This is a genomic window from Streptococcus australis, from assembly GCF_901543175.1.
Taxonomy (GTDB): Bacteria; Bacillota; Bacilli; order Lactobacillales; family Streptococcaceae; genus Streptococcus; species Streptococcus australis_A.
In genome coordinates this window covers 807,402-865,072 of sequence record NZ_LR594040.1, presented here as the reverse complement: position 1 = coordinate 865,072, position 57,671 = coordinate 807,402, and the positions used below count along the sequence as shown (strand labels likewise).

The following is a 57,671-nucleotide window of genomic DNA, read 5'->3' as shown; positions in this document are numbered from 1 at the left end:
GACGAACCGACCAATAATAAACCTTTTTCTAAAGAGTCTCGCGTATTGATATTGACCTTGTACTCGCTCACTCCCATCATGAGAATCGTTCCCTGAGGTCGAATGTAACGAATCAAGTCATTGATAGCTGGTCCTGTGCCATCACCACCGCAACACTCAAATCCATGATCAAAGGTCAAATCTTCTGGTATATTATCCGTAATGTAGCACTCTTTTGCAAAAGAGAAGAGCTCTAGTTTTTCCCAATGGCGACCAATCACGATAATCTCAGCTTCTGGTAGAGTGTAATTGATAATATTGGCAACCACAAAGGCCAAACTACCATCTCCGATAACAGCAATACGCTCTCGTTTGCTGTGGGCAAGATTTAAGAAACGATTCATAGCATGCATACCCACACTCACAAACTCGGTAATAGCAGCAACTGTATCCTCTATGTCATTATAAGACACAACACGATCTTTTGGAAGAGAGACAAATTCTCTCATAAAGCCATCATAACCACTAGATAGGAAGTAGGTTCCTGTCATGTAGTTCTCGTAGAACTCCTTATCACTCTGCATAGGCGGTTGATTTGGAATCATAACTACCTTTTGACCGACTTCATAAGTCCCAGTTGGATCTGAGATAACAGTTCCACAAGACTCGTGAATCATAGCCATGGGAAGCTTTTTAGCCAATATCTTTGGATCACGTTTCCCTTGATAGTAACGTTGATCCGCATGACAAACCGCCATATAATTTGGACGAATCAGGATATGATTCTCCTGATCAATATCCTCTTCTTGGTATTTTACATTGATAAACTTTGGTTTGGTCAGTTGATAAATTTGATTAATCATAGCCTTAGTCTTTCTCAATCATGCTTTTCGCGATTTTCAAGTCTGTCACAGTTGTGATTTTAAGATTTGAGTATTCCCCTTTAGCTAGGGCAACGTCTTTCCCTTTGATAACAAAAATCTTACATGCATCCGTTAGGATTTCCTTTTCTTTATCAGATAGGGATCCATACAAGTCCATGAAATCCTTGCATCGGAAGGTTTGAGGTGTTTGACCTTGATAGAGGTGAGCACGATTTGGAATATCAGTGATAAACTGACCATTGGTACTTTCAACAATGGTATCAACCGCTTCTACTACTGTGTCAACCGCATCATGATTTTGGGCGAGTTTGATATTGTCCTGAATCATGCGAAGTGTGATAAATGGGCGAACAGAGTCGTGGGTAATCACGATATCTTCTGGAGTAATTGGACAGTAGGCATCAATGGCTTCTATAATCTTCTCGATACTTGTATTGCGATCGGCACCACCCTTGGTAATGATGATACGATCCTTGTGGAGAGAGAGATACTTTTCAACCAAATCCTCAGCATGAGAGACCCAATCTCCATGAACTCCAACCACAATTTTTTCAATACTTGGTTCTAAAACAAATTTTTCAATTGTGTGAATCAAAATAGGACGATCACCCAACTCCAAGAATTGTTTTGGTAAATTACTGATTCCCATGCGTGTGCCAGTTCCTCCGGCTAAAATTCCTGCATAGATCATATATTTTCTCCTTTGTTTATTCTAAAAAACTCATTACCATCTATTATATCACAATCTATCTTTATCATGAAGAAAAGATAAAGCGCCTTTTAGCTGAACCAACACACTATTTCAACCAAAAAGTGAACATTAGCAACTAAATCCAAAAAGATCATAACAAATTAAGAAATAAATTTAGGTTATTTTCTATATTCTCTATTTAACGTTCGGTTAACATAGATTTCTTTAGAATATAATATAAACCTTAAAGAAAACTTAAACACATTTTTTTAAATACAAAAATAAGCTAGGAAACTGTTCAAATTTGTCTCGATAGCTACAGTTCCTAACTTTCTTTTTTATTTATGATGATGGAATAGATTAGTTTTCCTGATCTTGGTCACCAGCTCCTTTAACTGCCTTTTTAAACTCAGACAGCATTTTACCAATTGATTCACCCAGTTCTGGTAAACGTTTTGGTCCAAAGATTAAGAGTGCACCTAGAACGATGATAATCAATCCTGGAGCACCGATATCACGTAAGATCCCCATTCTTTTCTCCTTTCATTTTTTTCTTTATTATCCTCTTGCTAATTACAATACTAAGCTCATAGAGCGAGATTAAAGGAATTGTCATGGCTAGATCGCTAATAAAATCAGCTGGTGTCAAAATAACAGCTAGTACCAATAAAATAAAGTAGGCGTAACGTCTATAAGTAACTAAGAGCCCTGGTCCAATCAAGCCGATCGACGTTAAAAAAGCGATGATGACTGGCAATTCAAAGATGAATGCCAAAGGGATAGTTGTTTGAAAAACAAAGTCTAAGTAGTTCTGCGCCGTTAATTGAGTTTCAAACAGTCCTTCTCCAAGTCCTAAAAGCACTTGAAGTCAGGCAGGCGTTACAAAGTAGAATCCAAAGGCTAGTCCAAGTAGAAAGCAAATAAAACTAGCTGGAATATAGGCAAAGATTGCTCTTGCTTCTTCGATTTTCAGCCCTGGCTTGACAAAACTCCAAATCTGATAAATTGTAAAAGGTAGTGTAATAGTAAAGGACATTAGGCTCGCTAAGCGCAAATAAATCCACAGAATGTCATTTGGACCTAATACAATCAACTTTTGATTAAAGGACTGAGTTAGATAGTAGTAAAGCTGATCTGCAAACAATAAAGCTCCGCAGAAAACTATAAAAAAGCAGACTATAACAGCAATGAATCTCTTTCTAAATTCTACCAGATGTTCAATGATTGTCAATTCTTTTGTATCCATATACTTTTCACCCTGTCTCAATGTGACAGCCAAAACAATTATCAAAAAGACTAGCTGACTTCCTAAACCTTCCCAACTTGGATAGATGCCCAAGAGGTCGATAGTAGGGAAACCAGGCAATAAGTGGTTAGGTACCATATTGGTCAGCTGGAGAGCATGTACGCTAACACCTAACATCTTGAAAGCAAGAGCATAAATCATCCACGTCAGTAGGAAGAAGACCTTATGGGGTGGGAAGAATTGACTCGCCTTGTTCATCAGAAATGCAATAATCAGCAAGACTAATAAAGCTAGAGAAATACCAAGAATAAACTCAAAACGAGATATTCTCGGTAAAATTCCTACATAAAATAGTATGGTCTCTGCCCCTTCACGAAAAACAGCTAGAAAACTAAGAGCAAACATGGAAATGAAAGAACCTGTCCTGGTTACAGTTTTCATCTGTGAATCCATAAAGTCATTCCATTTTTTGACCGAGGATTTACTGTGAAGCCAGATACCAATCAAAATCATCATCACTACTGCAAAAATACCAACAGATCCTTCGATGATTTCACGATTGGCCCCTGATGTTACAGCTGGAAAGGCAATTTGTAGTATAAATGCAATCACTAGACTCGCAGCTATTCCTGATAGTGCTCCACCATATACCCACTTGAGTCCTTTGCGCATCTTGGCTGCTTTTAGAGTTGTGACCGAAGCCATGACGATTAAGAGAGCCTCTACTCCTTCTCGTAGGAGAATGAGCATAGCATCAAAAGCATTATAGCTTGCATTGGTATCAATTTGAGATAAATCCGCAATCAGTTTTTCTAATTTTTCTTGATATTCCTTCTCACTTCCCTTGACCATGATTACAGGAGTTTCGCTTTCCACTCGGGTGTAGAGGGAAGGATTGGTCGTACTAACAGAACCTTCAACAGTTGGCCATATAGTAATAAACTCTTTCATGACAGCTGTCCCTGCCGTCGGGTTTCCAGCTTTAAATTCTTCCAAGGCTTTTTTGAGAAGCTCAATGCCATCTTTAAGACTTAGATTGGAGGAAGTTTTCGCCACTTCTTTGCCAGCTACGAAATTATCAATGGCAGTTTTTAAGTCATTAAAAGAAGACTGGATAGCATCATAATCTGTCGGCTCCATTTCAATACTACTGCGTAAGAAAGAGATAGCAGTTTCTACTTGACCATAATGAGTTGTACTGTTGTCACGGACAACACTCTCATTGATCGTCCAAGTTGAATTCATCTTTTTATAGGCTTCTCGAATTTGCTCTATGTCTTTGGAAGAAATTGCCTTATCCAAAGTCTCGAAACGTGGTCTTAAGCGACTGACAAGTTTTTCCTTCTCCGCATTCAGATCTATTGGATTTTGTTCTTTCTCAAAAGCTAGAAGGGCAGAAGAGATTTGTGTCAGATTTTTTTCAGTAATCTCTCCTGACAGAACAAGTTTCTCCTTGACAACCTTACCAGCATCCGAATCAGCATGTTCTACTTTTTCAAAATCCGTCGCCATTTCTCTAACTAGGACCTTAGCTTCTGCCTGATTACCATTTTTTACAGCCTGAGAGGCATCCGTAATCTTCACAAAATAAGAACTTAGACTTTCCTTAGCACCAACAGGAGACATAGCTAATAAGAGAAAAGACAAAGCAACAAAACAAATACTAGTCTTCCAATAATTTCTGACCAATATAGCCTCCTTTCTCTACTCCACCAAAGCAGGCAAAGAGACCGCTACCGATGTGGGTTACATACTCATTCATCTTGTCTGTAGCTCCGAGGTTGGTTTGAACTTTGACAAAATGATCAGGATCCTTTTGGAAAGAAATAAAAAGTAAACCTGTGTCAAATTGTCCAGTCTTATCATCAATTCCATCCGAGTATGAATAAGATCGTCGTAAGAGTGGCTTCTCTACCTCTTTGGCTAATCGAACGTGCGAATCATCTGGTAAAAGACTTAAATCCACTTCATCAAACTCATTCTTCTTGCCAAAGGGAGCACCACTTTCCTTGTAGCGACCAAAGGTATTTTCTTGCTCTTCAAGATTGGTTCGATCCCAAGTGTCGAGAAACATCTGGATTCGACGAACAGCCATATAGGATCCATTTCCCATCCAGTCCTTGCTGTCAGCCCAAACAACACGATCAAAATCCTTTTCTTTGGTCACATTAGCAGTTCCATCCTTGAAACCAAAAAGATTTCGTGGTGTCTCTAGACGATCTCCAATAGCAGCAAATCCAGATTGGCTCCAACGGAGGGTCACCGCATTTCTCCCTTTACGGATAAGGTTTCGAATAGCATGAAAAGGAACTTGCTCGTCATCTGCACAGGCTTGGATAACAATATCTCCCCCAGTATATTTTTCACGCAGTTGCTCCTTTGGAAAGGGTGGAAAATCCCTAAAAAGTTGAGGACGCTTGTGCTCCAAATTCATCTTTTTCAGGAAACTAGCAGACACACCAAAAGTCAGCGTTAAACGATGAGGATTTAGCCCCACGGTTTCTCCAGTATCACTAGGAGGTAAGAGGGCATTCTGACCATCTTTTTTGACCAATTCCCCCTCGACCAACTTGGCACTATAATCCGTCCAATCCTTGAACAACTGGATAATCTTATCTTTATCTGTCTTATGCAAATCTAGGACAACAAAATAGATATTCTTCTGCATAGGGGTCGTGATACCCGCTTGGTGTTTCCCATAAAAGTCAATTTTTTCATTACCGTACGAGATTTTTTCCTGTTTGTCTAGCTTAGGCGCTAAAAAAGCGGAGGCACCAGAGAGACCAAGTGCTAGACCAGCACCTCCAATACCCGCTTTTTTTAGGAATTCTCGACGGTCCATTTTTTTCTCAAAAAAATTTTCGTCTTTCTTAGTCATACTGCTTATTCTCCATCAAGAAATTTGCCCATTTGTGATAGAGGTTCACCAAGTTTCGTCACGGCTTCAGCCAATTCTTTGGTGTCTTCTTTTGTTAAGTCTGTATAAAGTTTGTAGTGTTCCTTGTCTGTCATATGTTTGTCCAACAAGCTATTAACAGATTTGAAATCAGCTTCTAATTCTTTAACTAAATCAGCATCTGATTTTTCTAGTAAAGGTTTAAAGAGTTGGAATATCTTTTCAGCTCCCTCGATATTAGCGCGGAAGTCGTACAAATCTGTATGAGAGTAGATTTCCTCTTCACCCGTAATCTTGCTTGTCGCCACTTCATTGAGCAAGTCAACTGCCCCTGTCAACATAATCTTGTGATCTACTTCAACAGTCGCTACCTTAGCCTTCAACTCTTTGATATCATTGACAAGCTGATCACCATAACTTTCGGTTCCCTTAGTTGTGTTTTCTTCCCAGAGGATTCGTTCGATACGGTGGAAACCTGACCAACCTTCCTCAGTCTTATTTTCATCCACATAGTCTGCTAGACGAAAGTCAATCTTAACATCTGACTCACCAAAACTCTCAGCGATTGGTTCTGAACGTTCATAAGCCATACGAACAAGTGGATAAGCTTTCTTGGCTTCCTCCAGTTTTCCGTCTTTTAAAAGCTGGACAAATCCTTCTGTATCCGTTAAGAGTTTGTCAATTTGTCCTTGAACAAAAGTCTTATAATCTGCGGTTGCCTTATCAAGTAGTTTTTGTTTGTCATCTGATAAAGCTGTCACCTTAGAGGAATCATTTGTCTCAGTTGATTTTTCAAAACGGACTGCACATGCTGTCAATAGCAAAGCAGAAGATAAAAGGACAACACCTAATTTTTTCATTAGTTACTCCTATTGGTTCAGGAAGCCTGAATTTATTTTACGTTCCATTACAACATGTCTTCACTCATTTTTCAATAAATTGTCAGAAAATTTAATATTCGAGGATTTAAAGTAGCCTTTTTCGATAAAGTCGAAAAGGGCTTAAAAATTAGAATCGTAGAACTTTTTTCAGATAGTTTAAAAAGTTTGTACTCCCCTTCTCTTTTCTCTATAATGGAGAGAAAGGAGATGACTATGACAGAAATGAAACATGAAATTGATGCAAACTTTGCAGGACGACTCAATATCTTACGAGCGGGCGTTCTCGGTGCCAACGATGGGATTATTTCCATTGCTGGAGTGGTTATTGGAGTTGCCAGTGCGACCAGCAATATCTGGATAATCTTTTTATCTGGACTAGCTGCTATCCTCGCTGGTGCTTTTTCTATGGCAGGTGGCGAATATGTCTCTGTATCCACTCAGAAAGACACGGAAGAAGCCGCTGTCGCTAGAGAACAATTACTCTTGGACAAAGACATCGATTCAGCAAAACAATCCCTCTATGCTGCTTACCTTCAAAACGGTGAGTGTGAAACGTCCGCCCAACTCTTGACCAACAAGGCCTTTTTGAAAAATCCACTCAAAGCCTTGGTCGAAGAAAAGTACGGGATCGAGTACGAAGAGTTTACCAATCCTTGGCATGCTGCTATCTCTAGCTTTATCGCCTTTGTATTAGGAAGTCTGCCTCCCATGCTGTCGATCATCGTCTTTCCAAATGACTATCGGATTCCAGCAACCGTTCTTATCGTAGCCCTCTCTTTACTCCTAACAGGCTATACTTCTGCCAAACTTGGAAAAGCGCCGACAAAAACAGCTATGATCCGAAATCTCTGTATCGGACTTCTCACCATGGGCGTAACCTTCCTCTTGGGACAACTCTTTAGTATCTAAGATAAAAGAAATACCTCGATGAATTTGTACTGACCCCACAAGGTTAGACAAATAATTATTGAAAGGATTTAGTTCTGTATTGCACAGGACTGAGTCCTTTTAGTTTTACCTTAATTCGTTTGTTGTTGTAGTAATCGATGTAGTTGACAATGGCTTTCTCCAAATCTTCAAGCGACTGAAACGACTTCTCATATCCATAAAACATCTCGGATTTCAAAATACCAAAGAAGGACTCCATCATACCATTGTCTGGGCTGTTACCTTTACGTGACATGGATGCTTGAATTCCCTTACTCTCTAAAAACTGATGATAAGAATCGTGTTAGTATTGCCAGCCCTGGTCGCTGTGTAAAATGGTATTTTCATAGTGTTTCTCTGTGAAGGTCTGTTCCAGCATAGCTTTCACTTGTTCTAAGTTGGGCGAAGTGGAAAGATGATAAGCAATGATTTCACTGTTAAAGCCATCTAAAACAGGCGATAAATAGAGCTTTTGGCTGCTTGCTGGAATGGCAAACTCTGTCACATCCGTATAGCACTTTTCCATTGGCCTCGATGCTTCAAACTGGCGTTGAATGAGATTCTCTGCCTTCTTGCCAATCTCTCCTTGGTAGGAAGAATACTTCCGTTTCCGACGAATTCGAGCCGTTAAACCAAGGATTTTCATCAGACGTTGGACCTTCTTATGGTTTACTATATGACCACGATTCCTCAATTCAAGAGTAACTCTACGATAGCCATAATTCCCTTTATGATCATTATAAATGGCCTGAATTTCGGTTTTAAGCTCTTTATCTTTGTCAAGCCCATCTAGTTCCTTCAACTGATAATAGTAAGTCGAGCGAGCTAAACGTGCTGTTTCAAGAAGTAAATCTAGTCGAAATCCTCCTGAAACCATTTCTCTAACTGTCTCTGCCTTTCTCGCTCTAGGGCTTCGTCCCTTTCCTCTAACTCTTTTAACTTTTTTAGGTAGGCCACCTCAGTCCGTAAGCGCTCATTCTCCTCCTGAAGTCGTTCTAATTCTGTCATCTCTTCCCAAGTTTTCTTCCGTTTACGTCCCATTTTAGCTGATCTCCCTCTTGTTTTCTCAACAATAGTATACCCGTTTTTCTTGTATTGCGCCAGCCAATTTGGAAGCATTCCTTGGTTTGGGAGGGCATAATCAAGACTAACACTTCTTTGCGAACGACCTTCAAGAAGAACTTTCTCAATCATTTCTTGTTTTAATTCAGGAGAATAGTGACGATTCTTCCCTTTTTTAACGATTTCTATTCCATAACGGTCGATTAATTGCACCATATACTTTAGACCAGAAACATCCACTCCAAATCTTTTTGAAAGCTGTTTGAAGCTTTGTCCTTGCTTTCTAAGTTCATAGATCTGAACTTTATCTTCATAACTCAATTTCATAATAAAACACTCCAAAAGTTAGATTTTTTCTGTCTAACTTTTGGGGTGCAGTACAATTTCGAGGTATTTTTTTACATTTGCACAATCTTGCGATAGCTTCTTGAGGTAATCATAAAGATTAAAACGTAGACGATGAGGAAGATAGCACAGATGGACAATGTAACAGTCAACATCATGGTCGCATCTAGCACCCCAATGACTTTTAGGATGAGGCTAAGCATGTGATAGGCAAAGGCAAGGTGTAGGAAGGCAAATAGCAATGGAAGGAAGAAAACAGTAAGAACCTGTTTGTTGATGGTTTGCTTGATTTGCTTTTGATCGAGTCCGACCTTCTGCAAAATGATAAAGCGTTCACGGTCTTCATAGCCCTCAGAGATTTGTTTGTAGTAAATAACCAGAACTGTTCCCACCATAAAGATGATGGAGAGGAAAATACCGATAAAGAAGACCCCACCAAAGAGAGCACTCATCTGCGCACTACTATCAGCCAGATTGCTACCATATACATAACTTCCCTCTTTATTTAGTTCTCTATTAAAGTTATTAAGGAATTTTGCATAGTCGTCGGCAAGTTTGAGCTGTTCTTCCTCGCTAGCCGTTACGTTCATACCACCGTAGTATTGATTAAAAATGGAAGAATTAGGATACTGGTCAAGAAAGGCTTTCAAGTCAGGAACAACCAGATAGTTATAGTCCGAAGTTAGAATATTGTACTGATTTGGTACATGTTCAAGAATAAAATCTTTTTTGATTTCTTCCTTTATTGTATAGGTCTGGCCATTTAGAGTCAGTTCTTTCTGTCCTTGAAGTTCTTTGTTTTTAGTAAACAATCCAACTTCCTTACCTGAAAGTCCAAGTTTCTGTCCTGTCATATTCTCATAGTCTTTTTGGTCAAAGACCATAAAAACAGTTTTCGGTTGAACACGATTTTGACCTTTCTCAAAAATGGTTAATTTCGTACCTTCTTGGTTTGCTACACCAAAGCTACTGTATGTAAGGACTTCTTTCTTTGTAACAGTCAATCCCTTATCACTAGCATACTGGTCTAGGAGTTTATTTATGTCTTCTTTTTCAACATTCTGTCCTGTAATTCCAAAATCATGTGGATTCATGACTTTCTTGAAAGTTTCAGAGCCTTTAAAGATACTCGTTGCAGCAGACATAGTCACCAAGACCATGGTTGAAAGAATAGCAATCGTTGCCAGACCAACCGCATTTTTCTTCATACGGAAGATGAGATTGGATACGGAAATCATGTTGTTGGGTTGGTAATAGTAACGCTTATTTTTCTTCAATATTTGTAGGAAAACTGTGATCCCTGCATTAAACAAGAGATAGGTACCAAAGATTACCAGTAAGACCGCTACAAAGAAAATCAGCACAGCATTAAGAGGATTTTCAACGGTAACTGCTAGGAAATAGCCAGCTCCCATACTAATCAAACCTAGAATGGTTTGGAAACCTAAGAAACGTCCTTTTTTCTCACCACTGGCTTTTTCACGAGAGAGCTGAAGGGCATTCATGCGTGCGATGCGAAAGGCATTGATAAAAATCAAACCTAGGAAGATTGCCCCAAAGACAATGAGAACTAGGATAAAGACTATTGGTTGGAAGGTCGAAACGAGCTCCACTTTCATTTTCATTAACTTTAAAAGAAGGGCAAAGATTAGCTTATCAAAGAGAGCTCCTAGACCAAGTCCAGCTGTCAAGGTTAGAGAGCCAAATATAAGAAGCTCCTTAAAGACCATACTGATCAAATGGCGTTTTTCGAGACCCAGCATGCCATAAATCCCTAGTTCTTTGGAACGGTTTTTCATGACGAAACTATTGGCATAAAAGACAATAATAGCTGAGGCAATAGTGACAATCACCATACCGAAACCAAGAGTCATAGAGATAGTTTCTCCCCCTCGAATCTTGCCAATATTGGGGTTGAGTGACAAGGAGTAAAAGAGATAGGTAATGGTCACAGCTAAGAGAACAGCTAAAGCAAAGGGATAGTAGAGTTTGCGATTTTTGATTAAGTTCGAAACCGCTAACTTATTGGTCAATCGAAACATACTAATTCACCTCGCTTGCCATAACAGTCAAGGTATCAGAGATTTCTTGGAACATCTGACGCTCTGTCTTGTCTCCACGGTAGATTTGGTTGTAGAGGATTCCGTCCTTGATAAAGAGAACGCGTTTGGCCCTGCTGGCTGCAGCTGTTGAGTGGGTTACCATGAGAATGGTTTGCCCGCGCTCATTGATTTCATCAAAAACGTCGAGTAAGGCTGCAGATGACTTGGAGTCAAGGGCTCCTGTTGGCTCATCGGCAAGGAGAATTTCAGGTTCTGTGATGATGGCGCGTGCTACTGCTACCCGCTGTTTTTGACCACCAGAGATCTCGTAAGGGTACTTCTCTTGCAATTGGTTGATGCCCAAATTTTCAGCGGTTACTACCAATTTTTTCATCATCTCCGTGATAGGTTTTCGAGATAGAACTAACGGAAGCAAGATATTGTCCTTAACAGACAAGGTATCTAGTAAGTTAAAGTCTTGGAAGACAAATCCCAACTTCTCACGACGGAAGCTAGAAGCCTGAGAATTTTTAATGGTTGCTGTATCTGTTCCGTTTAGGTAAACCTGCCCACGAGTTGGTTTATCCAGCATAGCTAGGATGTTGAGCAAGGTTGATTTCCCAGAACCAGACTCTCCCATGATGGCAACGTAGTCACCCTTTTCCACGGTAAAGTGAATGTCCTTAAGAGCCTCTACCTGGTTGCCCTGAAAACGTGTTTTGTAGATTTTTTGAACGTGTTTTACATCTAAAAGTGTCATGATTTTCTCCTTCTTAATATCCCATCAATTGAAACTGTGCTTGCATCATAGCGCATCCTAGTTGAACACGCTCGATATCTTTTTGACTTGGTTTTCTTGTTTTCTTTTGTAAAATTCTTTTCATGGTTTTGCTCCTTTGTTCTTTATGAGTCTAGTTTATCGCAAAAAAAGGTGGCTTGCCATAACCTAACCTTACAAAAGAGACTTTAATCTTACATTTTTGTAAGATTTAAAAAAATTTAGAAATTTCACTAGAAGTATTGTACCATAAATGCAAAGCAAGAAGAAAACCCTTGTGGATACAAGGGTTAAAAGTTAATCATCTTTTTGATTTCGTCTAGAAATGATGAATTTATCAATGAAGAGAAAATGAAAAAGAAACAAAGGAATTGCTAAAATACAACCTTCTTCTGAAAAATCCTGTTTCGTTAAGTGGTATAAGAAATTATTGGTTGATAGAAAACTAGTAATGAAAATAAATAGAATCCAGAACACGTCCGTCCATTTATAGTTTTTAAAGTATTTCCTGAGCATGCTACTGCCTTCTTTTCTCTTGTAGTATTGTTGTAAAACTTTTGTTACCGTAGATTTACTCACCAAAACCAGTATGGGATAAATAAAAATCATCTTTTATTAACAAGGTTAACTCTTTTGAAGATACGCTCTTACTTTTATCTATTCGAATAGCTTGATTCATTATTAAGTCTTCATAAAGATTTCGAACGAAACGACCGTTAGAAAAATTGGTGAGATTACTTTCTAACTTATCATTAAAATAATTTAATAATATTTCTTTTAGCTTGTCTTCAATCTGGTAGTCATCTTTTCTTGCTAAAGTTTCAAGAATATCTAACAATTCTGTAGAAGAGTAATTTTCAAAATTAATAAAATAATTAAAGCGAGACTTCAGACCAGGATTCGATTCAAAAAAATGATTCATTGGATCAGTATATCCTGCAACAATAACAATTAGATCATCTCTTGAATCCTCTAGAGCCTTTGTCAATTCTGTTAAACATTCTCGGCCATATGAATCAGTATTGTCATTTTCTGTAATACTATAAGCTTCGTCAATGAATAAAACGCCACCTTTTGCTTTTTCAATGACACTTTTTACTTTTAAAGCTGTTTGACCTTGATAACCAGCGATTAAATCCGTTCTGGAGACTTCGGTAAAATGCCCCTTCGAAAGAAGGCCTAATTGATAATACATTCGACCTACAATTCTGGCCACTGTCGTCTTTCCAGTACCAGGATTACCCATAAAAGCCATATGCAATGTTCTCTTAGGTACTTTTAGCCCAGACTCTTTTCTTTTGGTCTGAATTTTTTGATATATAACTAACCTCGAAACTTCCTCTTTAACTTTTTGTAAACCAACTAATTGATTTAACTCGTTCATCAATTCATTCAGAGAAGAGTTATTACGTTTTCCTAACTCCTTCCCTAGTATTTCAAAAAGATAAGAGTAACCTAAATAACAAGCTAAATTATCAGACAATTCTTTTAGCGTTGGATTTATCTTACTTTTTTTATTCTCTTTTTGAAATAAATATATAGATTTATATAGATCAGCTACTTTATTTGTGTCAGAATGATCAATTATAATCTCATTCACTTTTGTGAAAAAAGCTGACTCGTTACCCAGTTGTCGATCCAATTTTTTGGCGCTCTCAATTAGCTTGTCACGAGATACAGTCATAATTTACCTCAAAAACATAAATAGTAAAGTGATTATAAACATTCCAATAGATACTCCGGATATGATAAAAACTGTAAGGAGTCGATTAGAAATATATTGAATTTGTTCCTTACTTTCTTTCAACTCTTTTCTGAGTTCTTCAATCTCATCAGTGTGTGAAACTGGCTCCAAAGGAAGTGTGCTTACCGTATCCTCCAATCTTACGATTCTATTGTCTAATTTAGAAAGTTGTTCCTCATGTTCTTCAATGAAATTTTTCTTATTATCTTCATCGAATTTTTCTTTAAATTGTTTAAGAGCTAGAAGAGTTGCTTTTTGTTTTTCAATGGTTTTATCAATACGTGTTTGTTCTTTTTGTATTTTCTTATTGGTATGGTCGATTGCTGCCACAGAAGAAAGAATTGCATGAATATAATCTTTATCTATAGCTTCTAAAGCTTTATAAACTTGACCAAATTCTTCAGTTAATTTCTGTTGATCTTCATAAAATCTTGAAATGTAATTTTGAACTTGTTCTACTAAAGTATTAAACTCTTTACCAGTAACTCCATGCTCAACAAAATCAAGACCAAAACCAAAGAATTCTTCATGAGTCCTAACTTTATCAAAATGCAAATCATCTCGACTTTGTTCGGCGAATTCTTTCAGATGTTCTTTTGCCTCATCGAAATCATGGTGGCTAATATTTATTTCAAATTTTTCCTGCTCTTGCTCAATTACTTCTTGTTCCATATTTATCTCCCTAATCTAATAATTCTTGTAATAAACTATCAATCTCATCAAAGTCACTTTTATCGTCTGTCCTAGACTCAGAAAAAATATCTGATAACTTTTCTTTCATTATTGAAGCAGCCATATCATGTCTTTCCTTAATAGTATTGATAACAGAATCTTTTTCTGCTTGAAGCTTTATGCTCTTTACATCTAGTAATTGATCTTGAATGACTAACATTTCATTATTTTGATCAATTTTCTTAGAACTTAGTTCAGTAATCTGCCTATTGACAATTTGCTGATCAATCATTTTTAATACAAAAGCGCCTGTTATACCAGCGACAGTAGCCCCCATAAATGTTCCAATAACACTAGCTATAGAACCAAGAATAGGTATTTCTACTGCAAGTGGAGGTGCAATAGTAATGAGAGATTTTCCGATTGTTTCACCTAAAGCTAGCCCTCCGGTAACTATTATACCCGAAGTTATTATTTTACCAAGTTCGAGAATAATAATATTAATATCTTTGGAACTATTTTCAGGGTTATTCAAATAGTCAATAGCATCTTTTAGAGATGACCATCCCTGTTTTATAAATGTCCAAATCTTTAAAAATACTTCACCAACTGTTCCAAAAATAGAAGTTACAAGCATTGTTAAGATTGATTTACCAACATTTAAAATATGCTTTGATAAAATTGAAACAAAAGAAGAAACAGCTTCTTTTAATTTCTCAAGGAATGAATTGAAATTCTTATGCTTTTCACTCAACCAAACTATAAATTTCTTGATAATTTCTTTTAAAAATTCTGATAAAAGTTGGAAAATTGCAGCCTTCAAAGCTTTTCCTGAAACTTTTAAAGCCTCGTCACGTCGTGATTTTTTACCAGATTTTATAGCTCGCTTCTCTGCTTCATTTACTTTATTGTCCAAATCATCTTTAGCATGATTGTACTTCTCTTTCATATGTTTTATTTCTGATTCGGATAAATTTTGATTGTCTTTGGCATACTGACCTTTAGAATTTGGGTAATCGAGATAATCCGGTACAGATTTAGAACCTTTAGCACGATTTACACTAGACCTCATCTCGTTTAGATTAATATCACTATTAGCAAAAGCATATTGTTGATTTTCATCCATAAAAGCATTAACTCTACTGTCACGAATGATTTCACCAGCAGAAATGGTATGATCCATATCAGTTCCTTTTGCTTTTGAACCTCTTGGTCTATTTTTATCTAAAAATTCTCTCGCATCTTTTTTTATAGTATTTTCAATTTTTCCAGATCTGGTAGTATGAGTTTTTATGTTTCCTTTATCGTCTCTTTGAAATTTTGCTTGCCAATTATCGTATCTTTCTTGATAATCGACATCTCTATTATGAGTTGCTAGTTTTCCATTTTCAAAATTTTCAGCAGTTTGTATATGTGCATCTTTTCGTAAATCTAGAGTTTGACCATTGTTATCTTTAATAAACTCTTCACCTATTTGGGTAGCAAGTTGAAGTTGTACTTGCTCCCAGACTATATTTTCAATAGATTCTTGAAGGTATTCATTATTTTGTAATTTTTCTCTATCTATATCAAGTTGCTCTATGTGTTCAACAACATCCTTAAGGTTATTTTCTAAAGAATTTTCTATTTCAAGTAACTGTTCATAGTCAAAGTCAATTTCAGAACTTTGTAATTCGAACGTTTTATTTTCGTTAGCCATATTAATCTCTCTAAATTATTGTATTCACTGATTTATTATACTATTTAAGGATTTGATTTGACAAGTTTAAAAAAACTTCGTCCTATTGGACGAAGTTCATGCTTCAACTATTATCACCAAAACCAGCCATCATTGTCTTCAATAGCTTGGGCTTCCTTGCGTTTGCGTGGTCCTGTTCCGTACATTTCGGCTTCTATGTCTTCCTTGGTTGGTAAGATAGAGGCAAGGATGATGTAAATAATCACACCAATTCCAAAATTTGCCACGGTAAAAATGGCAAAGAGAAAGCGGACTAGGGTTACATCAAAATTCCACTTGTCTGATAGACCAGCTAAAACTCCTGACACCATACGATTTCGTCTCATTTTATAAAATTTTGTATTCATGATTATTTCCTCTTTCGGTATTCTTACAAGTAGTATAGCATGAAACGGAACCAAGAACATCAGTCCTTAGGCCGATTTAAGATGACGAGTTTACCTCGGCAGATGCCACAGCGATAGCGCTTGGTGTCGATTCTTCTCTTACGTTGATAGCATTGCTGGCAGGATTTGCACTGATAGGCTAGGTAGGTACTTTTGTCTTTCAAAGGTGGTACAAAGCGCAGTCCATCCACTTCTTTCAAAAGTTCCTTAAAATCTCGATCCTTATGGCGATACCCCTTTTTCTGAAAATAAAGGTGATAGTGACAGAGTTCATGGCGTACAATCTTGCGAAAGACTTCCAAACCTAGTTCATTATAAACCTTGGGATTAAAATCCAAATGCCCATCCTTGGGGAAAAATCGTCCACCTGTCGTTCGCAGACGAGGATTCCACTGGGCTTGGTGTGTGAAAGGCCTACCAAAGTCTTCGAGTGAAACAGACTGAACGTACTCAGTCAGTTTCATCTGGAGCTAGGAGCGACAGATTGACTTTTTCACGTTCAGTATCGATTTTCTTAACCCAAACCGTTACCAAATCTCCGACGGACACCACTTGGCTAGGGTGTTTGATAAATTTGCGACTCATGTGGGAAATATGAATCAAACCGTCCTCGTGAATCCCGATATCAACGAAGGCACCGAAGTCAACGACGTTACGCACCACACCTTCCAGCTTCTGGCCGACTTTTAAGTCTTTAATATCCAAGACATCTTGACGGAGAACTGGAGCATCAAAAGAATCACGGAAATCTCGACCCGGTTTGAGAAGATCAGCAATGATATCTTTAAGGGTTTCTGGGCCAAGTTCTAGTTCTTGCGCCATTTCCTTGACAGAAAGGGACTTGAGTTTGCTTTGGGCCTCTTCATTCAGTTCCTTGATGTCCAAGCGTTTGAAGAGTTCCTTAACGGCAGCATAGTTTTCTGGGTGAACTCCAGTATTATCAAGAATATTGCTACTTTCAGGGATACGGAGGAAACCAGCAGCCTGCTCAAAGGCTTTGGCACCGAGACGAGGAACCTTCTTGATTTGGGCGCGTGAAGTGATTTTTCCTTCTTCCTCACGGTATTTGACGATATTTTCAGAAATGGTTTTATTGAGTCCAGCTACGTGGGAGAGAAGTGCTGGGCTGGCTGTGTTAACATTGACACCGACTTGGTTGACCACCGTATCGACGACAAAATCCAGACTCTCAGATAGTTTCTTCTGACTGACATCGTGTTGGTATTGACCGACACCGATTGACTTAGGATCGATTTTAACCAATTCCGCAAGGGGATCTTGCAAACGACGAGCGATAGAGATAGCAGAGCGTTTTTCAACGGTTAATTCTGGAAATTCCTGACGCGCAAGTTCGCTGGCAGAGTAGACAGAAGCACCGCTCTCATTGACGATAACATAGCTGACTTCTGGAAAATCTTTAAGAACTTCCGCCACAAAGGCCTCACTTTCGCGACTGGCCGTTCCATTACCAATGGCAATGATTTCCACACTGTACTGACCGATCAGGTCGGCTAAGTCTCTCTTGGCTTCTTCAATCTGACGAGATGATGCTGGTTTAACAGGATAGATGACTTGGGTCGTTAGCATTTTCCCCGTCGCATCAACGACAGCTAGCTTGGCACCTGTACGAAAGGCAGGGTCAAACCCTAAAACCACGCGCCCTTTCAGCGGAGCAACCAAGAGGAGATTTCGCAGGTTGTCAGAAAAGAGTTGGATAGCTCCTTCTTCTGCCTTCTCAGTCAATTCTGTCCGAATGCGTCGCTCAATAGCAGGCAAGACTTTTTTCTTAACAGATTGCTGGATAACTTCATCAATATAGGCGTTTTTCACCTTGAAACGAGCAGCAAAGAAAGCTAGGATACGATCCGTCGCATGTTCAAAACCAACCTTCAAGATGCCTAATTTTTCCCCACGATTGAGTGCTAAGGTACGATAGCCCTGCATGTTGCCAACTGTCTCTGAAAAATCGTAATAAATCTGAAAAACTTGTTTTTCATCAAGACTTTCATCCTTGACCTGCGAAGTGATTTTAGAATGTCTCAGCACCTCCTGATAGGTCATAGCACGTAGATTGACATCTTCGGATAAGGCTTCTACCAAGATAGCAACTGCACCAGCCAAAGTTTCTTGACCAGTCGCAAATCCTTCACAGACAAACTTCTCAGCCTCTTTCTCTAAGTCAGCTACATTCTGCAAAATCAAGCGCGCAAGAGGGAAGAGTCCAGCTTCACGGGCAATGGTTGCCTTGGTCCGACGCTTTTCCTTGTATGGAAGATACAGTTCTTCTACATCTGCTAGTTTTTCGGCAGCTAAGATAGCTTCTTCCAATTCCTTTGTTAGCTTGCCTTGTTCTTGAATCTTAGCCAAGACAGCTTCCTTGCGGTCATTGAGATTAGTCAGGCTTTTATCCAAGTCTATAATGGCCTTAATCGCCACCTCATCCAAACTACCAGTCATATCCTTTCGATAACGCGCGATAAAGGGAATCGTCGCCCCTTCGGCAGTCAAACTTAGAACGGTATCGATTTGCTTTAACGTTACACCCAAATCTTGGGAGATTTTTTCATATTTTTTATCCATAAACCTATTATACCATAAGGAACAAAGCTTGTTTCACCTTACCTGTTTTTACCTCTTTGATTATCAAAATAAAAATAATCCCTTTTCCGCAAAATAATAGTATAATAGAGGTAGAATTTAGAAAAGAGGTAGGCTCATGGCTGTTAAATTTACAAAAACTGATGATTTGGACAAGATGTTTGAAGAATTTGCCAAACTTCCTGACTTAACACAGGTCACTTTTCCAGACGACAAAGATAAAAAAGAAAAAGTTGAGAAGAAAAAATAGATGACAATTTTCCAATCTCTTCCCCCTAGTGTATTACAAGCGGGAGCTATTTTTCTCTCTATTATCATCGAGGCTCTGCCTTTTGTTCTGATTGGGAGTCTCATTTCAGGCTGGATTGAAGTTTATATCACACCAGATAAAGTCACTGAATTTCTCCCTCGCAATCGTTGGGGGAGGATTTTTTTTGGTACCTTCATCGGCTTTCTCTTTCCCTCTTGTGAGTGTGGAATCGTTCCGATTATCAATCGTTTTTTGGAAAAGAAAGTCCCCAGCTACACGGCCGTTCCCTTTCTGGTGACTGCTCCCATCATCAATCCTATCGTTCTTTTCGCTACCTATTCTGCCTTTGGCAATTCCTTCAAAATTACCATCTTGCGAGCTCTGGGATCGATTTTAGTCGCTTTGGTGCTGGGGATTTTCCTAGGATTTTTCTGGAAGGAATCCATTCAAAAAGAAAACCCTATTGCTTGTCATGAACATGACTTTTCACACTTGACTCCTGCTAGAAAAGTCTTTCAGGTCTTTATACAAGCTATTGACGAGTTTTTCGATATGGGGCGCTATTTAGCCCTTGGCTGTCTCTTTGCAGCTATCGTACAGGTCTATGTCCCGACTCGGATCCTGACCTCTATCAGTGCTACTCCAGTCCTTGCGATCCTCTTGCTCATGTTTCTTGCCTTTCTCCTCTCTCTTTGTAGCGAGGCGGACGCCTTTATCGGTGCTTCTCTCCTCTCGAGCTTTGGCCTAGCACCAGTCCTTGCTTTTCTAGTCATTGGCCCCATGCTTGATATCAAAAATCTCCTCATGATGAAACACTATCTCAAGGCCAACTTCATCTGGCAATTTATGGGCATCGTGACTCTGCTTGTCTTGCTTTATTCTTACATGATAGGGGTGATGCTATGATTCGATTTTTCATTCTACTGGGCTATTTTGCTCTGACCCTTTACCTCAAGCTATCTGGAAAGCTTAGTCATTACATCAACCTCCACTATTCCTATCTAGTCTATATCTCCATGGTCCTTTCTCTTCTGTTGGCTCTGGTCCAATTCTACATCTGGATTAAGAAAATCAACTCTCACAGCCATATGGAAAGTCGTCGAGCTAGACAAATCAGCATCCTGTTACTGTCACTACCTCTCTTGATTGGAGTTGCCTTTCCGACAGTAAGTTTGGACTCGAGAACCGTATCTGCCAAAGGCTATCATTTCCCACTTGCTGAGGGAATCGATACAGCTATTCAGGCAAGCGAAGGAACATCCAATCAATACCTCAAACCCGATACCAGTACCTATTTTTCCAAGTCTGCTTATGAAATGGAAATGAGGGCAACGGCTGATAAATACCTCTCCCAGCCAACCATTCAAGTTACAGATGATAACTATATGGAGGTCATGGAAGTTCTCTATGACTATCCTCAAGAGTTTGAAGGAAAGAAAATCGAGTTTACAGGCTTTGTCTATAACGATCCTAGCCATCCAGATAGCCAGTTCCTCTTTCGCTTTGGGATTATCCACTGTATCGCAGACTCTGGTGTATATGGACTCTTGACCAAGGGAAACTCACGCCAGTATCCTGACAATATCTGGATTACCGCTAGAGGAACCCTGACCCTACACTACCATAAAGAACTCAAACAAAAACTCCCAACACTGGAAGTTGAGAGTTTCACCAAAGTAGACAAACCAGAAAATCCTTATGTCTATCGTGTGTTTTAATAAAAAGTAACCCAGCAACAGACAAATTACTTTTCAAAGTAGCTTGTCTTTTTTGTTCTCCTAGTTCAACAAAATCAACACACAACTTTTCAAACAATAAAAAAAGTCCCAAGAAATAAGATTTCTCGAGACCATAAAAATGTTAACAAGATAGGGTTGACAATCATCACATATCATAGCTTAGCTGCAATAGAGTTGTGATAGAAAACGTTGATTTACTAGATAAAATAAAACTCATATTAAACTGAATATTTCAGTTTCTTACTGGCATAAAGCTATTTGAGTTTAATTTAACAACCACTAACCTCTATTAACGCCACCAAATGCTGAACCAAAAACGGAAGTAGTATCCAAAGAACATAATGTGCACCTCCTTTTACAAAACGTTTTTCCATCTCAACTATATTATATATTTTCTTGTGGAGAATTGCAAATTTTTTCAGTCAAATTACTAGCTTTTTTCAAAAAATTATGATAATACACAAAGTTTTATATTAAAAATAGTTATTTACTTTCGGTTTCTGTAAAATGAAGCCATGATATAAATGCACTAAGTCCCATAACTGGATTTTTTCTGTCAAACTTTTGAGGCTAGTTCATAACTTCCAGTTGTTGAAATTATGAACTAGCCTCTTTTCTGCGCCATGAATCTCCGCTTTTTACTGTTTTGCTTCAGCTCAGTTGGACTACTTCTCATTTTGTAATAAAGCTCTTACCCCGTCTGCTCCAATTTTATCCTCAGCTTTTTCAAAGAGTTGAATAGATTGATAAAAATAATCTCGTGATTTATCCGAATCTTGCTTCAGATAAATCTCTCCCATCCCTCTATAGGAACAGGCTTGGGCAATGAAGTCCTCAGTTGTCAAAGCAAAATCTAGGGATTCTTTCATATAGCTTCCTGCCTCTTTTAGATTTCCCAACTGTAAACGAAGGTAGCCTTGTTCATAGTTGTTGACAGAAAATTCAATTCATCTTCATCCCACACAAAAGGCACTTTTCTAAGGTCTTGTTTAATTGAATATACTGCACGAGTATATCCATCTATCATAACTGGAATTCCATCTAAAATTTTTATTGGAATTAGATGGAAATTCTCCATGTTATTCTTATAAAACCATAAACTAATCTTTTTGATTTTTCCTTTAGATATATAAAATTGCGATGGCTGAATATCTTTTAGAGTAAGTCTCTCTAAATCGATACATTCCATGAATAGTCACATCCCTACTCTAACAATAAGTTTCCACAAAACTATTTCAAAGCCTAAAGAACAATGCTAATTCTATGCTATCAATACCTATTAACGATAGCCTTTGAATAAGCCTTATTTTTCTACACTTTATTTACTTAGTGGGTACATCAACCCTTGTCATCAATGCGACACTATCAACATGGTTTGAGAGAATAGTATGAATGTCATTTGATTATATCAGTTCATGGAAACATATCCACTGCGATTTTATCACCGTTAGTAGAAGGGAACAAATCAACTATTTTCTATCCATTCTTTAATTTTACTCTGTATTAACGTTGCATCCAAACTTCCGTCTAATCCATCCTGGGTAATTATCAAGTTTCCAAAATTTTCTGAAATTCCCACACTTTCATAATTTGCTTTTTTCTCGTCCCAACGCCTTTTATATAATTTATCACTTAGCATTCCAAGATGCTCTAAATAAGCTACTTTGCCCTGATAGCGTAGAGTAAAATCAGGAATATAAATTTTACCACCAGCATTTAATGGTTCTTCATAGAAATACTCAATTTTCATCTTATCAAGAATATTAGCCACAATTACTTCTGACTTTGATCTAACCATTTCACCACCTATTGTTTTATGAATCAATTTTTCTTCAAAGTACCGTTTTTGTTTACTATACTCTATTTCAATGATGTTTGGAACTTCAAATAAGTCTGTATATCGTTGTTTGGTATCCGAATACCAATCATTAGCATACTGAACTAAGTCTTGAATTGGCAAATCACTTAATACAATTAATTTTTCTCTTTGGCGAGAAAAAGCAGTATACAAAAGTTCTTTTGTAACAAATGAACTTTTTCCATTTATGACCACTATGGTTTTACCGAAGCTAGAACCTTGTGATTTGTGAACTGTAAGAGCATAAGCAAGTTCTAACTTAGAATCACTGTTATCATTACCAAATTCATCTTTACTATATGAAAATACCTTTCCTTCAAATGATCCAAAACGGAATTTATACCAACGAGTATTCTTATCCTTTTTGCCATAGTGACTTGGGTAATCTGACATAATACCAATTTCACCGTTTGCAATATATTCTTTCCCACGTGAACCATCCCAGTAATCCTTCTCACCATTTACATTAGATATGACTTTGTCTCCATAAACAATATTTTGAACAGATTGAGGGCTATTATTTGACCATGGGTATTCATTCCATTTATCAACAATGTCTTGACGATATTTTTGGTGAAGTTGATTATTCAAATAATAGCTTCCTGCACCAATAAATTTCGTTGGAGATAGGATTTGCCAGTTTTCTATATGTTCACTAGTTGGATAGTTTGTATATTGGCCTACAGTAGCTCCCAAACTTTTATTGAAACCATCCAGATCATCTGCATTTGTCATATTTGTAATTTCCACCAATTCCTCAAAGAACACTTTTTCTAACTTGTCTAAATCGTTGTATTGAATATATTTAAGACGATTATCTGTTTGATTGTTTTGAATACGGTAAATTACATCTTTATCGACTGAATCCGAATTAGAGAATATTTGGGCAAATGATAAATCATCACCACCTGAACCTTGTCTCATCTCCGTTTTCAATGTCGCGATCTTTTCAGGATAAGCACTCTCTAAATAATGAATCAAATCGACAAATGGGCGTCCTGCTCCAATTGGGGGTAATTGATTTGGATCTCCAATAAAGATGATTCTTTCAGCATGAGAATCAACAAGCTTAAGTATGCCCCCAAACATATCTTCCGTCAGCATCGAACTTTCATCGATAATCACTGTTTTGGCAATACTCGAACTAGGTTGGCTTGGCATTTTATAAGCCATTGTGTTCCAACAGAAACCTTCTGAACGAATTAAAAATTGTGCCACCGTCATAAACTCTGCTTGAACACTATTCTTCTTAAAGGCATTCTCAAGTTGAACTCTTGCTTTTCCAGTAGGGGTCAATGCTAATACTCCACCAGCTTTAATTTCTTTTGAAGAAGCAAAAATCCCCAATGCTGATGTTTTACCCGTCCCAGCTCTCCCCAATAAGACAGATATTCTAGATGATTCAAGAATCTTTAACGCTGTTGCTTTTTCATCACGAGCCAATTGATCATTTTCTTCATTATTTTCTTGGAGCTTTCCAAATTGGTTATCAATAATTTTTCTCCAATTTTGTTCACTTGATAAACTAGTTTCTAAACGGCTATTTACTATATCGACTACCAATTGTTTATAATCTTGATATTCTTTCAGTTTGATGTAAGTATTTTCCACATCAACGTGCAATTCACCTTCCTGCAAGAACTCTAGAACACATTCAATCTTTTCTGTTTGAAAATCCGTTTTATTATCTAATGGTAATTTGTTAATTTCTTCAACAATTTGATCATAGCTGAGTAAAGTATGGCCTTGACTTACGGCTTGAACTAAAACAAATATCACCATAGCTCTAAATCGGCGTTTATCACTTTCAGTTCTCATCTTGGTTGGTTTCTTAAAAGGATACTTATTTTCCACCAACGGATTCACAAACATTGCATTGTCGATTTGAGAAATAGTAACTTGATGTTCGTCCTTTTCTTTTCGTGTAAGTTCGTATAATAAATATGGGTTTTCAATAATTTTAGCTGCATCAGTTTTCAGCTTACCCCAAGCATAAATAGCTTGTTCTACAGAAAGATTCAATCGAGACAAAAGCTCAAAATATCGTGTTTTGTTTTCATCTCTTAGCAAACCAGAAAACTCATCCTCTTTGTCAGCTAAGCTTTTATCTAATTTCTCGTCCCCAATTTCTTTATCACCTGAAAAGTACAGCTTCAATTCAGAAATCAGGTCATTGACAGAAGTATCAATATGTTTAGCCACATCGAAACCGTATCTAACGCCGAAAGCTGATAAAATCGAACCTAATCCTGGGAATATACCACGTTGATTCCAGACGCTTTTCAGTTGATTATCTACATATTCAAGTTGAACATTAACCCATTCATGATTGGCTTCCTTTAGCTGAAGTTTAGCTATATTTTTCAATACAATTTTCGCTTGATTTAGTACATCTATAGCCGCATCGTAGCTGACCCATTCAGCTGCATATGAAAATTCCGATCTAAAACCTACTGGTTCAAACAATGTAACACTCTCAACATCAAAATCAGGATGCTTTTTTGCATACTCTGAAATTTCAAAATATGGCATTAAAAAGCCCTCTTTCCCATCAGCTCTTATTGAATGAGCTGCATTTGTCTCCCAAATGTAGTTTTTTTCGTCACTGCTTCCATCTGACTCATACTCATAAATTTCTATATTTGATACTATATTTCCTATTCCACCAATTACACGCCTATTATCTTCGATAAATGGAACTTGTTTGTAATATGGAAAGATTAATGATTCGTGTGGACTAATTCCAGAAAAGAAGTAATCAAAAATCCCCTTTTGAGATTCTCCATGAGAAACCCACGCACTTGACCAGGTAAGCATTTGTTCTGTTTTTTCTAAGTCAAAATAAAAATTGTAATACTTATACTTCTCATTAGCATTATCCTTTAAAGTCCATGCAAATGGACGTAATAAGAACGAATAAGGATTCATCTCAAAATTTGTTTCTACGAAATGCTTGAACTTAGCATTTCCTTCTTTATATGGATGGTTCATTTTAAGTTCAAGCTTGGTGTCGCTCATGAACGCAGCGTTCTCTGTAATCCAGCTTTGCATTTTTGCTGAACCAACTTGTTCGTAACTTTTACCTTTATTCGTTTCCTCAAACTCCAAGTCCCGTGTCGATGCAATGTTCGGGATTACTTGAGCAGCAACATTATACCTAGGATTATTGTCAATGCGCCCAGTATAATCGTTATCTTTCCAAGGAATTCTTGTTGAAAAGTGTTGCACATAGTTTGTTTGTTGTTTAAGTTTCTTATCCATTAGCCTTCTCCTCCTAAGCCACAATTACGTAATACCTTCTATTATCAGGTCTCTAAAAAAACTCTCCTTTATGTTGATGTACTGTTTACAACATTTATTTTTGTAATAACTGCTCTAAACAGTACACCGACGATTCATTTTTTTGATTTTAAACTTTAGTAGAAGCTCTAAAACCTTTGTATTTACTTGACTATTTGCCTGTGTCATTAAACGATAAACTTCCTGAGCATCTCCTATATTTTTAAACGTTGACCAACGGTATTCAGGTTTATCTTTTGGAAAAATTCCCTCATAAGAAATCCCTAGAAACTCAGCATCGCTTTCACATCCAAGTTCGACACTATCCAAATCCTTCATAAACAGAAGATAAGTCAATTGTTCAATATTTGTTAGAGGATTTGCATTTCCTTCTGTCCACAGCATTTCCCACAGCTGATCAATTTTATTTTTTAATTCGCCTGTAATCATATTAGTCTCTTTTCTTTGGTTTTTAAAGTTATGAATATCACTATTTTAACAGATTTTCAATCAAGCTTCAATTATGTTTCTCGCTATAAACATTTCTTTCAAAAATAAAAAAGCAAACACAATATATGGTTCACTTTTTTAAACATTTCTACTCTTCACCCTTCCAATCCCGAGCGATCTCTTCGTCTTTCTGGAGTTGGTCTACCAGTTCATTGACTGAGTCAAACTTGACCATATCACGAATTCGATCTAGCCAATAAACGATGACTGTTTCTCCGTATATCTCCTCTGAAAAGTCGAAAATATTGACTTCAAAGCGTGGCTCTTCTCCATCGAAAGTAACATTTTTCCCAACACTTGCCATGCCACGATATCTTTGACGTTGTACTTCTACATCGACTACGTAAACACCATCTGCTGGCATATAAGTTCGATCTCTAAGGACTAGATTAGCTGTTGGATAACCGATAGTACGCCCTCGAGCATTTCCGTGAACGACCATCCCACGGGTTGGAAGCGGTGTGCCGAGTAGATGATTGACTTCCTTGACATCTCCATCAAGAATAGCTTGGCGAATCCGTGTAGAACTAATCTTGCCCTTTTCGTCCTCGACTGGAGGAACAATGATAATCTCTCCATCAAAATAATCCTTCAGGTCATCCGCAGTCTTTTTATCTGAACCAAACGTATAATCAAATCCTGCTACGATAATTGCTGGTTTTAAAGCTCTAACATATGTATCAAAGAATTCTTGACCCGTTAAACTAGCAAATTTGCTACTAAAGTCCAGTAAGAAAAGAGCCTCTACCCCGTGCCACTTCATCTTGTGCTCCCGTTCCTCATGATTGACGATGTGAAGCATGAGCTCAGGTTGGTAAGGTTGTAAGGCAAGTTTTGGCGACTCTGTAAAGGTCATCACGACAACTGGCAGATAGTCCTTCATCGAAGCCTTACTGGCCACTTCAAAAAGTTTCTGATGCCCCTTGTGGATGCCATCAAAATAACCTAGTACAAGGACTGTTTTTCCCGGTACTGCAATATCTTTTTCGTTCTTAATAGGTACTGTTGTAATCATGAAACTATTATATCATAGAGCCTGTCTTTTCGCTAAGAGGAAATCCCAAATGTCGTTTTTTGCGCCTGAACTGACCTTGATAGACAATTCAAGGTACTCGTTTTTAAAAATAGCACCTCCTACGAGATGCTATCGTTTGGTAACTAGTTTACTGTTTCTTCCAAGTCTTTTAACTTAACCGAAACAATTTTAGACACACCTGATTCTTGCATGGTAACTCCATAGATAGAATCCGCTGCCGCCATGGTCCCCTTACGGTGAGTCACAACGATAAACTGACTATCCTTGTCAAAGCGGTTGAGATAATCCCCAAAACGTTTTACATTGGCTTCGTCTAGCGCCGCCTCTACCTCGTCCAAGATAACAAAAGGAATAGTCTTGACTCGAATGATAGAGAACAACAAGGCCAGAGCCGATAGGGCTTTTTCACCACCACTCATGAGGTTGAGTGATTGAATTTTCTTACCTGGTGGTTGAACAGAAATCTCCACACCAGCTGTTAAAAGATCGCCCTCAGTTAATATCAAGTCTGCCTGGCCTCCACCAAACATCTGTCTAAAGGTCACTTTAAAGGACTCACGAATAGCCTCAAAGGTTGATTTAAAGCGTTCTTTAACCTCATCATTCATCTCTGTGATGGTCTCAAGGAGTAGGTTTTTAGCAGACAAAATATCATCTCGCTGGCTATTTAGGAAATCCAAACGATTGTGGACTTCTTCGTACTGGTCAATAGCATCCAAATTGACTGGACCCAGTGAGCGAATAGCCTTTTCAAGATCTTTAACCTCTTGCTCTGCCAGATTGAGATTTTCCAACTCATGCGCTTTTTCTAGAGCCTCAGTGTAGCTGATCTGGTACTGATCAGTTAATTGAGCTTGTAGATAGCGCAAGCGTTCGCTGACCTTTTCTTTCTTGGATTCAGCACGTGTTTGTTTGCGAATCCACTCCTCATTCTGCTGACGAGCCTGGTCCAAATGGCTGGCAATATCATCCAGCTGACCTTCGATATCATCCAACTCAAACTGCTTGCGAATCAAACCTTGTTGGAGGTTTGTTTTCTGAGTTTTAGCCTCTTCCGCTTGCTGACTTAGCAGATCCGTATCCACTTTTTCCAGATTATCAACCTTTTCTTGGAGGAGACGCTGAATTTCCTCTTGTTCAAAATTGAGATTATCTAATTCCTTACCTAGGCGTTCAATATCAGTCACTTCATACCGCTTTTGTCCTTGCAGTTCTGACTTAAGCAAGCGTGCTTGGGCTACTTGTTCCTGCAAGTTTTGATAGCGTTCTTGAATAGCGTTTTTATTGGACTTAATCTCTTCAATCTCAGCTTCTAGATTTTGCTTTTCACTTGCGATAGTAGCAAGGCGCTCCTGGCATTTTTCCTTATCCGCTTGCCAATCTCCTTCAGAAAGACGATTTAACTCCTCTTCTTGAAGTTTCCAAAGAGTTTCTAACTCTTCAACTTGCTGACTGGTCTGCTGATAGGCGAGGGACAAACCTTGTTCCTGAATACGAGCTTGCTCACCCTGAGATTTGATGGCTTCTAATCTTTCTGTTAATACTGCCATCTCATCTTGCAAGGTCTTCAAACTTTCTTCTTCAGAACGCAGACTAGCTTCTTCTTCAGCAATTTCTTTTTGTAATTGCTCCAGCTCTGGCTTGATGAAGATGCTGTTATTCTGACGATTGGCACCACCTGCATAGGAACCACCTGTACGCAACTCTGTCCCATCCAGTGTCACCATACGAACCTGATAGCGAACTTGACGAGCAGCTACACGCGCATGTTCTACAGTATCAAAGATAGCCGTCGTAGCTAGCAAGTTCTTGAAAATAGCTTCTAGTCTCTTGTCAAACGACACTAACTCATCTGCCATGCCCAGAAATCCTGGACTTGCAGCGATAGCGTCTTGATTCTGACTAGAGATTGTACGCGCCTTAATCGTTGTCAAAGGAAGGAAGGTCGCACGACCAGCTCTGTTACGTTTTAGGAAATCAATAGCCTTGGTTGCCGCGTTTTCATCTTCTACGATGATATGCTGACTGCTAGCTCCAAGCGCAATTTCTAGGGCAGTTTGATAATGCACATCAAAGGTCAAATGTTCACTGACTGCACCAATGATCCCACCCAGGCGGTCTTTCTCTTGGAGAACACTCTTAACACCCGCATAAAAATTACTATGATTTCTTAGAATGTTTTCTAAGCTTTGGGCTCTAGCCTGCTTGTTTTTGAGACTATCCAGACGATCAAAGAGTTGACTCTGCTGAGCTTGGTAAGAAACTTTCTGCTCCTCTTGTTCCTTTGAACTAGTTTGGTAGTCTGACAATAATTTCTGAACCTGCTCCTTGGCAGTTTCAAGCTCAGCCTGCTGTTGACTGGCCTTCTCTTTAGCTGTAGCCAGTTGTTCTTTCAGTTTCTCAACTTGATCTGCTTGTTTTTGAGATAGCTGACGGCTGTTCTCTAGTTCATTCTCGATGCGAGTCAGTTGGTTTGAAACATCCACTTCTTCTTGTAAAAGAGCGACAAAGCGTTCACGCAAGAGCTCAATCATCTGGTCAGGATCATCTGAAAAAGCCAGCAATTCTGCTTCTAAACGATTGAGTTCCTTGTTGTTTTCAGCTAGATTTTCCTCTAACTGTTCCAGATTCCCTTCTTTTTCAGTCCTTTCCTTACTTAGAGCCTTTCTCTTATCTTCTAGAGTCGCCAAACGGGCTTGTGCTTCTTGTTGATTAAGGGCAACTTGCTCGGATTCCAGTTTAGACAGGGCTAGTTTTCGCTCTAAGTCACTGATCAAACTAGTCAAATCCATCAAACTTCCTTGATCCTTGGCCATTTCAGCTTGGAGGTCCTGGCGTTTCTTTTTAAGAGTTTGATTTTCCTCCTCTAACTCTCCACGTTTTTGGTAATAGCTAGTCAAGAGTTCCTGAACTTGCGTTAGCTCTTCTTCTGTCAGCTCTAATTCAGCCTTGTTTTCCTTGATCTGGGCAACCAGTACATCCAAGTAAATCGCCTTGCGTTGACCATCCAAGTCGAGAAACTTACGGGCATTCTCAGCTTGTTTTGCAAGGGGCTTGATTTGATTATCCAACTCATAGATAATGTCCTCTAAGCGGTCTAGATTGTCTTGAGTTTGTTGCAGTTTGCTTTCTGTTTCTTTTCGACGAGTCTTGTACTTTAAAACTCCAGCAGCTTCTTCAAAAATAGCTCGACGCTCTTCAGGCTTGGAGTTAAAAATTTCCTCAACCTTCCCTTGGGAAATGATGGAAAAGGAATCCCGTCCCAAACCAGTATCCAAGAAAAGGTCATGCACATCACGCAGACGGACTTTCTTACCATCAATTCGATACTCGCTATCCCCACTACGATAGATATGCCGTTCTACCTTAATGACTTGCCCTGCATCCTTGATAAAGCCATCTTCATTATCCAAGGTCACGATAACAGAGGCATAATTGAGTGGTTTGCGACTTTCAGTTCCAGCAAAGATAACGTCGGGCATCTTGCCACCGCGGAGGCTTTTGACACTAGACTCACCTAAGGCCCATCGCAGACTTTCTGTGATATTTGACTTCCCAGAACCATTGGGTCCAACGACAGCTGTCACACCTTGATCAAAGACGACCTTGGTCTTGTCAGCAAAGGACTTGAATCCTTGGATCTCAATTTCCTTTAAATACATGAATCCAGCCCTTTCTCCACTGCATTTTTCGCGGCTTCCTGCTCTGCCAATTTTTTAGAACGTCCTTGGCCTTTTCCGATACTCTTGCCTTCAACCAGAACTTCTACATCAAAAACCTTATCATGGGCAGGTCCCATCTCAGAAGTCACCTGGTAACGAATATCCACATCTCCATTGACCTGGAGCAACTCTTGCAAGTGTGTCTTGTAATCCGTAATCATCTCAAAGTCACCTGCCTCAACCTTGGGAATCATGACCTGATAGATAAACTCTTTTACCCTAGCAACATCCTTGTCTAAAAGCAAAGCTCCCAGAAAGGCTTCAAAGGCATCTCCAAGAATGGTGTCACGATTGCGCCCACCAGACTTCTCTTCCCCTTTACCCAATTTGATAAATTGATCAAACTGGCAATCACGCGCAAAACCAGCCAAACTCTCCTCGCGAACAATCATGGCACGGAGTTTGGACAAATCTCCCTCTGGTTTCTTAGGATATTTTTTATACAGATATTCCGAAATCAATAATTGCAGAACAGCGTCTCCTAAAAATTCCAAGCGCTCATTGTGTGAAATTTTTAAGAGGCGGTGCTCATTGGCATAACTCGTATGAGTAAAGGCCGTTTCCAGTAAGTTTTTGTCTGCAAATTCGATTGCAAAACGCTTCTTCAGTACAGTTTGTAATTCTTTCATACTGACCTCTTTCTAATAATTACGATCCTTTCCATTATAACAAAAAAAGTCCTCTGAGTCACTTTAAAATGGGACTAGGGGAGAGTGGGATAGTTTTTTAAAAAAAAAATTTCCAATTTTGGAGGCAATATAAAGAAAAAAGCCTTATTTAAAGGCTTTTTTAGGCTGTTTACATCCACCCTGAGGGAATCGAACCCCCATCTTAAGAACCGGAATCTTACGTGATATCCATTACACTAAGGGTGGAAACTTGTTTTATTATAACAGAAATTTGCTCTAATAACAAGTTTTTTCTAGTGAGATAGCCCGTCTTAGTGGGAAGCATCCCCATTCCAGATAGAGTTTTTCACGATCACATAATCAACGTGTTTAAGGTCAGCAACCTTGCGTCCACCTGCGTAGGAAATGGCACTTTGCAAATCCTGCTCCATCTCAGTAAGGGTGTCTTGCAGATGTCCTTTGGCAGGAAGTAAGATGCGTTTGCCTTCCACATTTTTATATGCTCCTTTTTGATACTGTGAAGCTGAACCATAGTATTCTTTGAACTGTTCGCCGTCGACTTCAATCGTCTTTCCTGGGCTTTCGATATGCCCTGCAAATAGGGAACCAATCATAACCATACTGGCACCGAATCGGATAGACTTGGCAATATCACCGTGAGTACGAATTCCTCCATCAGCGATAATCGGTTTACGTGCAGCCTTAGCACACCAGCGTAGAGCAGCCAACTGCCAACCACCTGTACCAAAACCAGTCTTGACCTTAGTAATACAAACCTTACCAGGACCGATTCCAACCTTAGTAGCATCCGCACCAGCATTTTCCAATTCACGAACAGCTTCTGGCGTTCCTACGTTCCCAGCAATGACAAAGGTATCAGGCAATTCTTTCTTGATGTGTTGAATCATAGAAATCACGCTATCGGCATGACCATGAGCAATGTCAATCGTGATGTATTCCGGAGCATCAGCCTTGAGTTGGCTAACGAAATCATACTCGTAATCCTTAACACCAACAGAAATGGAAGCAATGAGACCTTGATCGTGCATGCGTTTGATAAAAGGAATGCGCCCCGCTTCATCAAAACGGTGCATAATGTAAAAGTAACCACCTTTAGCAAGCTGCTCTGCTACGTTCTCATCCAAAATCGTCTGCATATTTGCTGGTACAACAGGTAGTTTGAAAGTGTGATTTCCAAGTGTGACACTTGTATCCGCTTCTGCACGGCTTTTAATGACACATTTGTTTGGGATCAACTGAATATCTTCGTAATCAAAAATTGGAAATTCATTTAACATATCGATGTCTCGTTTCTTTTGTAATGACCTACCTATGCCTTCGCATCACTACGTCTTTTCCGACGTTTCCTTAACTAATTCTACACCAAAGTACAGATTTTGTCAAATAATTTCATTTATAAAAAAATAAAGTTCGGTTTTTATGGTTTTAAGATAAAAAGTAAGGAGATTAGTTTCTCCCCACTTCCTTATCAATATTCCTTTTAAAAATTTCTTCGGAGCTTTCCATCATTTCACAAAATTCATTATAAGATGAAGCCTTTTGAGGAATTTGTATAGACAATTTCTTCAACAAAGCTCCATAACCTGCTAGCTTTCCTATCTCATTATCAACAACCTTGTCCTTGCTCGGAAAAACAAGACCAGCCTTCTCAGCTTCTAAAATATAAGAATAGGAAATCAGCTGGAATAAGTCCTCACGGTTTATTCCTTTTTCAGTATCTTCAAGTTTTTTATATTTAGCATCTAGAACAATCTTTCGTTCTCTATCATAAAAATCTGGATACACTTTTCGATCACGCCTTTTGCGATTTTCATGATTTTTATCGTTTAAAAATACTGAAATTCCGTCCGTCTTATCCTTATTTCGTGGATGGATGAAAACTTTTGGCAACAAGGTATAAACATACTCTTCCCAAAGCCAGGAAACATCAAAAAGAATACCATGGTTTTTTTGCTCTTGATATCCTAACCCATGCTTCTCTCTATTTAGGATCATCAGGCAAAGTTCTTGTAGCTTTCTGTACTCGTGAAAGTATGCATGACGTAGAGGTTTAGATTGATTTCCCCGAATAATCTTAGCACGATCAGCTAGTTTATAAGATGGGGTTACTCGCACAATTTCTGCCACATTTTCACGACTAGTTAAGAGATTATCAAGAACCTCTTGCCCAATGCTTTTCTGATTCTTAATGTATCCAATAGTGTGACGGATTAACTGCATGAGTGGATTATCATAGGTGAACTCTCTCGTTGTGTAGGCAACATTTCCTGTGAAAGGAAGGTTTTTCTTGAGATGATTTCCAACATCTATCACTCCCTTTACATGACTATCGTTATGAGAAAATCTCTGGTATTCCTTGTAAAGACCTTTTCTGAGAGCAGCTTGCAGATACTTGGGGAAGAGATACATCAAAAGTTGATAGAACTTATCTTCACGCGACAAAGCTACATCTAAAGTAGTGAGATTGATATGAAGAACCTTTTGTAAAAGATAATGCAAAAAATAGTCATCACCTTTAATCGAAAAACGCGAGGAAATCGTTAATCTTTCCTGACCACACCCCAGAAAACCAATCACATTTCCAGTCTTGATTTCCTGATTGACTGTTTCAAAGATTTTTTGGTCTCTTTCTAAGTCAGGAGAATTCTTCAAATCATTTGGAAAAATAAAGATATTGTCCTCTCTAGAAAGGTTATCCAGTGTTCTATCAAAAAGAGCTTGACTTAGGTTGGGAAATTCTGCGGCAAAGTCTTCTTTAGCAATTCTATGTTGATTATCAGTAATCCGCATCATTATCACCAGTATCTTGCTGATCTGTTCTCTCGTTATTTGTCAGCTCAAATGCTTTTTTCAATGTTTCCAGAGTTTCAGATTCCTCATAAGAACCACGTAAATAATCTTCCAAAAGTGGTTTGAGATAATCAGACCAGAGTAATTCATAGTTAAAATCTACATCCTTCAATTTAAGGAAATAACTTGGTCCGATATGGTAATGACTGTTTAATTCCTGAATATTTTCGATAGCAGTATTCAAGTTCCTTAGTCGGGTTTTAGCTTCTTCAGCATCTTCACCTAGTTCTTGATCTAGAATATAAAGTTGACTGTCAGCCATAACTTCAACAAAACGGAAACGACGACGCATAGCAAAATCAAAGGTATCCACTGAACGATCAATATCATTCATTGTTCCGATAATATAAACATTTTCAGGGATATAAAACTTTTCATCAGTTTCGTGTAGATTGGCATATTGGGTAGAAACACTTCCCTTTTCACCACGATATCCAGGATCAATAGAGAAAAATAGTTCACCAAAAATCTTAGAAATCTCCCCACGGTTGATTTCATCGATGATGAAGACGAAGTTCTTGTCTGTGTTGATCTTTGTTGGAGAGACATAATCTTTCAGACCAAATCTTTTCTTTAAAGTTTCAAGGACTTTTTTTCCTTGGTTACGATAAAAGGGCTTTTTCAGATAATTTTCGTCTTTATAGAGTTCATAAACATAAGATTTTGTCAAGACAGTTCCTTTGGCTTTAGTTTCATAATTGATATTAAAATTATTTCGACTATTTACTGTTAGATAGGAAAATTCTGTCAAATATTCTTTTTCATCTCTACTATTAACATACTCAAGATAAAGATCCCAAGCTTCATCAAAATTATCTTGTCCTCCAGTTTTCTGAGCTTCTTTAGCCTTCTGACAGAACTTCTTAAAAATACCGTCCTCTAGCTTAAACTCAATAACTCCATCCCCATTTGATGCCGGTCTCAACCCCTCTACAAAATCCGTATAATCATAGGAAGGGTGAAACTGTACAAATTCGATTTGGCCTTCGTTGCCATCCGTTAATTCTTTAGCAATTTCTTTAGCAAGATAAGTTTTTCCTGTGCCAGGAGCACCACGAAGGATGAGGTTTTTGGATTTTTTTAATATACCACTATAATTAAATAAAAAATCATTCCTTAACATAGTTTCACTTTCTAATTTTTTATACTTTTTCCAATTAGGATGATTCAAAAAATAGTCATAGTCTTGAATTATGATTTCATCACTTGCAGCAAATTTTATTAACTGGTTAGTCTCTTTAGTTCGATACTTAATATCTGATGGAAACCATATTGTTTCTTGCCCCGTAAAGAAAAACCACTCCCTCTCTATATACTCTTTTTTCCAATCAACAATAATGGTATGCCCATCATCTAAAACCTCTTTAACAGTCGCCATTCCACGAATTTTCATCACAGAAACCTTTAAATCATCTTTCTTTACAAAAGGTACATTCTTCTTTTTGACATATGTGGATTTAGCAAATAAAACGTCACCTGGTTTAATTTTATTAAACAACTTTAACATTCTTTGATACTGTTTATTTTCCTCGTTATTATGCCATCCTAATTCCCACTTTCCTTCTTTCATAAAATATTCAAGATAATCATCATCACCAAATTTTGTACCAACAAAAAAATAGTTATTTTGTTCACTGTTCATTTGAATACTCCTTTTTACTTTCACAAGTAAGTTCTATTAATATATAGTTCATCTCTAGCATATCATATCCTATAGAAAAAGGAAAGAATTTCTAAAGAAAAAGCCTAGTGTAGAGACTTTATTTTCTCATACTACTAGACTTCTTTTTTATCCTAATAATACTCCCCCTGACGGTAGTCCCATGAGTTAAAGGTATCTGACAAGTGCATCATGATTTTATCAATATCAAGTCCTTTACGGATCACAACTGGAGCTGGTGAGATTGAGCGCGCTCCTCCTTGTTCTGGGATGAGTTTGCCATCTTTATCAATCATAGACACCATCACGCCTTGTTCATAGCGTGTTTCAATCGTTTTGTCAGGTTGGATGGATGCAACGTAGTCGTCTGCTTCGATGACAAGATCCACTGCTCCTTCGATACGTTCTCCAATCCCTTCCACCTTACCTCGGTTTCCTTTTCCAGATGGGTTTGCAGATGAAGCGTAGACCATTTTGCCTTCTTCCCAAAGTTTGGCAGCTAATTGTTCACCAGCTTTCCCGAATTTGATCACAAAACAGCTCGTACCACGCACGTCAGTCATGAGTTCTTCACGGCCATCACCGTATGCTTTGAGTTTTTCAAAGGCTTCTGGTTTCCAAGGAAGGATACAACCGAGAAGAATGTCTTCATCCCAGTGTTTTTGGTAAAAGGCTTCAATTTCTGGGTTAAGTTGTGCTAAAGCTCGAAGCTCGTCCATGCTACCACAGAGGACAACACCTGGTTTGTTACGATTACGCTCTTTTGCTTCAAACTTGCGTTCAAGTCCTGTCTTGTCGCTAGTCATGATGATATATCCGACTTTTGTAGGGCAAACGATACAACCGCCCTCACCTTTTAAAATGTCATAGCCTTCTTGTGAAAGTGTTCCTGTCCATTGAATGTGTTTTGTCATAGTTCTATTTCCTTTTCTATTTTTCTAATCCTGCCAATAGGCTGGGCGTTGTTTTTCATAAGCAGCAATCAAGTCTTCATACTGCAATGTGATACCGATATCATCCAAACCATTTAAGAGCTTGTGTTTCCACTCGCTATCGATTTCAAAAGTGAATTCTCCAACTGGTGAGATGATTTTTTGTTGTTCCAAGTCCACGGTTACCGGGTCGCTCGCTTGTAGCTGGGCTAGTTTCTCACGAACCTCTCTGGGTTGAACAATAGGCAACATACCATTATTGAGTTCATTATTGTAATGAATATCCCCGAAAGACCCTGCAATCACGACCTTAAAGCCGTAATCTGCTAGAGCCCAAGCTGCGTGTTCTCTGGACGATCCTGCGCCAAAGTTGTCCCCTGAGATGAGAATACTAGCTTTTCGATATTCTGGTCGGTTAAAGACAAAGTCTGGATCCTCAGTATACTTATCGTCCAAATATCGCCAAGCATACATGAGGTACTTACCAAAACCTTTCTTATCAATTAACTTGAGAAACTGCTTGGGAAGGATTTGGTCGGTATCAATGTTATCATTCATGAGAGGAACAGTCGTTCCCGTATAAACTGTAAATTTCTCCATATCCTCTCCTTACTGGGCTTCTGGCATCTGCCGAACATCTACGAAACGCCCTGCGATAGCTGCTGCAGCTGCCATGGCTGGGCTACAGAGATGGGTCTTAGCCCCAAATCCTTGTCTATCTTCAAAGTTGCGGTTACTGGTTGAAGCACAGTGCACGCCATCAGGTACCTTGTCGGGATTCATCCCTAGACACATAGAGCAACCTGGGTCTCTCCACTCAAAACCAGCATCCAGAAAGACCTTGTCCAAACCCAACTTCTCAGCAGCTCGTTTGACAGGACGAGAGCCTGGAACTACGATTGCTGTTAGATTGGGTGCTATTTTCTTTCCTTTGACAAATCGCGCAGCCAGTTGTAGATCGCTGAGACGAGCATTGGTACAAGACCCGATAAAAATATAACCTAGTTCAATGTCTGCTGCCTTCTGACCAGGCTCCAAATTCATGTAATTATAAGCTCGCTCATCATTCATATCCTTAATTTCTGGGAAGCTACTGTCAAAGTCAACCCCCATAGCTGGATTGGTTCCCCAAGTCACCATGGGAGCCAAATCTGAGACATCCATCTGGATAATCTTATCATAGACAGCATTCTCATCACTGACAAGGGTTTTCCAGTCAGAAACCGCCTCCTCAAAAGCTTCTGGAACACATTCTCGTCCTTTGAGATAGTCATAGGTGGTCTGATCTGGATTCATGATTCCCATCTTAGAGCCAAACTCGATAGACATATTGCAGATGGTCATTCGCTCTTCCATGCTCAGTGCATCAATAGCTTGTCCACGATATTCCACCACATAACCAACACCACAAGCAACGCCGTACTTGGCAATCAAGGCGAGAATGTAATCCTTGGAATAAACTCCTTTTTGAGGAATACCAGTAAATTCCACCAACATTTTCTTAGGTTTGACCTGCCAGAGGGTCTGGGTAGCAAAGACATGCTCGACTTCACTAGTCCCAATCCCAAAGGCGATAGCTCCGAAAGCTCCGTGAGTAGCTGTGTGGCTATCTCCACAAACGATGAATTTTCCTGGTTGCGTCCTGCCAGTTTCTGGGCCAACCATGTGAACGATACCCTGCTTTTCAGAACCGTGAGCTGCGTGGTCAATCCCAAATTCTTCAACATTTTCAGCTAGTTTGTCAATTTGCGCTTTAGAAATCACATCTCGAATATCATAGATATTGACCGTTGGGACGTTGTGGTCAAAGGTTCCAAATGTCAAGTCTGGTCGTCTCAATCTGCGACCTGCATCTCGCAATCCTTGAAAAGCCTGAGGACTGGTCACCTCGTGGATATAGTGTTGATCCACATACATGAGTTGGGGCTGCCCCTCTTCTCCTGTGATGACATGGCGATCCCATAATTTATCAAAAATCGATTTCCCTGCCATCCATTACCTCCAAATGAAATATAAGGCTACTAGTGTGGTCACCATCCCAAGGAACCAAACCGTTTTAAAATACCATTTTCGAGTCTTATGGTGAAAGGTCATTCCTGCTAACCAAGCACCAAATCCACCACAGACAAGTGCTATGGTCAAGAGAATTTTCTCTGGTATCCGCCAAGAACCCCTTCTTGCCTTGGATTTGTCGATGCCATATATTATAAATATCAAAAGATTCCAAATCAAGAGAGTAACGGTTATTCCTTCGTTTATCTTCATAGTCTTTCAATGATAGCTTCCGTCATTTCCTTGGTAGAAGCCTTTCCTCCTATATCTCTCGTTAAAATTCCTGCTGCCAAACTGGCTTCTACAGCTTGTTCGATACGCCCTGCATCTTCATGACATCCGAAACTGTCTCTTAACATCATGGCTACTGATAAAATCATAGAAATAGGATTAGCAATTCCTTGACCTGCGATATCAGGTGCCGAACCGTGAATGGGTTCATAAAGACTCGGGCCATTTTCAGAGTGACTAGCCGATGGCATGACTCCAAGTGTGCCAGATAGAACGCTTGATTCATCCGAGAGAATATCTCCGAAAAGATTCTCTGTCACAATGACATCAAATTTAGCAGGATTGGTAATCATAAGCATGGCAGCTGAGTCTACCAACTGGTGTTCCAAAGCTACATCTGGGAAATCCTTTGCAACCTCCTCAGCTACTCTGCGCCAGAGTTTTGATGTTGCTAGAACATTCTGCTTATCGATGCTAGTAAGGATTTTTCTGCGATTTCTTGCAATTCCAAAGGCCTTGCGAAGAATTCGCTCCACTTCCTCATAACTGTAGTCGTTGATGTCACGCGCTTTTCGCTCTTCAAGAATATGATCACCGAAGTAAATACCTCCTGTCAACTCACGCACCACGACAAAGTCCACACCCGCAATTCGTTCAGGTTTGAGAGGTGACAAATGCTTAAGACTCTCAAAAATCTTAACTGGACGAATGTTGGCATAGAGATTGAGTTCCTTACGGAGAGCCAGTAAGCCTTGTTCAGGCCGAACCGCTGCACCATCATACTGGGGACTACCGATAGCCGCCAGAAGGATAGCATCTGCTTCTCTACATGCTTTAAGAGTTTCATCAGGTAAGGGATGCCCCGCAGCATCAATACCTGCACCTCCAAAGGGGCATCTATCTATCTCATAGTCAAAACCTGTTTTTGAAGCTAGAGCTTCTAGAACTGCTAAACCAGCTTCCATGATTTCTGGACCGATTCCATCCCCTGCTAGAGCTACTATTTTCTTTGTCATAGCCTTCTCCTTTACACACTAGGCAGATCGCGATAGGAAACGCTTCGTCCCATCTCACCAGCATTCTCCTTTTGAACAAAGGTATTAGCGTTGATATAAGCAATAGCTGAAGCCCTCAGTACATCAAAGTCAAGCCCTGCTGCGTTAAAGATGGTCTCTGTATCTCTATTTTCAACAGTGACCAAGACCCTAGCCTGGGCATCGATCCCATCTGTTACCGCATCAATTGTGTAGGATACCAAGCGAACAGATTGATTGAAGAACTTGTCAATAGCGTTAAAGATCGCCTCAACGGAACCTTGCCCTGTCGCATTAAACTCAACCTTCTCACCATCCATATTGGCTAGGCTGACAGTCGCTTCAATGTCATTATCCGCATGGGTTTGAAGTTGTAAATCATCAAAGTGGAATCCTTCTGGGTTTTCAACCATGGTTCCAGCGACCAGAGCTCGAATATCTGCATCTGTGATTTCTTGCTTTTTGTCCGCTAGTGCCTTGAACTTAGCAAAGAGTGGTTTGATGTCTTCTTCTGTGAAGTCTAGAGCCAAATCTCTTAATTTTTCTACAAAAGCGTGGCGACCTGACAATTTTCCAAGCGGAAGACTATTACTCTTAACACCAACCAATTCAGGTGTGATGATCTCATAGGTAAGAGGATTTTTAAGAACCCCATCTTGGTGAATACCAGACTCGTGAGAGAAGGCATTGCCACCAACAACGGCCTTGTTTTTAGGAACTGGAATACCTGAGAAGCGAGAAACCATTTCAGAAGTATTGATGGTTTCATTTAGGACAATGCTTGACTCTACTTGGTAGTAATCTTGACGAATATTGAGTGCCACTGCTATTTCTTCAAGGGCTGCATTGCCAGCTCGCTCCCCGATACCATTGATAGTACCTTCAACTCGGCCTGCACCATTCTTGACAGCAGCAAGGCTATTAGCTACTGCCATACCGAGGTCATTGTGACAGTGAGGCGAATAGATAATCTGACGATCTGTCTTGACATTCTCAATCAAGTATTTGAAGATAGCTCCATACTCTTCTGACGTGGTAAATCCTACCGTATCAGGAATATTGATATAAGTCGCACCTGCATCTACAGCTGTCTGAACAACTTGCAAGAGGAAATCCAACTCTGTTCTGGTCGCATCCTCTGGAGAAAATTCGACAATTTCAAACTTAGAACGGGCATAAGAAACATGCTCACTGATTGCCTCCAAAATCTCTTCCTTGCTCTTATTGAGCTTATACTTGCGGTGAATCGGACTGGTGGCGATAAAGACGTGAACCTGAGGATACTTGGCATCCTTGAGCGCCTCATAACAAGCATCAATATCAGACTTGACCGAACGAGCCAAACCAGTTACCGCAGTTTTCTTCAAGACCTTGGCAATCTCCTGAACTGCTCTAAATGAATCTGGACTCGCCGCCGGAAAACCAGCTTCGATGGCCGAAATCCCCCATTTCTCCAGCTGTCTTGCGATGGCGACCTTTTCCTTGATTGAATAATTAACACCTGGTGTCTGCTCACCATCACGGAGACTGGTATCTAGAAACTCAACTCTACGCATGAGAATTCCCCCTTCAAAATTTCAGTATAGAAAAAACATCTCGCTCGGAAACCCAAGCGAGATGTTGATTCACTCCCGCTTGGTAAGCCAAACAGGACTAATGCTTCTGCACTAGCCCGAGTATCTCAACAACAAAGCAAATTGATTAAACTTAGCTGTTTTCATGTTTGACTTTCTCCTTCGTTTGATGTCTTGTTAAGTATTTTAGCATAGGAAAAATCTCTTGTCAAGAAAAAATCCAATATTTTCTGAAAATTTCTTCAGTAAAGAATATTTTGCTAATTGAAAGTATTTGAAAACACAAGGGAATCTCTTTACTTTTTCAATGTCAAATTCCAACTGATTTCTAGCAAATCTAGAACTGCATCATCAGATAAACTATCATCAAGAGCAAGACTAATCCAGTAACGTTTGTTCATATGAAAGGCAGGATAAATACCCTTTTGTAAAAGCAAGTCAGCTACTTGAACATGTTTGAGGTTGACTGCTTCCACTAGCCCTTCTCTCCCTTTATCCAGCTTAGCCCAAGAAATCCTCATCAAAACAGCATACCACTTTTGATTGTCTTCATGACGTAATACCGCTGTATCAGGCGATTTTTCCCATAAATATTCCAACTGATTGCCATATTTTTTCTGCACCTGATCCATGATGCGCTTGGTCTGAGGGCAGATAAAATCCTGCACGTCAAAACAAGCCTTCCGAATCTGATAGAGAATCTCCAGACAAGCTTGACGGACACTTCCTACAAAAGTTCCTCTCATGCTTTCCATATGGACTTGAGGATAGAGGTCACCAGTCTCCTGATCAAAAACTTGAAAGCTCACATTATCCGTTGTGATGGACACATTCATGACAAAGTCGCCATCCAAAATCTGGAAACTGTCGTTCCATACTCCCTCATTTTCTATAAAACCATAGGCACTGGCTTTTTCTTGATTAAACTGATAGGATTTAAAAATTTCAAACATAAGTGAAAACTGCTACCCAAAGCTAGCAGTTCCTTTCTATTTTTTAAAAGACGACCTTGGTACCGTGAAGCTGTGTCACACCTAGTTGGTCGATAAAGGTTTGACGGTTGTCCAAGTCAATTCCACCACCTGGTAGAATTTCAATTTTACCAGTAGCATGTTCCAAAATTCTATGATAGTGGGCAAAACGTTTTTCTAGCGGGTCGCCAGACACACCAGCACGAGTCAAGATACGAGTCACACCAGCTTGGCTGAGCCAGTCAATAGCTTCCAACTGATCTTCATCACTCAATTCATCAAAGGCCATGTGGAAGACAATTTCCATTCCTTTTGAAGCGGTGATTAACTTCTCAAGATTGACCTTGTCCAACTTCTTATCAGCAGTTAAAGCACCAAAGACTACTCCTTGGCTACCTGCTTGAGCAGTTAAACGAATGTCTTCTAGCATAATAGCAATTTCTAGGTCATTATAGACAAAGTCGCCACCACGTGGACGAATCATGGTCATAATGGTGCTATCGTAGTTAGCTGCCAATTCAACAGCTACCTTGGTTACTCCATAGCTTGGTGTTGTCCCACCAACTGCTAGATTATCACAGAGTTCGATTCGACGAGCTCCAGCCTGCATCGCTTTTTCAAGCAAGGTCACATTTTCAGCACAAAATTCGTAAATCATTTGATTCTCCTTGAAGATTACTTTTAATTTATTATATCATATTATTTGAATATGCTTTCAGTTTTTTCAAAGGAAATATCAAATTTCAAAAACTAATCCTTATCAGGAATTACTTTAAAGAGATAGTAGGTGATAAAGATGGTTAAGGCTCCAAGACCGATTTTGACTGGTAAGAGAGGGGCAAGATAAATGGAAATTCCCATCAAGATATAGATGGATACGATGATTTTTTTCTTGCGTTCACGCGCGATAGACTTGGTCTCGCGAAAGTCAGCTACATAAGTCTGATAGAGCTTGGTGTGATACAGCCAGTCTTCAAATCTCTTTGAGGATTTGGAAAAGCAAGCGATTGACAGCAAAAGGAAGGGCGTTGTTGGCAAGAGGGGCAAGACAACCCCAACAAGAGCCAAGGACAGTGATAAAAAACCAATTATTAGATAAATAAGACGCATAACTTCTCCTAGTTAAAATAATCTTCTTCTAGTTTCGCATACAATGATGAATTTTGTCAAGCTCAAACCAAAAAGAGCCTGAAATTCACTTTCAGGACTCTTCGTTTTATTTAATTTTCTCTTCTTCGTAGTCGCCATTACTACACACAATCTGTTTGCCACCACCACGGACTTTCTTCTCCATAAGGAAGTGACCACATTTTGGACAATCACGTCCAACTGGTTTATCCCAAGAGGTAAATTCACATTCTGGATAGCGATTGCAACCATAGAAGATACGATTGCGCTTGGTTTTACGTTCAATGATTTGTCCTTGATGGCAACTTGGACACTCGACACCAATCTCCTTGACAATCGCTTGTGTATGACGACAGTCTGGGAAATTGCTACAAGCATAGAATTTACCAAAACGTCCTAGCTTAATGACCATTGGACTACCACAGACCTCACAGTCAAATCCAGCTGGCTCATCTTTGATCTGAATTTTTTCCATTTCCTCTTCAGCCTTGGCTACTTCTTTGGAGAATGGTTTATAAAATTCATCAATAACACGTTGCCACTGCTCTTTTCCAACTTCGACATCATCCAGTTTTCCTTCCATTTCAGCTGTAAAGGTCACGTTCACGATGTCAGGGAAATATTCAACGATGAGTTTATTAACAATTTCTCCCAATTCTGTCGGTTCAAATCGTTTGGCTGCCAGACGAACGTAGTATCGTTTCTGGATGGTTTCAATAGTCGGTGCGTAGGTTGACGGACGTCCAACACCATTTTCTTCCAAGGTCTTGATAAGGGTCGCTTCCGAATAGCGAGCTGGTGGTTGGGTGAAATGTTGTTCTGGCTTGCTATTGACCTGCTTGACTACATCTCCAACAGCCATATCTGGCAGCATCTTGTTCTTATCTGAGTCATTGTAGATAGCAAGATACCCATCAAACTTAACTTGACTACCATTTGCAGCGAATTGGACTCCATTTTGAGAGAGCTTGACAGCCATGGTATCAAAGATAGCTCCCGTCATCTGGCTCGCTACAAAACGGTTCCAGATAAGGGTATAGAGTTTGAGCTGGTCTTTGTCCAAGTACTTAGCTATGCTCTCTGGTGTATTAAAGACACTGGATGGACGAATGGCTTCGTGGGCATCTTGAGCACCTGACGCATTTTTGACCTTGCTACCATGCTTGGAATACTTGCTACCAAAACGATCGTTGATGTAGCTTGCCGCCTCATTCTGAGCCACAGGACTGATACGGGTGGAGTCAGTACGCATATAGGTAATCAAACCCTGCACGCCTGTACCGATATTGATCCCTTCATAAAGCTGTTGGGCAACCATCATGGTCTTACGAGTACGGAAATTGATCTTGTTGGCTGCATCCATCTGCATGGTTGAGGTCGTATAAGGTAGTGGCGCATTGCGTTTGCGCTCCTTCTTATCTACCTGATCCACTGTGAAATCTTTGCTCGTTAGATGGGACAAGACTTCTTTGACCTCTTCATTGGTGGTCAATTTCATCTTTTTGCCATTCATACCATAGAAAGAAGCCTGAAATTGCTTGGTTCCCTTCTTAAAGATACCATCAATTGTCCAGTATTCTTCTGGTTGGAAGGCATTGATTTCATTTTCACGGTCAATGATGAGCTTAAGGGCAACAGACTGCACGCGCCCTGCTGATAACCCCTTCTTGACCTTTTTCCACAAAATTGGCGAAATCGAATACCCTACCAAGCGGTCTAAAACTCGACGAGCTTGTTGGGCATCGACCAAGTCCATGTCAATCTTGCGAGGTTCTTTAAAGGCATTTTTTACTGCGTCTTTGGTGATTTCATTAAAGACGACACGGTTGGCATCATTCTCATTCAGATCAAGGATATGAGCCAAATGCCAGGAAATTGCTTCTCCTTCACGGTCCGGGTCACTCGCCAGAAAGACTTTATTAGCCTTTTTGGCTTCTTTTTTCAGGTCATTGATGAGAGGACCTTTGCCTCGGATATTGATATACTGCGGTTCATAGTTATTTTCAATGTCAACTGACATACTGGATTTTTTCAAATCTCGGATATGCCCGACACTAGCTAGAACCTTATAATTTCGTCCTAAATATTTCTCAATCGTTTTCGCCTTGGCAGGCGACTCCACGATGACTAAATTTTTTTTAACTGTTGATTTTTTCTTCTTTGTTGCCGTAGCCACACTATCACACCTTTTCAAAGTAATAAACTTTATAAAGTGTAAACCATTTTTCTATAGCTGTCAAGACTTAACTCCTATATATAGAAGAAAAGTTTATCTGGATGATCAATTTCTCCTTAAAATTCAAACTCAGCCAAGACATCTTGACCGCTTGTAATCAGTTTTGCTCCCTCTTGGATTAAGTGATGACAACCATCTGAATGGCCATCAAGAATGTCCCCTGGAATAGCAAAGACATCGCGTCCTTCCTCCATGGCACGTTCACAGGTAATGAGACTTCCTGAACGCATTCTTGCCTCTGCTACAATAACTCCACGACACAATCCTGCAATGATACGATTACGGGCTGGAAAGTGAAATTTCAAGGGTTCTTCTCCAGGCCCATACTCGCTTAACACCAGATGATGATTGCCAATGTACTCCTGTAAGCGTTTATTGGCACGTGGATAAAAAATATCCAATCCCGTCCCAATGACAGCAATCGTTCTTCCTCCATTCTGGAGCGCAGCCATATGGGCAGCGGTATCAACTCCCTTAGCTAAACCGCTAACCACAATTAACTCGTTTTCTAAACCTTGGATAATTTTTTGGACCGACTTTGCTCCTTGGCTCGAACAAGAACGACTGCCCACAACAGCAACTTTTGGAAATTTCAATAAATCCAGATTCCCTTTATAAAACAAAAGAGCTGGAAGGTCATAAATCTCACTCAGATCCCAAGGATAACAGTCGTCTAGAATCGAGAAGGAGGGAAATTTTTGAAACTCCTTCTCCAACTGCGCATCATCTATCTGGAAATAGCGTTCCATAAAGACAGCAGGATTACGACATCCTGAAATTTCTGCAATATCACCTAGCAAGAGCTCCTGATCTACAGTCTCATCGTATTCAAGAACAGTTAAAATTTGTTGATTGGTCAGCCCAGCTTTTCTCAATTTGTAAATCTCATAGTTTGTGATCTTCATATACAACTCCATTTCTTTTTCTACTCATCTATCTATTCGTTAAAAAAAATAAAAAGAAGACGTGAAAATCTGAATTTTGCATTTATTCAACTTTCGTATTTCGTATTTGATAACTTGCTTTTATCAAAAATAGAAAAAACTCTTGAGAAATCTTCAAGAGTTTAGTTTTCTATTTCTATTCTTCATCCATGCTCAAGACGCTGAGGAAGGCTTCTTGGGGAACTTCTACTGATCCGATAGCTTTCATGCGTTTCTTACCAGCTTTTTGTTTTTCAAGGAGTTTGCGTTTACGAGAAACGTCACCACCATAACACTTGGCAAGTACGTTTTTACGAAGGGCCTTAATATCCGTACGAGCCACGATTTTGTGCCCAATAGCTGCTTGAATCGGCACCTCAAATTGTTGACGAGGGATGATTTTCTTGAGCTTATCCACGATGAGTTTCCCACGTTCGTAGGCAAAATCCTTGTGAACGATAAAGCTGAGGGCGTCCACCTTGTCACCATTGAGAAGGATATCCATTTTGACCAGCTTAGATGGGCGATACTCTGACAATTCGTAGTCAAAGCTTGCATAACCACGCGTCGAAGACTTGAGCTTATCAAAAAAGTCAAAGACAATTTCAGCAAGTGGAATTTGATAGATAACATTGACACGATTATCATCAATATAATCCATGGTCACAAAGTCTCCACGTTTGCGCTGAGCCAGTTCCATCACCGCTCCGACAAACTCCTGCGGTACCATAATCTGAGCCTTGACATAAGGCTCTTCAATAGTCGCAATCTTGGTTGGGTCTGGAAATTCAGAGGGGTTAGACACATCCATAGACTCACCATCAGTTTGGTTAACCTTGTAGATAACTGACGGAGCTGTCATGATGAGGTCGATGTTGAACTCACGCTCTAAACGCTCTTGGATAACATCCATATGGAGAAGTCCAAGGAATCCACAACGGAAACCAAATCCAAGTGCCTGAGATGTTTCTGGTTCAAATTGCAGACTGGCATCGTTGAGCTGCAATTTTTCAAGGGCTTCACGAAGGTCATTGTACTTGTTTGACTCAATTGGGTAAAGACCTGCAAAGACCATAGGGTTCATTTGCTTGTAGCCATCCAGCGGTTCAGCCGCAGGATTGCTTGCTAGAGTCACTGTATCTCCGACACGTGTGTCTTGAACCGTCTTGATAGAAGCCGCAATATAACCAACGTCACCTGTGGCTAGGAAATCACGCCCCACTGCTTTCGGAGTGAAAATTCCGACCTCAGTCACATCAAAGGTCTTGCCATTGCTCATAAGCTGAATCTTATCGCCGGGTTTGACCACCCCATCCATGACACGCACTTGGAGGATAACCCCACGGTAGGCATCGTAAACAGAGTCGAAAATCAAGGCCTTGAGTGGTGCCGTCACATCACCAGTTGGTGCTGGCACTTTTTCCACGATTTGCTCAAGGATTTCTTCAATTCCGATTCCAGCCTTTGCTGATGCTAATACTGCTTCACTAGCATCCAGTCCAATGACATCCTCAATCTCTGTACGAACGCGCTCAGGATCGGCTGCTGGTAGGTCAATCTTGTTAATAACTGGAAGAATTTCCAAATCATTATCCAAGGCTAGATAAACGTTGGCAAGCGTCTGAGCCTCAATCCCTTGGGCTGCATCGACTACCAAAATCGCTCCTTCACAGGCAGCTAGAGAACGCGACACTTCATAGGTAAAGTCCACGTGTCCAGGTGTGTCGATCAAGTGGAAAATATAGGTCTCCCCATCTTTAGCGGTGTAATTCAGCTCAATGGCATTGAGTTTGATGGTAATCCCGCGCTCTCGTTCTAGGTCCATACTATCCAGAAGCTGGGCTTGCATTTCACGACTAGAAACCGTCTCAGTCGCCTCCAAAATGCGGTCTGCCAAAGTTGACTTCCCGTGGTCAATATGGGCGATAATAGAAAAGTTCCGGATTTTCTCCTGTCGTTTTTTCAATTCTTCTAAATTCATGATTCTCTTCCTTTCAGGGTATCTATTTATTATAAATTGTTTTTAACATTTTGACAAGACCATACCCTGCTAGGAGTACTAATCTTCGGCGATAAAGCCGTCATTTTCAATGAAATAGTGCTCGGTCATGCCTTGGTCAGTAAAGACGATTCCATGAAGGACACCGCCGTAAACGGCTCCTCCATCCATGCCAATCTTGTCATCTTCTGTCACCCAAAGTTCAGCAGTACCTCGGTCTTGCTTCAACAAACCATAAACTGGTGTATGCCCAAAGACAATAGTTTTTCCAGTATGGTTAGCCGCTTCGTGGAATGGTTTTCTGAGCCAGACTTTCTTATAATCTGTCGTATCATGCCAGTCATCTAGTGTCAAATCAATACCAGCATGCACAAAGATATACTTGTCTGTCTCAACGACAAAAGGCATTTGACGAATAAATTCGACCAAATCTGCTGCTTCTGTCTCAACACGTTTAGCGTCTTCAACTGCATCCACAGGTGCATCCAAAGGACGCCCTAGGATTGAGTTAATGGTTGTATCACCACCGTTTCGACGATAGTGGTCATAGCTCTCTTCAGGATTGTCCAACCAAGTCAAAAACATATACTCGTGGTTTCCTGATAGACAGATAGCCCCTTGATTGTCCACCAAGTCCTTGACCATTTCTAGAACACGGCGACTATCTTCACCTCGGTCAATCAAATCCCCTAGAAAAAGCAACTGGGTGTGACCATCCCATGTTTTGAGAAGGTCTTCTAGCATACCTGCTTTTCCATGGACATCTCCAATTACATAATAGTCTGTCATTTATTTCTCCTTCGTTTGCAATAATTCTCTCGCTTGGGTAAGGGCAGCTTCTGTTACATTCTCCCCGGCCAACATTTTGGCTACTTCCTCTACTCGCTCTTCTAAAGTCAAAAGGCGAACCGTCGACACCGTTGAGTGCTCATCGCTAATCTTCTCAATAAAGAATTGATAGTCCGCGATGGCAATCACTTGTGGTAGGTGAGAAATAGCTAAAACCTGACCATGCTGGCCAATCTTATGAATTTTTTGAGCAATGGCTTGGGCCACACGACCTGAGACTCCCGTATCCACCTCATCAAAGACAATACTAGTCTTGCCTTCTTTACGAGAAAAGGCGGATTTAATAGCTAGCATGAGACGGGATAATTCCCCACCAGACGCAACCTTAACCAAAGGCTTAAAGTCTTCACCAGGGTTGGTCGAAATGTAAAACTCGACCATTTCATTACCTTCTCGACTGAATTTGCCCTTACTAAAGCGAACCTGGAACTGTGCCTTCTCCATATAGAGGTCTTGCAATTCTTGCTTAATCTCAGCTTCAAGCTGCTGGGCCAAATCATGACGAGCAGATGCAAGCTGACCTGCCAAATCAACAAGATTAACTTCCAATTTCTTGAGCTCTGCTTCCATGTCTTCGGAAGAAAGGTTATTTCCAGTCAAGAGATTGTACTCATCCGTAATCTTAGCAAAATAAAGCAAAACATCGTCCACAGTCCCACCGTACTTGCGGGTAATAGTATTCAGAAGATCTAAGCGATTTTCAACCTGCATCAGGCGATTGCCATCAAAATCCAAGTCCTCAATAATATCTTCCAAACGCTTGGTAATATCTTCTAGAACATAGTAGGTCTCTGATAGAGAACTTGAAATTTCACGGTATTCAGGGTCAAATTCTTCGACACTTTCCATGTCATTCATGGCCGAACGGACATTAGCAAGACTGGAGAATTCCTCATTGTCCAACATACTATAAGCATTGGTTAGCGTATCCGCTATATTCTTGTGATTGAGGAGTTTATCTCGTTCTTGGTTGAGAGCCAAGTCTTCACCGGCCTGCAAGTTTGCTGCCTCAATCTCTGCCATTTGAAATTCCAACATCTCAATACGAGCCTTATGTTCCTGCTGGTTTTTCTTGACTTCAAGAACTTGTTTACGCATTTTGCGATAGGTGTCAAAGCTCGTTTGATAGGTTTCTTTCAAGTCCAAGAAAGCAGCATCGCCAAACTCATCCAACATCTGGATGTGGAGTTGCGGACGCATCAATTCCTCTTGGTCATGCTGACCATGGATATCCACAAGGTGCTGTCCAATCGAACGCAAGACAGAAAGATTGACCATCTGCCCATTGACCCGACTGATGCTACGCCCGTTCTGTAAAATTTCACGACGGATGATAATCTCATCCCCTAATTCCAAGCCTTGCTCGTCAAAGAGTTCTTGTAAGACTCGGCTATTTTCAATCGAAAACAGTCCCTCAATCTCTGCCTTTGTGGCACCATGGCGAATAACATCCGTGGCAGCTCTTGCTCCCAGCATCATGTTCATAGCGTCAATAATGATAGACTTTCCAGCACCTGTTTCACCAGTTAAAACTGTCATGCCTTTTTCAAAATTGAGCGAAATCGCCTCTATAATGGCAAAGTTTTTAATCGAAATTTCAAGTAACATATAAACCTACCAATTTTTTACTTGTTCAAACATTTCCTTGGCATCTTCTTCATTTCTCAAGATAATCAAAATTGAGTTATCGTCTGCCAGGCAGTTGAAAATTCTCTCTGAGAAAGTATTCATCAGCTGACTCTTGACAAAGGCAGTATTCCCAGGAATGACATCCAGATTGATCATATTTCCCATGCGCTCAGAACCTACTATGTTATTCTCAGCCAACTGCAAACTTCTTACAATTGTTTTTGGCAATTCATAGATGTATTTATTGTTCTTCAAGGGAATTTTTACGATACCCAGTTCCTTAATATCTCGTGACACCGTCGCTTGAGTGGCAGAGATACCTGCTTCTTTTAAATGCTCAACGATTTCTTCCTGTGTTCCGATTTGATAATCTGTTACAAATCTTCTAATTTTTTCAAGTCTTTCTTTTTTATTCATCTTTAAATTCTCTATGTGCTCTCTCTACAACTTTTTCTATTTCAGGGGCAACTTGGTTACTTGCTCCCTCTTCCTTTTTCAAATATGCCAGAAATTCGATATTTCCATGTCCACCTTGGATTGGTGAATAGTCTAATCCAAGCACTGAAAAACCTTGCTCAACTGCCATAGCAGTGACTGTTTCAAGGACATGTTGATGAACCTTGGCATCACGAATGATTCCATTTTTCCCAATCTGCTCACGGCCTGCCTCAAACTGAGGTTTGACAAGTGCTACAACTTGACCTTGATCAGCCAAAACACGGTGCAAGGCAGGCAAAATCAGACTCAGGGAAATGAAACTCACATCAATACTGGCAAAGCTCGGTTCCTGCTCAAAGTCAGTCTTTTCAGCATAACGAAAATTAAACTGCTCCATACTGACAACCCGAGGATCTTGACGCAATTTCCAAGCTAACTGATTGGTACCAACATCAACTGCAAAGACCAACTCCGCACCATTTTGCAACATGACATCGGTAAAGCCTCCGGTAGAAGCACCAATATCAATCGTGGTTGCGCCATCAACTGACAAACCGAAGGCCTGCAAGGCCTTTTCCAGTTTCAAACCACCACGACTGACATACTTGAGTTTTTCACCTTTGAGTTTTAGCTCAGTATCATCTGGGATTTTCTCTCCTGGTTTGTCAAAGCGTTCTCCATTAAGGACTGCTACAACAAGCCCAGCCATGACACCACGCTTGGCTTGTTCACGTGTTTCAAACAACCCCTGTTTATAAGCTAGTACATCCACTCTTTCCTTAGCCATTGATTCTCAAACTTTCTACTACACTTACAATCGATTCTGTTTCAAAGGGAACCTGATGGGCAATTTCCTCTAGTTTTGCATTAGCTTGATCCAGAGTTTGGTTACAAAAAGCAATCGCCTCCTCCAAACCCAACAAGGCTGGATAGGTTGACTTTTCTGCCTGTAAATCCTTTTGTGGGGTCTTGCCGATTTCCTCAAAACTAGCTGTCACATCCAGCACATCATCTCGAACTTGAAAGGCCAGCCCAATCAATTCACCAACTGTTTTCAGTTTTGCTTGGATTTCTGGTGCTAATTCAGCTATGATAGCAGCTGCTTGGAAAGGATATGCTAGTAACTTACCCGTTTTATTGGCATGAATGGTCTGAAGTTCTTCCAAAGACAAATGTTGGTGTTCGCCTTCCATATCCAAAACCTGCCCTGCCACCATGCCCAGACTACCTGAAGCAAGGGATAGGTTGGCAATCAAGTCCACCTTGATCTGACTTGGCAAATCTGCCTGCGCTATCAATGCAGAGGGATCTAGGAACAAGGCATCTCCTGCCAAAATCGCCATAGCCTCGCCGAATTTCTTATGATTTGTCAAGCGTCCCCGACGATAATCGTCGTCATCCATAGCAGGTAGATCATCGTGAATCAAACTTCCTGTATGAATCATTTCCAAGGCCGCAGCCACCTGCGCGTGAGCTGGTTGGATTGCGACCTGCAAGGCTTCCAGAACTTCTAGCAAGAGAAAAGGACGAATACGCTTGCCCCCAGCATGAATGGAATAGAGAACGGACTCTCGTAAACTAGAAGCAATCTGCTGGTCTCCATAAAAATCTTCCAAGGCAGACTCGACAAGAGCTAATTTTTCTTGCTTCTTCATTCAAAATCACTTTCTGTTCCGTCTTCTTGCATGACCTTGACCAAGGTCTTTTCAGCCTTGTCCAGCGTCGCTTGGAGCTCTTTTGACAAGACCATGCCCTTTTGAAATGCAGCAATTGCATCTTCTAGAGCAATTTCACCATTTTCCAAATTTTGGACAATAGTCTCCAGTTCTGCTAGATTTTCCTCAAATTTCTTTTGTTTTGACATCTTTAACCTCTAATTCTACCTGACCATCTCGCATCAAAAGCGTCACTTGGTCTTTTTTCTTCAACATCTCAACCGAATCCACAACTGTCTCTTCTTTTTTGACAATAGCATAGCCACGCGCCACAATTCGGCTAGTATCCAACATCAGCAAGGCTTCTGAAAGTCGCTTGACTTCAGCAACCTTGGCATCATAAACCAGAGCCATTTGGCTACGTAGCAGCTTGTCTAACTGACCAAGTCGGTCCTGATAGCGTTGGATTTTGGTTATAGGTGATAATTGTACCAGACGATGGGTTCTTGCTTGGACTAATTGGTTACTATCAGAAATCCGTGTTCGCAAACTTTGTTTTAAGCGCAGTTGTAGCTGATCCAACCGTTGCAAATAGCCGTCATACAAGCGCTCTGGTTGTCTAAAGATAACAGACTGACTGCATTTTTTCAAAGCTTCTTGTTTCTTAGATAGGACATTTCGGACTGCTGTTGCCATACGTTTTTCTTGATTTTGCAAATGAGCTAATAGATCCAACTTGGTCACAGGTGTTGCCAGTTCAGCAGCAGCTGTTGGAGTCGCAGCCCGTCTATCTGCTACAAAATCCGCTAAGGTCACATCCGTCTCATGTCCAACACTGGAGATAACTGGCAAACGGGATTCAAAGATAGCTCTTACAACAATCTCTTCGTTAAAGGCCCAGAGATCCTCAATAGAACCCCCACCTCGACCAATGATGAGAACATCTAGGTCCTCACGCTCATTAGCACGCGCAATATTTCGAGCAATTTCCTCCGCAGCTCCATCACCTTGCACCTTGGTCGGATAGAGAAGAATATCGACACCAGGAAATCGTCTGCTGACGGTCGTGATAATATCTCGAATAACGGCTCCACTGCGACTGGTTACTACACCAATTCTCTTAGAAAATTGGGGCAGAGGTTGCTTGAACCTCTCTTGAAACAAACCTTCTTCTGTCAATTTTTTCTTGAGTTGTTCAAACTGAATCGCGAGAGCCCCAACCCCATCAGGCTCAGCTTTTTCAATGATAATAGAGTAGCTCCCGCTGGGTTCATATACCTGTACACGCCCAATCACATTGATTTTCATTCCTTCTTCGAGGTCGAAGCCTAATTTCTGATAAATCCCAGACCAGATGGTCGCTTGAATGACTGCGTGGTCATCTTTTAGGGAGAAATATTGGTGAGTAGGACGTTTACGAAAGTTGGAAACTTGACCAGTTAAATAGACCCGTTCCAAGTAAGGGTCTTTATCGAATTTCATTTTCAGATACTTGGTCAAAGTTGTTACCGATAAATACTTTTCCATCTCCACCTACTATTCATTTTCTTGCTTTTCCATGGGTATTATTATACCAAAAATATGCTTAAAAATCTCCTTTTGCATACCGAAACTAAAGGAAAAATAGAAAAAGGAGGCCAAGCCTCCTCGTCTGATTATTTGCTGTTACGAGCTTCTTCCAAAATCTTTGCAATCTTGGTTGTCAACAGGTCGATAGCCACGGTATTGCTGACCCCCTCAGGAATGACGATATCCGCATACCGCTTGGTCGGCTCAATGAACTGGTGGTACATAGGTTTTACCACACCCAGATATTGGTCAATCACGCTATCCAAGCTACGGCCACGCTCCTCCATATCACGTTTGATACGACGAATAATGCGCACATCATCATCCGTATCCACAAAAATCTTGATATCCATCAAATCGCGCAGACGCTTGTCCTCCAAGACCAAAATTCCCTCAACGATAAAGACATCTTGAGGCTCCTGACGATAGGTCTTGCTACTCCGTGTATGCGCTGTATAGTCATAAGTCGGAATGTCCACTGGACGACCCGCTAATAACTCTTTAATTTGCTCGATCATCAAGTCTGTATCAAAGGCAAAAGGGTGGTCGTAGTTGGTTTTGACGCGTTCTTCAAAGGTCAAATGAGACTGATCCTTGTAGTATGAATCATGCTCAATCATGGAAATCTTCTCATCAGGAAAATGTGATAAAATGGCCCTCGAAACACTGGTCTTACCACCACCAGAACCACCTGTCACTCCGATAATGATTGGTCTATTTTGCATGCTATCCTCCGTTTTTTTATCCGTCGTCTATTCTATCACATTTTTAGCAAAATTTATAGTCTGATTTTGGATAGATTATGGATAACAATTCTAATACTTTCACTCCAGTTAGACTAGCTAAAAACTTTCCTTGGCTTGTAGAAATTGTCCCTTTTTTCTAGAATTGCTAGCAATTTATCATCTTCAAAGGCAGCCAATTCCTTATCCAACTGTTCTAGCTCGATAAAACGACCAAAGCGTACTTCTGTAGCCTGTTCCGGACTTAGGAAAACTTTGACAAGGTCACCTGTACCAATCTCTAAAGGATAAAGAAAGTCCAGTTGCCCTGCCTCTACTTTTTCAGCAATTTCTTCCAAGGTCAAGGCATCTTCTAACTGTAAACCGGCTGCACTAGTCCGTGTCAGGTGAGACATATGAGCCGCATAACCAAGCTTCTCTCCCAAGTCAACAGACAAGGTACGGATATAAGTCCCCTTACTACATTTTACACGAAAAGTGAATCGTGCGAGGTGATCCTCATAAGAAATCGGACTTGTCCGTTCAAATTGATAAATAGTCACCTGACGTTCTGGACGCTCCACTTCCTGACCAGCACGCGCATACTCATAGAGCTTGCGACCATTGACCTTGACAGCCGAGTACATAGGCGGAATCTGAGTAATAGGCCCAATCAGACTGGCAATCGCTTCATCGACAATGGTTTCATCCAAGGGCGACAAAACAGGTGTCTCAGCAACCACTTCCCCACTAGCATCCTCGGTTGTCGTTGAATAGCCCAGAGTAATCTCTCCCTCATAGACCTTACCCTCATCCTGCATAAACTCGACCATGCGTGTCGCCTTGCCAACTGCAATAGGCAAAACACCCACTACATCCGGATCCAAGGTTCCGCCATGACCAATCTTCTTGGTTCCCAAAATCTTACGCAGCTTAAAAACCGCATCATGCGAAGTCATCCCCGCCTCTTTTTTTAAGTTGATAATACCGTTCATCTGTTACTTTCTAATTCCCTTTTCACTTTACATCAACATATTCTATCTTAGACAGATTTTAAAACTATATCAGCTCATTTTTCTAAATACTTCCTAGCTTCCTGAACATAAAAGAGTTCTGGATTTTCATGGGCGATGCTTTCAAACAAACTACGGGCACGTTCTTCATCTCCTTTTAATTGAGCGTTGAGGGCTCCGTAATAAGAAAACATGATTCGAGCTAATTTATTTTCTGGTTCGGCAGTGTCGAAGTAGTCGTTCACTTCTTTATTGAACACAATATCTTTTATGGCTTGAGTTTGGGCGATTAG

The 57,671-nt window shown here is 40.0% G+C and carries 48 protein-coding genes, 1 tRNA gene and 4 pseudogenes (2 of these 53 cut by a window edge); 4 read left to right on the top strand and 49 right to left on the bottom strand.

What is annotated here, in order from left to right:
• From FGK98_RS04225 to efeO, 7 genes and pseudogenes are all read right to left on the bottom strand, one after another.
• On the bottom strand, positions 1-842 hold the 5' portion of the coding sequence (locus FGK98_RS04225; protein WP_138100190.1) for a ribitol-5-phosphate dehydrogenase. The gene continues 181 nt to the left of window position 1, outside the view; 842 of the gene's 1,023 nt are visible here — the first part of the coding sequence; the start codon lies at positions 840-842; its stop codon lies beyond the left edge, outside the window.
• 4 nt (positions 843-846) lie between these two features.
• Entirely contained in the window at positions 847-1,554 is a 708-nt protein-coding gene (locus tag FGK98_RS04220; protein ID WP_084948666.1) for an IspD/TarI family cytidylyltransferase, read from the bottom strand.
• Between the two features lie 360 nt (positions 1,555-1,914).
• Complete coding sequence (locus FGK98_RS04215) at positions 1,915-2,085, bottom strand: twin-arginine translocase TatA/TatE family subunit (protein ID WP_000512109.1); 171 nt, start codon at positions 2,083-2,085, stop codon at positions 1,915-1,917.
• Positions 2,069-2,800, bottom strand: a pseudogene (gene tatC / locus FGK98_RS04210) (twin-arginine translocase subunit TatC). The gene FGK98_RS04215 and the pseudogene tatC overlap by 17 nt, the downstream one beginning before the upstream one ends.
• Before the next feature lie 15 nt (positions 2,801-2,815).
• Positions 2,816-4,489 (bottom strand): annotated as a pseudogene (locus FGK98_RS04205) (FTR1 family protein); the annotation flags it as partial.
• Positions 4,464-5,678 (bottom strand): iron uptake transporter deferrochelatase/peroxidase subunit, encoded by a 1,215-nt coding sequence (gene efeB / locus FGK98_RS04200; RefSeq protein WP_138100188.1) that lies wholly within the window; start codon positions 5,676-5,678, stop codon positions 4,464-4,466. The gene efeB and the pseudogene FGK98_RS04205, both read right to left, overlap by 26 nt.
• Before the next feature lie 5 nt (positions 5,679-5,683).
• Complete coding sequence (gene efeO / locus FGK98_RS04195) at positions 5,684-6,556, bottom strand: iron uptake system protein EfeO (protein ID WP_125426159.1); 873 nt, start codon at positions 6,554-6,556, stop codon at positions 5,684-5,686.
• 234 nt (positions 6,557-6,790) lie between these two features.
• Here efeO and FGK98_RS04190 point away from each other — a divergent pair, with 234 nt between their 5' ends.
• Entirely contained in the window at positions 6,791-7,486 is a 696-nt protein-coding gene (locus FGK98_RS04190; RefSeq protein ID WP_138100186.1) for a VIT1/CCC1 transporter family protein, read from the top strand.
• A 55-nt stretch (positions 7,487-7,541) separates the two neighbouring features.
• Here the strand turns inward: FGK98_RS04190 and FGK98_RS04185 are convergent.
• The 9 genes and pseudogenes from FGK98_RS04185 to FGK98_RS04140 form a co-directional block, all read right to left on the bottom strand.
• Positions 7,542-8,893, bottom strand: a pseudogene (locus tag FGK98_RS04185) (IS3 family transposase).
• Positions 8,894-8,964: 71 nt separating this feature from the next.
• Complete coding sequence (locus FGK98_RS04180) at positions 8,965-10,953, bottom strand: ABC transporter permease (protein ID WP_138100185.1); 1,989 nt, start codon at positions 10,951-10,953, stop codon at positions 8,965-8,967.
• 1 nt (position 10,954) lies between these two features.
• On the bottom strand, positions 10,955-11,713 hold the full coding sequence (locus FGK98_RS04175) for an ABC transporter ATP-binding protein (protein ID WP_000173369.1): 759 nt from the start codon (positions 11,711-11,713) through the stop codon (positions 10,955-10,957).
• A 589-nt stretch (positions 11,714-12,302) separates the two neighbouring features.
• On the bottom strand, positions 12,303-13,415 hold the full coding sequence (locus FGK98_RS04165; protein WP_138100183.1) for an AAA family ATPase: 1,113 nt from the start codon (positions 13,413-13,415) through the stop codon (positions 12,303-12,305).
• A gap of 3 nt (positions 13,416-13,418) precedes the next feature.
• A complete protein-coding gene (locus FGK98_RS04160; RefSeq protein ID WP_138100181.1) occupies positions 13,419-14,147 on the bottom strand; it encodes a coiled-coil domain-containing protein in 729 nt (242 codons plus the stop codon).
• Between the two features lie 10 nt (positions 14,148-14,157).
• Positions 14,158-15,846, bottom strand: a complete 1,689-nt coding sequence (locus tag FGK98_RS04155; RefSeq protein WP_138100179.1) for an AI-2E family transporter — start codon at positions 15,844-15,846, stop codon at positions 14,158-14,160.
• A 113-nt stretch (positions 15,847-15,959) separates the two neighbouring features.
• Positions 15,960-16,232, bottom strand: a complete 273-nt coding sequence (locus tag FGK98_RS04150) for a PspC domain-containing protein (protein WP_007522068.1) — start codon at positions 16,230-16,232, stop codon at positions 15,960-15,962.
• 59 nt (positions 16,233-16,291) lie between these two features.
• Positions 16,292-16,735 carry a SprT family protein gene (locus tag FGK98_RS04145; protein WP_138100178.1) on the bottom strand — a complete coding sequence of 148 codons (444 nt, stop codon included), beginning with the start codon at positions 16,733-16,735 and terminating at the stop codon, positions 16,292-16,294.
• Positions 16,722-18,851, bottom strand: a complete 2,130-nt coding sequence (locus tag FGK98_RS04140) for a Tex family protein (RefSeq protein ID WP_138100176.1) — start codon at positions 18,849-18,851, stop codon at positions 16,722-16,724. The genes FGK98_RS04145 and FGK98_RS04140 overlap by 14 nt, the downstream gene beginning before the upstream one ends.
• Before the next feature lie 136 nt (positions 18,852-18,987).
• Here FGK98_RS04140 and FGK98_RS10145 point away from each other — a divergent pair, with 136 nt between their 5' ends.
• Genes FGK98_RS10145 through FGK98_RS04125 form a run of 3 tightly spaced genes read left to right on the top strand, consistent with a single transcriptional unit; the run spans position 18,988 to position 20,837 of the window.
• On the top strand, positions 18,988-19,119 hold the full coding sequence (locus FGK98_RS10145; protein WP_000268696.1) for an SPJ_0845 family protein: 132 nt from the start codon (positions 18,988-18,990) through the stop codon (positions 19,117-19,119).
• Entirely contained in the window at positions 19,120-20,025 is a 906-nt protein-coding gene (locus FGK98_RS04130; RefSeq protein ID WP_138100174.1) for a permease, read from the top strand.
• The gene (locus FGK98_RS04125; protein WP_138100172.1) at positions 20,022-20,837 is read left to right on the top strand and encodes a TIGR03943 family putative permease subunit; all 816 of its coding nucleotides are present in this window, start codon (positions 20,022-20,024) and stop codon (positions 20,835-20,837) included. The genes FGK98_RS04130 and FGK98_RS04125 overlap by 4 nt, the downstream gene beginning before the upstream one ends.
• A 686-nt stretch (positions 20,838-21,523) precedes the next feature.
• Here the strand turns inward: FGK98_RS04125 and FGK98_RS10055 are convergent.
• The 33 genes and pseudogenes from FGK98_RS10055 to FGK98_RS03965 all read right to left on the bottom strand — a co-directional run.
• Positions 21,524-21,727 (bottom strand): hypothetical protein, encoded by a 204-nt coding sequence (locus FGK98_RS10055; RefSeq protein ID WP_241993326.1) that lies wholly within the window; start codon positions 21,725-21,727, stop codon positions 21,524-21,526.
• A gap of 17 nt (positions 21,728-21,744) precedes the next feature.
• Positions 21,745-22,047, bottom strand: coding sequence for a hypothetical protein (locus FGK98_RS10050; protein ID WP_241993325.1), 303 nt, complete (start codon positions 22,045-22,047; stop codon positions 21,745-21,747).
• Positions 22,048-22,323: 276 nt separating this feature from the next.
• Positions 22,324-25,977 carry an ATP-dependent DNA helicase gene (locus FGK98_RS04115; protein ID WP_138100170.1) on the bottom strand — a complete coding sequence of 1,218 codons (3,654 nt, stop codon included), beginning with the start codon at positions 25,975-25,977 and terminating at the stop codon, positions 22,324-22,326.
• Between the two features lie 198 nt (positions 25,978-26,175).
• Positions 26,176-26,445: pseudogene (locus tag FGK98_RS04110) on the bottom strand (type I restriction-modification system subunit M N-terminal domain-containing protein); the annotation flags it as partial.
• Between the two features lie 148 nt (positions 26,446-26,593).
• On the bottom strand, positions 26,594-27,520 hold the full coding sequence (locus FGK98_RS04105) for a bifunctional riboflavin kinase/FAD synthetase (RefSeq protein ID WP_138100169.1): 927 nt from the start codon (positions 27,518-27,520) through the stop codon (positions 26,594-26,596).
• A 143-nt stretch (positions 27,521-27,663) separates the two neighbouring features.
• Entirely contained in the window at positions 27,664-31,203 is a 3,540-nt protein-coding gene (gene smc / locus FGK98_RS04100) for a chromosome segregation protein SMC (protein ID WP_138100167.1), read from the bottom strand.
• Positions 31,194-31,892, bottom strand: a complete 699-nt coding sequence (gene rnc, locus FGK98_RS04095; RefSeq protein ID WP_125848556.1) for a ribonuclease III — start codon at positions 31,890-31,892, stop codon at positions 31,194-31,196. The genes smc and rnc overlap by 10 nt, the downstream gene beginning before the upstream one ends.
• 174 nt (positions 31,893-32,066) lie before the next feature.
• Positions 32,067-32,138 (bottom strand) — tRNA-Arg (locus tag FGK98_RS04090).
• 65 nt (positions 32,139-32,203) lie between these two features.
• On the bottom strand, positions 32,204-33,190 hold the full coding sequence (locus FGK98_RS04085) for a GMP reductase (protein WP_000931163.1): 987 nt from the start codon (positions 33,188-33,190) through the stop codon (positions 32,204-32,206).
• A 169-nt stretch (positions 33,191-33,359) separates the two neighbouring features.
• A complete protein-coding gene (locus FGK98_RS04080) occupies positions 33,360-34,706 on the bottom strand; it encodes an McrC family protein (protein WP_138100165.1) in 1,347 nt (448 codons plus the stop codon).
• Positions 34,690-36,405 carry an McrB family protein gene (locus tag FGK98_RS04075; RefSeq protein WP_138100163.1) on the bottom strand — a complete coding sequence of 572 codons (1,716 nt, stop codon included), beginning with the start codon at positions 36,403-36,405 and terminating at the stop codon, positions 34,690-34,692. Before FGK98_RS04075 ends, FGK98_RS04080 begins: the two co-directional genes overlap by 17 nt.
• Positions 36,406-36,557: 152 nt before the next feature.
• Positions 36,558-37,337, bottom strand: a complete 780-nt coding sequence (locus FGK98_RS04070; RefSeq protein WP_138100161.1) for an L-threonylcarbamoyladenylate synthase — start codon at positions 37,335-37,337, stop codon at positions 36,558-36,560.
• 24 nt (positions 37,338-37,361) lie between these two features.
• Positions 37,362-37,955, bottom strand: a complete 594-nt coding sequence (leuD, locus tag FGK98_RS04065) for a 3-isopropylmalate dehydratase small subunit (protein WP_138100159.1) — start codon at positions 37,953-37,955, stop codon at positions 37,362-37,364.
• 9 nt (positions 37,956-37,964) lie between these two features.
• Entirely contained in the window at positions 37,965-39,347 is a 1,383-nt protein-coding gene (gene leuC, locus FGK98_RS04060; RefSeq protein ID WP_138100157.1) for a 3-isopropylmalate dehydratase large subunit, read from the bottom strand.
• A 3-nt stretch (positions 39,348-39,350) separates the two neighbouring features.
• Positions 39,351-39,620 carry a DUF1294 domain-containing protein gene (locus FGK98_RS04055; RefSeq protein WP_138100155.1) on the bottom strand — a complete coding sequence of 90 codons (270 nt, stop codon included), beginning with the start codon at positions 39,618-39,620 and terminating at the stop codon, positions 39,351-39,353.
• On the bottom strand, positions 39,617-40,654 hold the full coding sequence (leuB, locus tag FGK98_RS04050) for a 3-isopropylmalate dehydrogenase (protein WP_138100153.1): 1,038 nt from the start codon (positions 40,652-40,654) through the stop codon (positions 39,617-39,619). The genes FGK98_RS04055 and leuB overlap by 4 nt, the downstream gene beginning before the upstream one ends.
• A gap of 11 nt (positions 40,655-40,665) precedes the next feature.
• A complete protein-coding gene (locus tag FGK98_RS04045) occupies positions 40,666-42,228 on the bottom strand; it encodes a 2-isopropylmalate synthase (protein WP_138100151.1) in 1,563 nt (520 codons plus the stop codon).
• Between the two features lie 314 nt (positions 42,229-42,542).
• A complete protein-coding gene (locus FGK98_RS04040; RefSeq protein WP_138100149.1) occupies positions 42,543-43,199 on the bottom strand; it encodes an MmcQ/YjbR family DNA-binding protein in 657 nt (218 codons plus the stop codon).
• A 43-nt stretch (positions 43,200-43,242) separates the two neighbouring features.
• Positions 43,243-43,875, bottom strand: a complete 633-nt coding sequence (locus tag FGK98_RS04035) for a copper homeostasis protein CutC (protein ID WP_138100147.1) — start codon at positions 43,873-43,875, stop codon at positions 43,243-43,245.
• Positions 43,876-43,967: 92 nt separating this feature from the next.
• Complete coding sequence (locus FGK98_RS04030) at positions 43,968-44,327, bottom strand: YbaN family protein (protein WP_138100145.1); 360 nt, start codon at positions 44,325-44,327, stop codon at positions 43,968-43,970.
• 106 nt (positions 44,328-44,433) lie between these two features.
• Complete coding sequence (gene topA / locus FGK98_RS04025; protein ID WP_138100144.1) at positions 44,434-46,521, bottom strand: type I DNA topoisomerase; 2,088 nt, start codon at positions 46,519-46,521, stop codon at positions 44,434-44,436.
• 116 nt (positions 46,522-46,637) lie between these two features.
• Positions 46,638-47,486: a DNA-processing protein DprA gene (dprA, locus tag FGK98_RS04020; RefSeq protein WP_138100142.1), complete on the bottom strand. Its 849-nt coding sequence runs from the start codon at positions 47,484-47,486 to the stop codon at positions 46,638-46,640.
• Positions 47,487-47,661: 175 nt separating this feature from the next.
• Positions 47,662-49,485, bottom strand: a complete 1,824-nt coding sequence (gene lepA / locus FGK98_RS04015) for a translation elongation factor 4 (RefSeq protein ID WP_049478162.1) — start codon at positions 49,483-49,485, stop codon at positions 47,662-47,664.
• A 78-nt stretch (positions 49,486-49,563) separates the two neighbouring features.
• Positions 49,564-50,292 carry a metallophosphoesterase family protein gene (locus FGK98_RS04010; RefSeq protein ID WP_138100140.1) on the bottom strand — a complete coding sequence of 243 codons (729 nt, stop codon included), beginning with the start codon at positions 50,290-50,292 and terminating at the stop codon, positions 49,564-49,566.
• Positions 50,293-51,960: a DNA repair protein RecN gene (gene recN / locus FGK98_RS04005; protein ID WP_138100138.1), complete on the bottom strand. Its 1,668-nt coding sequence runs from the start codon at positions 51,958-51,960 to the stop codon at positions 50,293-50,295. It lies immediately after the preceding gene.
• Positions 51,961-51,966: 6 nt separating this feature from the next.
• On the bottom strand, positions 51,967-52,398 hold the full coding sequence (locus tag FGK98_RS04000) for an arginine repressor (RefSeq protein ID WP_001034389.1): 432 nt from the start codon (positions 52,396-52,398) through the stop codon (positions 51,967-51,969).
• Positions 52,391-53,206: a TlyA family RNA methyltransferase gene (locus FGK98_RS03995; RefSeq protein WP_138100136.1), complete on the bottom strand. Its 816-nt coding sequence runs from the start codon at positions 53,204-53,206 to the stop codon at positions 52,391-52,393. The genes FGK98_RS04000 and FGK98_RS03995 overlap by 8 nt, the downstream gene beginning before the upstream one ends.
• A complete protein-coding gene (locus FGK98_RS03990) occupies positions 53,199-54,074 on the bottom strand; it encodes a polyprenyl synthetase family protein (protein ID WP_138100134.1) in 876 nt (291 codons plus the stop codon). Before FGK98_RS03990 ends, FGK98_RS03995 begins: the two co-directional genes overlap by 8 nt.
• On the bottom strand, positions 54,071-54,283 hold the full coding sequence (locus FGK98_RS03985; protein WP_138100132.1) for an exodeoxyribonuclease VII small subunit: 213 nt from the start codon (positions 54,281-54,283) through the stop codon (positions 54,071-54,073). Before FGK98_RS03985 ends, FGK98_RS03990 begins: the two co-directional genes overlap by 4 nt.
• Positions 54,261-55,601: an exodeoxyribonuclease VII large subunit gene (xseA, locus tag FGK98_RS03980; protein ID WP_138100131.1), complete on the bottom strand. Its 1,341-nt coding sequence runs from the start codon at positions 55,599-55,601 to the stop codon at positions 54,261-54,263. The genes FGK98_RS03985 and xseA overlap by 23 nt, the downstream gene beginning before the upstream one ends.
• Before the next feature lie 128 nt (positions 55,602-55,729).
• Complete coding sequence (gene udk, locus FGK98_RS03975) at positions 55,730-56,368, bottom strand: uridine kinase (protein ID WP_001181369.1); 639 nt, start codon at positions 56,366-56,368, stop codon at positions 55,730-55,732.
• A gap of 113 nt (positions 56,369-56,481) precedes the next feature.
• Entirely contained in the window at positions 56,482-57,360 is an 879-nt protein-coding gene (gene truB / locus FGK98_RS03970) for a tRNA pseudouridine(55) synthase TruB (protein ID WP_138100129.1), read from the bottom strand.
• Between the two features lie 74 nt (positions 57,361-57,434).
• On the bottom strand, positions 57,435-57,671 hold the 3' portion of the coding sequence (locus FGK98_RS03965; protein WP_138100127.1) for a hypothetical protein. Its footprint extends 564 nt past the window's final position; only the last 237 of its 801 coding nucleotides appear in the window; its start codon lies off the right edge, out of view; it ends in the stop codon at positions 57,435-57,437.

Bases quoted from the DNA above. Each gene is read 5' to 3' on its own strand.
- FGK98_RS04220 (WP_084948666.1), bottom strand. From the start codon at position 1,554: ATGATCTATGCAGGAATTTTAGCCGGAGGAACTGGCACACGCATGGGA.
- FGK98_RS04215 (WP_000512109.1), bottom strand. From the start codon at position 2,085: ATGGGGATCTTACGTGATATCGGTGCTCCAGGATTGATTATCATCGTT.
- efeB (WP_138100188.1), bottom strand. From the start codon at position 5,678: ATGACTAAGAAAGACGAAAATTTTTTTGAGAAAAAAATGGACCGTCGA.
- efeO (WP_125426159.1), bottom strand. From the start codon at position 6,556: ATGAAAAAATTAGGTGTTGTCCTTTTATCTTCTGCTTTGCTATTGACA.
- FGK98_RS04190 (WP_138100186.1), top strand. From the start codon at position 6,791: ATGACAGAAATGAAACATGAAATTGATGCAAACTTTGCAGGACGACTC.
- FGK98_RS04180 (WP_138100185.1), bottom strand. From the start codon at position 10,953: ATGTTTCGATTGACCAATAAGTTAGCGGTTTCGAACTTAATCAAAAAT.
- FGK98_RS04175 (WP_000173369.1), bottom strand. From the start codon at position 11,713: ATGACACTTTTAGATGTAAAACACGTTCAAAAAATCTACAAAACACGT.
- FGK98_RS04165 (WP_138100183.1), bottom strand. From the start codon at position 13,415: ATGACTGTATCTCGTGACAAGCTAATTGAGAGCGCCAAAAAATTGGAT.
- FGK98_RS04160 (WP_138100181.1), bottom strand. From the start codon at position 14,147: ATGGAACAAGAAGTAATTGAGCAAGAGCAGGAAAAATTTGAAATAAAT.
- FGK98_RS04155 (WP_138100179.1), bottom strand. From the start codon at position 15,846: ATGGCTAACGAAAATAAAACGTTCGAATTACAAAGTTCTGAAATTGAC.
- FGK98_RS04150 (WP_007522068.1), bottom strand. From the start codon at position 16,232: ATGAATACAAAATTTTATAAAATGAGACGAAATCGTATGGTGTCAGGA.
- FGK98_RS04145 (WP_138100178.1), bottom strand. From the start codon at position 16,735: ATGAAACTGACTGAGTACGTTCAGTCTGTTTCACTCGAAGACTTTGGT.
- FGK98_RS04140 (WP_138100176.1), bottom strand. From the start codon at position 18,851: ATGGATAAAAAATATGAAAAAATCTCCCAAGATTTGGGTGTAACGTTA.
- FGK98_RS10145 (WP_000268696.1), top strand. From the start codon at position 18,988: ATGGCTGTTAAATTTACAAAAACTGATGATTTGGACAAGATGTTTGAA.
- FGK98_RS04130 (WP_138100174.1), top strand. From the start codon at position 19,120: ATGACAATTTTCCAATCTCTTCCCCCTAGTGTATTACAAGCGGGAGCT.
- FGK98_RS04125 (WP_138100172.1), top strand. From the start codon at position 20,022: ATGATTCGATTTTTCATTCTACTGGGCTATTTTGCTCTGACCCTTTAC.
- FGK98_RS10055 (WP_241993326.1), bottom strand. From the start codon at position 21,727: ATGAAAGAATCCCTAGATTTTGCTTTGACAACTGAGGACTTCATTGCC.
- FGK98_RS10050 (WP_241993325.1), bottom strand. From the start codon at position 22,047: ATGGAATGTATCGATTTAGAGAGACTTACTCTAAAAGATATTCAGCCA.
- FGK98_RS04115 (WP_138100170.1), bottom strand. From the start codon at position 25,977: ATGGATAAGAAACTTAAACAACAAACAAACTATGTGCAACACTTTTCA.
- FGK98_RS04105 (WP_138100169.1), bottom strand. From the start codon at position 27,520: ATGATTACAACAGTACCTATTAAGAACGAAAAAGATATTGCAGTACCG.
- smc (WP_138100167.1), bottom strand. From the start codon at position 31,203: ATGTATTTAAAGGAAATTGAGATCCAAGGATTCAAGTCCTTTGCTGAC.
- rnc (WP_125848556.1), bottom strand. From the start codon at position 31,892: ATGAAAGAATTACAAACTGTACTGAAGAAGCGTTTTGCAATCGAATTT.
- FGK98_RS04085 (WP_000931163.1), bottom strand. From the start codon at position 33,190: ATGTTAAATGAATTTCCAATTTTTGATTACGAAGATATTCAGTTGATC.
- FGK98_RS04080 (WP_138100165.1), bottom strand. From the start codon at position 34,706: ATGATGCGGATTACTGATAATCAACATAGAATTGCTAAAGAAGACTTT.
- FGK98_RS04075 (WP_138100163.1), bottom strand. From the start codon at position 36,405: ATGAACAGTGAACAAAATAACTATTTTTTTGTTGGTACAAAATTTGGT.
- FGK98_RS04070 (WP_138100161.1), bottom strand. From the start codon at position 37,337: ATGACAAAACACATTCAATGGACAGGAACACTTTCACAAGAAGGCTAT.
- leuD (WP_138100159.1), bottom strand. From the start codon at position 37,955: ATGGAGAAATTTACAGTTTATACGGGAACGACTGTTCCTCTCATGAAT.
- leuC (WP_138100157.1), bottom strand. From the start codon at position 39,347: ATGGCAGGGAAATCGATTTTTGATAAATTATGGGATCGCCATGTCATC.
- FGK98_RS04055 (WP_138100155.1), bottom strand. From the start codon at position 39,620: ATGAAGATAAACGAAGGAATAACCGTTACTCTCTTGATTTGGAATCTT.
- leuB (WP_138100153.1), bottom strand. From the start codon at position 40,654: ATGACAAAGAAAATAGTAGCTCTAGCAGGGGATGGAATCGGTCCAGAA.
- FGK98_RS04045 (WP_138100151.1), bottom strand. From the start codon at position 42,228: ATGCGTAGAGTTGAGTTTCTAGATACCAGTCTCCGTGATGGTGAGCAG.
- FGK98_RS04040 (WP_138100149.1), bottom strand. From the start codon at position 43,199: ATGTTTGAAATTTTTAAATCCTATCAGTTTAATCAAGAAAAAGCCAGT.
- FGK98_RS04035 (WP_138100147.1), bottom strand. From the start codon at position 43,875: ATGATTTACGAATTTTGTGCTGAAAATGTGACCTTGCTTGAAAAAGCG.
- FGK98_RS04030 (WP_138100145.1), bottom strand. From the start codon at position 44,327: ATGCGTCTTATTTATCTAATAATTGGTTTTTTATCACTGTCCTTGGCT.
- dprA (WP_138100142.1), bottom strand. From the start codon at position 47,486: ATGAAGATCACAAACTATGAGATTTACAAATTGAGAAAAGCTGGGCTG.
- lepA (WP_049478162.1), bottom strand. From the start codon at position 49,485: ATGAATTTAGAAGAATTGAAAAAACGACAGGAGAAAATCCGGAACTTT.
- FGK98_RS04010 (WP_138100140.1), bottom strand. From the start codon at position 50,292: ATGACAGACTATTATGTAATTGGAGATGTCCATGGAAAAGCAGGTATG.
- recN (WP_138100138.1), bottom strand. From the start codon at position 51,960: ATGTTACTTGAAATTTCGATTAAAAACTTTGCCATTATAGAGGCGATT.
- FGK98_RS04000 (WP_001034389.1), bottom strand. From the start codon at position 52,398: ATGAATAAAAAAGAAAGACTTGAAAAAATTAGAAGATTTGTAACAGAT.
- FGK98_RS03995 (WP_138100136.1), bottom strand. From the start codon at position 53,206: ATGGCTAAGGAAAGAGTGGATGTACTAGCTTATAAACAGGGGTTGTTT.
- FGK98_RS03990 (WP_138100134.1), bottom strand. From the start codon at position 54,074: ATGAAGAAGCAAGAAAAATTAGCTCTTGTCGAGTCTGCCTTGGAAGAT.
- FGK98_RS03985 (WP_138100132.1), bottom strand. From the start codon at position 54,283: ATGTCAAAACAAAAGAAATTTGAGGAAAATCTAGCAGAACTGGAGACT.
- xseA (WP_138100131.1), bottom strand. From the start codon at position 55,601: ATGGAAAAGTATTTATCGGTAACAACTTTGACCAAGTATCTGAAAATG.
- udk (WP_001181369.1), bottom strand. From the start codon at position 56,368: ATGCAAAATAGACCAATCATTATCGGAGTGACAGGTGGTTCTGGTGGT.
- truB (WP_138100129.1), bottom strand. From the start codon at position 57,360: ATGAACGGTATTATCAACTTAAAAAAAGAGGCGGGGATGACTTCGCAT.